The 55,049-nt window shown below is 71.1% G+C and carries 55 protein-coding genes, 1 tRNA gene and 1 pseudogene (1 of these 57 running past the window's edge); 27 read left to right on the forward strand and 30 right to left on the reverse strand.

The genetic code is table 11. From position 1 onward, the window contains the following. A pseudogene (locus tag MKK70_RS20510) lies at positions 1-193 on the forward strand (UTP--glucose-1-phosphate uridylyltransferase); the annotation flags it as partial. 500 nt (positions 194-693) lie between these two features. Here MKK70_RS20510 and MKK70_RS20515 read toward each other — a convergent pair. Next, positions 694-1,596 carry an N-formylglutamate amidohydrolase gene (locus MKK70_RS20515; RefSeq protein WP_243949576.1) on the reverse strand — a complete coding sequence of 301 codons (903 nt, stop codon included), beginning with the start codon at positions 1,594-1,596 and terminating at the stop codon, positions 694-696. Positions 1,597-1,809: 213 nt separating this feature from the next. Here MKK70_RS20515 and cpdR point away from each other — a divergent pair, with 213 nt between their 5' ends. The 4 genes from cpdR to MKK70_RS20535 all read left to right on the forward strand — a co-directional run bounded on the left by cpdR (position 1,810) and on the right by MKK70_RS20535 (position 3,847). Further along, positions 1,810-2,166, forward strand: coding sequence for a cell cycle two-component system response regulator CpdR (cpdR, locus tag MKK70_RS20520; protein WP_147727374.1), 357 nt, complete (start codon positions 1,810-1,812; stop codon positions 2,164-2,166). 86 nt (positions 2,167-2,252) lie between these two features. Beyond that, a complete protein-coding gene (grxC, locus tag MKK70_RS20525) occupies positions 2,253-2,522 on the forward strand; it encodes a glutaredoxin 3 (RefSeq protein ID WP_243949577.1) in 270 nt (89 codons plus the stop codon). Next, positions 2,515-3,372 (forward strand): carbon-nitrogen hydrolase family protein, encoded by an 858-nt coding sequence (locus MKK70_RS20530; RefSeq protein WP_147841822.1) that lies wholly within the window; start codon positions 2,515-2,517, stop codon positions 3,370-3,372. The genes grxC and MKK70_RS20530 overlap by 8 nt, the downstream gene beginning before the upstream one ends. 4 nt (positions 3,373-3,376) lie before the next feature. Then, positions 3,377-3,847, forward strand: a complete 471-nt coding sequence (locus MKK70_RS20535; protein WP_243949578.1) for a DUF1178 family protein — start codon at positions 3,377-3,379, stop codon at positions 3,845-3,847. Positions 3,848-3,900: 53 nt separating this feature from the next. On the opposite strand, the gene MKK70_RS20540 is transcribed toward MKK70_RS20535, so the two are convergent. Together MKK70_RS20540 and MKK70_RS20545 are read right to left on the reverse strand one after the other, a co-directional pair. Next, positions 3,901-4,389, reverse strand: a complete 489-nt coding sequence (locus tag MKK70_RS20540) for a disulfide bond formation protein B (protein ID WP_243949579.1) — start codon at positions 4,387-4,389, stop codon at positions 3,901-3,903. Further along, a complete protein-coding gene (locus tag MKK70_RS20545; RefSeq protein ID WP_147727379.1) occupies positions 4,390-4,971 on the reverse strand; it encodes a YqaA family protein in 582 nt (193 codons plus the stop codon). It lies immediately after the preceding gene. A 156-nt stretch (positions 4,972-5,127) separates the two neighbouring features. Between MKK70_RS20545 and MKK70_RS20550 the strand changes: the two genes are divergently transcribed. After that, positions 5,128-5,212 (forward strand) — tRNA-Leu (locus tag MKK70_RS20550). A 6-nt stretch (positions 5,213-5,218) separates the two neighbouring features. On the opposite strand, the gene MKK70_RS20555 is transcribed toward MKK70_RS20550, so the two are convergent. Then, complete coding sequence (locus MKK70_RS20555) at positions 5,219-5,911, reverse strand: glutamine amidotransferase-related protein (RefSeq protein ID WP_243949581.1); 693 nt, start codon at positions 5,909-5,911, stop codon at positions 5,219-5,221. A gap of 64 nt (positions 5,912-5,975) precedes the next feature. Continuing rightward, positions 5,976-7,157 carry a ceramide glucosyltransferase gene (locus MKK70_RS20560; RefSeq protein ID WP_147858087.1) on the reverse strand — a complete coding sequence of 394 codons (1,182 nt, stop codon included), beginning with the start codon at positions 7,155-7,157 and terminating at the stop codon, positions 5,976-5,978. Between the two features lie 120 nt (positions 7,158-7,277). Between MKK70_RS20560 and MKK70_RS20565 the strand changes: the two genes are divergently transcribed. Together MKK70_RS20565 and MKK70_RS20570 are read left to right on the forward strand one after the other, a co-directional pair. After that, the gene (locus tag MKK70_RS20565) at positions 7,278-8,228 is read left to right on the forward strand and encodes an NAD(P)/FAD-dependent oxidoreductase (RefSeq protein WP_243949583.1); all 951 of its coding nucleotides are present in this window, start codon (positions 7,278-7,280) and stop codon (positions 8,226-8,228) included. Continuing rightward, the gene (locus tag MKK70_RS20570) at positions 8,225-9,130 is read left to right on the forward strand and encodes a histone deacetylase (protein ID WP_409568301.1); all 906 of its coding nucleotides are present in this window, start codon (positions 8,225-8,227) and stop codon (positions 9,128-9,130) included. Before MKK70_RS20565 ends, MKK70_RS20570 begins: the two co-directional genes overlap by 4 nt. Here the strand turns inward: MKK70_RS20570 and MKK70_RS20575 are convergent. After that, positions 9,124-9,702, reverse strand: a complete 579-nt coding sequence (locus MKK70_RS20575; protein ID WP_147726499.1) for a TetR/AcrR family transcriptional regulator — start codon at positions 9,700-9,702, stop codon at positions 9,124-9,126. The genes MKK70_RS20570 and MKK70_RS20575 overlap by 7 nt on opposite strands. Before the next feature lie 79 nt (positions 9,703-9,781). Here MKK70_RS20575 and MKK70_RS20580 point away from each other — a divergent pair, with 79 nt between their 5' ends. From MKK70_RS20580 to MKK70_RS20590, 3 genes are all read left to right on the forward strand, one after another. After that, positions 9,782-10,879: an efflux RND transporter periplasmic adaptor subunit gene (locus MKK70_RS20580; RefSeq protein ID WP_243949584.1), complete on the forward strand. Its 1,098-nt coding sequence runs from the start codon at positions 9,782-9,784 to the stop codon at positions 10,877-10,879. 83 nt (positions 10,880-10,962) lie between these two features. After that, positions 10,963-12,045, forward strand: coding sequence for an efflux RND transporter periplasmic adaptor subunit (locus MKK70_RS20585; RefSeq protein WP_243949862.1), 1,083 nt, complete (start codon positions 10,963-10,965; stop codon positions 12,043-12,045). A 2-nt stretch (positions 12,046-12,047) separates the two neighbouring features. After that, entirely contained in the window at positions 12,048-15,113 is a 3,066-nt protein-coding gene (locus MKK70_RS20590; protein ID WP_313899104.1) for an efflux RND transporter permease subunit, read from the forward strand. Here MKK70_RS20590 and MKK70_RS20595 read toward each other — a convergent pair. The 3 genes from MKK70_RS20595 to tsaA all read right to left on the reverse strand — a co-directional run bounded on the left by MKK70_RS20595 (position 15,100) and on the right by tsaA (position 17,077). Next, the gene (locus MKK70_RS20595) at positions 15,100-15,639 is read right to left on the reverse strand and encodes a MarR family winged helix-turn-helix transcriptional regulator (protein ID WP_210246686.1); all 540 of its coding nucleotides are present in this window, start codon (positions 15,637-15,639) and stop codon (positions 15,100-15,102) included. The genes MKK70_RS20590 and MKK70_RS20595 overlap by 14 nt on opposite strands. Before the next feature lie 200 nt (positions 15,640-15,839). After that, the gene (locus tag MKK70_RS20600; RefSeq protein ID WP_243949586.1) at positions 15,840-16,541 is read right to left on the reverse strand and encodes an SGNH/GDSL hydrolase family protein; all 702 of its coding nucleotides are present in this window, start codon (positions 16,539-16,541) and stop codon (positions 15,840-15,842) included. Continuing rightward, positions 16,538-17,077, reverse strand: coding sequence for a tRNA (N6-threonylcarbamoyladenosine(37)-N6)-methyltransferase TrmO (gene tsaA / locus MKK70_RS20605; protein WP_409568302.1), 540 nt, complete (start codon positions 17,075-17,077; stop codon positions 16,538-16,540). The genes MKK70_RS20600 and tsaA overlap by 4 nt, the downstream gene beginning before the upstream one ends. A 113-nt stretch (positions 17,078-17,190) precedes the next feature. Between tsaA and MKK70_RS20610 the strand changes: the two genes are divergently transcribed. Next, positions 17,191-18,684: an AMP nucleosidase gene (locus MKK70_RS20610; protein WP_409568303.1), complete on the forward strand. Its 1,494-nt coding sequence runs from the start codon at positions 17,191-17,193 to the stop codon at positions 18,682-18,684. 9 nt (positions 18,685-18,693) lie between these two features. Here the strand turns inward: MKK70_RS20610 and MKK70_RS20615 are convergent, their stop codons facing one another. Next, positions 18,694-19,854 carry an alpha/beta hydrolase gene (locus MKK70_RS20615; RefSeq protein ID WP_243949588.1) on the reverse strand — a complete coding sequence of 387 codons (1,161 nt, stop codon included), beginning with the start codon at positions 19,852-19,854 and terminating at the stop codon, positions 18,694-18,696. 362 nt (positions 19,855-20,216) lie between these two features. Next, the gene (locus tag MKK70_RS20620; protein ID WP_147841832.1) at positions 20,217-20,597 is read right to left on the reverse strand and encodes a winged helix-turn-helix transcriptional regulator; all 381 of its coding nucleotides are present in this window, start codon (positions 20,595-20,597) and stop codon (positions 20,217-20,219) included. Positions 20,598-20,756: 159 nt separating this feature from the next. Here MKK70_RS20620 and MKK70_RS20625 point away from each other — a divergent pair, with 159 nt between their 5' ends. From MKK70_RS20625 to MKK70_RS20635, 3 genes are all read left to right on the forward strand, one after another. Further along, positions 20,757-21,191, forward strand: a complete 435-nt coding sequence (locus tag MKK70_RS20625; protein WP_243949590.1) for a DoxX family protein — start codon at positions 20,757-20,759, stop codon at positions 21,189-21,191. Between the two features lie 80 nt (positions 21,192-21,271). Further along, positions 21,272-21,652, forward strand: coding sequence for a glutathione S-transferase N-terminal domain-containing protein (locus MKK70_RS20630; RefSeq protein WP_243949592.1), 381 nt, complete (start codon positions 21,272-21,274; stop codon positions 21,650-21,652). A gap of 63 nt (positions 21,653-21,715) precedes the next feature. Continuing rightward, a complete protein-coding gene (locus MKK70_RS20635; protein WP_243949593.1) occupies positions 21,716-22,291 on the forward strand; it encodes a hemerythrin domain-containing protein in 576 nt (191 codons plus the stop codon). Between the two features lie 83 nt (positions 22,292-22,374). On the opposite strand, the gene MKK70_RS20640 is transcribed toward MKK70_RS20635, so the two are convergent. Further along, positions 22,375-24,843: a PBP1A family penicillin-binding protein gene (locus MKK70_RS20640; protein WP_243949595.1), complete on the reverse strand. Its 2,469-nt coding sequence runs from the start codon at positions 24,841-24,843 to the stop codon at positions 22,375-22,377. A 114-nt stretch (positions 24,844-24,957) separates the two neighbouring features. Further along, positions 24,958-25,593: an HdeD family acid-resistance protein gene (locus MKK70_RS20645; protein WP_243949597.1), complete on the reverse strand. Its 636-nt coding sequence runs from the start codon at positions 25,591-25,593 to the stop codon at positions 24,958-24,960. Between the two features lie 215 nt (positions 25,594-25,808). On the opposite strand from MKK70_RS20645, the gene MKK70_RS20650 reads away from it, so the two are divergent. From MKK70_RS20650 to MKK70_RS20660, 3 genes are all read left to right on the forward strand, one after another. Then, complete coding sequence (locus MKK70_RS20650) at positions 25,809-27,032, forward strand: HlyD family secretion protein (protein ID WP_243949598.1); 1,224 nt, start codon at positions 25,809-25,811, stop codon at positions 27,030-27,032. Continuing rightward, entirely contained in the window at positions 27,029-28,690 is a 1,662-nt protein-coding gene (locus MKK70_RS20655; protein ID WP_243949600.1) for a DHA2 family efflux MFS transporter permease subunit, read from the forward strand. Before MKK70_RS20650 ends, MKK70_RS20655 begins: the two co-directional genes overlap by 4 nt. A 183-nt stretch (positions 28,691-28,873) precedes the next feature. Next, positions 28,874-30,616 carry a pyrroloquinoline quinone-dependent dehydrogenase gene (locus tag MKK70_RS20660; RefSeq protein WP_409568304.1) on the forward strand — a complete coding sequence of 581 codons (1,743 nt, stop codon included), beginning with the start codon at positions 28,874-28,876 and terminating at the stop codon, positions 30,614-30,616. Between the two features lie 10 nt (positions 30,617-30,626). On the opposite strand, the gene MKK70_RS20665 is transcribed toward MKK70_RS20660, so the two are convergent. The 5 genes from MKK70_RS20665 to MKK70_RS20685 all read right to left on the reverse strand — a co-directional run bounded on the left by MKK70_RS20665 (position 30,627) and on the right by MKK70_RS20685 (position 36,146). Then, positions 30,627-30,887 (reverse strand): hypothetical protein, encoded by a 261-nt coding sequence (locus MKK70_RS20665; protein ID WP_147727069.1) that lies wholly within the window; start codon positions 30,885-30,887, stop codon positions 30,627-30,629. A gap of 64 nt (positions 30,888-30,951) precedes the next feature. Then, positions 30,952-32,280, reverse strand: a complete 1,329-nt coding sequence (locus MKK70_RS20670; RefSeq protein ID WP_243949601.1) for an O-antigen ligase family protein — start codon at positions 32,278-32,280, stop codon at positions 30,952-30,954. Between the two features lie 123 nt (positions 32,281-32,403). Next, positions 32,404-33,309 (reverse strand): alpha/beta hydrolase, encoded by a 906-nt coding sequence (locus MKK70_RS20675; RefSeq protein ID WP_243949602.1) that lies wholly within the window; start codon positions 33,307-33,309, stop codon positions 32,404-32,406. A gap of 85 nt (positions 33,310-33,394) precedes the next feature. Further along, positions 33,395-34,408, reverse strand: a complete 1,014-nt coding sequence (locus tag MKK70_RS20680) for a transglycosylase SLT domain-containing protein (RefSeq protein ID WP_409568308.1) — start codon at positions 34,406-34,408, stop codon at positions 33,395-33,397. Positions 34,409-34,787: 379 nt separating this feature from the next. Continuing rightward, on the reverse strand, positions 34,788-36,146 hold the full coding sequence (locus MKK70_RS20685) for a CoA transferase (RefSeq protein WP_243949603.1): 1,359 nt from the start codon (positions 36,144-36,146) through the stop codon (positions 34,788-34,790). A gap of 88 nt (positions 36,147-36,234) precedes the next feature. On the opposite strand from MKK70_RS20685, the gene MKK70_RS20690 reads away from it, so the two are divergent. The 3 genes from MKK70_RS20690 to MKK70_RS20700 are packed head-to-tail and all read left to right on the forward strand — an operon-like array spanning position 36,235 to position 39,279. Continuing rightward, the gene (locus MKK70_RS20690; protein ID WP_243949604.1) at positions 36,235-37,857 is read left to right on the forward strand and encodes an ABC transporter ATP-binding protein; all 1,623 of its coding nucleotides are present in this window, start codon (positions 36,235-36,237) and stop codon (positions 37,855-37,857) included. A 4-nt stretch (positions 37,858-37,861) separates the two neighbouring features. After that, positions 37,862-39,079 carry a phosphopentomutase gene (locus MKK70_RS20695; RefSeq protein WP_243935405.1) on the forward strand — a complete coding sequence of 406 codons (1,218 nt, stop codon included), beginning with the start codon at positions 37,862-37,864 and terminating at the stop codon, positions 39,077-39,079. A gap of 11 nt (positions 39,080-39,090) precedes the next feature. Next, entirely contained in the window at positions 39,091-39,279 is a 189-nt protein-coding gene (locus tag MKK70_RS20700) for a DUF1192 domain-containing protein (RefSeq protein ID WP_147842954.1), read from the forward strand. Between the two features lie 10 nt (positions 39,280-39,289). Here MKK70_RS20700 and MKK70_RS20705 read toward each other — a convergent pair whose 3' ends face one another. From MKK70_RS20705 to MKK70_RS20720, 4 genes are all read right to left on the reverse strand, one after another. Next, the gene (locus tag MKK70_RS20705) at positions 39,290-40,009 is read right to left on the reverse strand and encodes a cytochrome c biogenesis CcdA family protein (protein WP_243949605.1); all 720 of its coding nucleotides are present in this window, start codon (positions 40,007-40,009) and stop codon (positions 39,290-39,292) included. Between the two features lie 10 nt (positions 40,010-40,019). Continuing rightward, positions 40,020-40,409, reverse strand: a complete 390-nt coding sequence (locus tag MKK70_RS20710; RefSeq protein WP_147727472.1) for a thioredoxin family protein — start codon at positions 40,407-40,409, stop codon at positions 40,020-40,022. A gap of 61 nt (positions 40,410-40,470) precedes the next feature. Next, positions 40,471-41,289, reverse strand: a complete 819-nt coding sequence (locus MKK70_RS20715; protein WP_243949606.1) for a quinoprotein dehydrogenase-associated SoxYZ-like carrier — start codon at positions 41,287-41,289, stop codon at positions 40,471-40,473. 146 nt (positions 41,290-41,435) lie between these two features. Beyond that, a complete protein-coding gene (locus tag MKK70_RS20720) occupies positions 41,436-41,738 on the reverse strand; it encodes a hypothetical protein (RefSeq protein WP_243949608.1) in 303 nt (100 codons plus the stop codon). A 247-nt stretch (positions 41,739-41,985) separates the two neighbouring features. On the opposite strand from MKK70_RS20720, the gene MKK70_RS20725 reads away from it, so the two are divergent. The 5 genes from MKK70_RS20725 to MKK70_RS20745 all read left to right on the forward strand — a co-directional run bounded on the left by MKK70_RS20725 (position 41,986) and on the right by MKK70_RS20745 (position 45,447). Continuing rightward, on the forward strand, positions 41,986-42,612 hold the full coding sequence (locus MKK70_RS20725; RefSeq protein WP_147842951.1) for a TetR/AcrR family transcriptional regulator: 627 nt from the start codon (positions 41,986-41,988) through the stop codon (positions 42,610-42,612). 83 nt (positions 42,613-42,695) lie between these two features. Next, on the forward strand, positions 42,696-43,166 hold the full coding sequence (locus MKK70_RS20730) for a DUF2852 domain-containing protein (RefSeq protein ID WP_147842950.1): 471 nt from the start codon (positions 42,696-42,698) through the stop codon (positions 43,164-43,166). Between the two features lie 125 nt (positions 43,167-43,291). Further along, positions 43,292-43,927 carry a uracil phosphoribosyltransferase gene (upp, locus tag MKK70_RS20735; RefSeq protein ID WP_147727477.1) on the forward strand — a complete coding sequence of 212 codons (636 nt, stop codon included), beginning with the start codon at positions 43,292-43,294 and terminating at the stop codon, positions 43,925-43,927. Between the two features lie 81 nt (positions 43,928-44,008). Further along, positions 44,009-45,019, forward strand: coding sequence for an NAD(P)H-quinone oxidoreductase (locus tag MKK70_RS20740; protein ID WP_243949610.1), 1,011 nt, complete (start codon positions 44,009-44,011; stop codon positions 45,017-45,019). 122 nt (positions 45,020-45,141) lie between these two features. Next, a complete protein-coding gene (locus tag MKK70_RS20745) occupies positions 45,142-45,447 on the forward strand; it encodes a hypothetical protein (RefSeq protein WP_147842947.1) in 306 nt (101 codons plus the stop codon). A gap of 25 nt (positions 45,448-45,472) precedes the next feature. Here the strand turns inward: MKK70_RS20745 and MKK70_RS20750 are convergent, their stop codons facing one another. The 8 genes from MKK70_RS20750 to MKK70_RS20785 form a co-directional block, all read right to left on the reverse strand. Beyond that, complete coding sequence (locus MKK70_RS20750) at positions 45,473-46,354, reverse strand: 3-hydroxybutyryl-CoA dehydrogenase (protein WP_147727480.1); 882 nt, start codon at positions 46,352-46,354, stop codon at positions 45,473-45,475. Between the two features lie 213 nt (positions 46,355-46,567). Further along, positions 46,568-47,521: an electron transfer flavoprotein subunit alpha/FixB family protein gene (locus MKK70_RS20755; RefSeq protein WP_147858070.1), complete on the reverse strand. Its 954-nt coding sequence runs from the start codon at positions 47,519-47,521 to the stop codon at positions 46,568-46,570. A 66-nt stretch (positions 47,522-47,587) separates the two neighbouring features. Beyond that, entirely contained in the window at positions 47,588-48,337 is a 750-nt protein-coding gene (locus MKK70_RS20760) for an electron transfer flavoprotein subunit beta/FixA family protein (protein WP_243949612.1), read from the reverse strand. A 210-nt stretch (positions 48,338-48,547) separates the two neighbouring features. Beyond that, on the reverse strand, positions 48,548-49,120 hold the full coding sequence (locus MKK70_RS20765) for a cob(I)yrinic acid a,c-diamide adenosyltransferase (RefSeq protein ID WP_147728509.1): 573 nt from the start codon (positions 49,118-49,120) through the stop codon (positions 48,548-48,550). A gap of 21 nt (positions 49,121-49,141) precedes the next feature. Next, positions 49,142-49,774, reverse strand: a complete 633-nt coding sequence (locus MKK70_RS20770; RefSeq protein ID WP_147728508.1) for an acyloxyacyl hydrolase — start codon at positions 49,772-49,774, stop codon at positions 49,142-49,144. A 131-nt stretch (positions 49,775-49,905) separates the two neighbouring features. Then, positions 49,906-50,091, reverse strand: coding sequence for a twin transmembrane helix small protein (locus tag MKK70_RS20775; RefSeq protein ID WP_147728507.1), 186 nt, complete (start codon positions 50,089-50,091; stop codon positions 49,906-49,908). A 92-nt stretch (positions 50,092-50,183) separates the two neighbouring features. Continuing rightward, entirely contained in the window at positions 50,184-52,802 is a 2,619-nt protein-coding gene (locus MKK70_RS20780) for a TIGR02302 family protein (RefSeq protein ID WP_243949614.1), read from the reverse strand. Between the two features lie 109 nt (positions 52,803-52,911). Beyond that, positions 52,912-54,120, reverse strand: coding sequence for a polyhydroxyalkanoate depolymerase (locus MKK70_RS20785; protein WP_243949616.1), 1,209 nt, complete (start codon positions 54,118-54,120; stop codon positions 52,912-52,914). A 224-nt stretch (positions 54,121-54,344) separates the two neighbouring features. On the opposite strand from MKK70_RS20785, the gene MKK70_RS20790 reads away from it, so the two are divergent. Beyond that, positions 54,345-55,049 carry the 5' portion of a TetR/AcrR family transcriptional regulator gene (locus MKK70_RS20790; RefSeq protein ID WP_243949618.1) on the forward strand. Its footprint extends 522 nt past the window's final position, so the window shows 705 of its 1,227 coding nt (coding positions 1-705); the start codon lies at positions 54,345-54,347; the stop codon falls past the right edge of the window.

The following is a 55,049-nucleotide window of genomic DNA, read 5'->3' on the forward strand; positions in this document are numbered from 1 at the left end:
GATCCAGCTCACCGACGCGATGATCAAGCTGATGGCCGAGCAGGACTTCTTCGGCATGCACTACGAAGGCCGCACCTACGACACCGGCTCCAAGCTCGGCTTCCTCACCGCCAACATCGCCTACGCGCTCGACCGCAAGGACCTGGCCGGCCCGCTCAAGGCCGAGATCGCGAAGCTCCTGGCCGACGGTTAGGCGGCTGCGGACGTGCAGCCGGAGCGGGCGGGGTATGCGCAACCGGTAGGGGTATTCCGCTTGCGTTTTGTGCGCCGCAATTTACTTTGTGCATTGCGGGATCGCGATGGCGTCGCGGTCCGGCAGCCCTTCTTGGGCGTTTCCTCCCTAGACTTCGGGCCGCTCCTTCGGGGGTGGCCTTTTTTCTTGGTCGCAGGACTGCCCGACGTGTGTGGTCGGGCCCGGGGTCATCGGTTTCACGCAACCACGGTTCTGCACGCTCCTCGTCATCCCGAGGCGCCGAAGGCGGATCCGGGGATCCGGGGATCCGGAACCGCAGGCCGTACTCGATCCTGCCGTCGTCGGCTCTGGATCCCGGGTTCCGCTGCGCGGCCCCGTGACGACGGGGAGGGGCTGATCGGTCATGCCCGCTCGCGGGCGAGGATTGCCGGAGAACGACAGGCAACCTCGGAAGGACCTGCGACGCCCTGCGCCCGATCCGACGAGGAGCCGTTATCGACCTATTCGGCGGCGATGCCGATCGGCGTCTCCGAGCCGAGGTCGTCGGCGACCTCGACGATCGCCTCGCCGAGCGTCTTGGCCAAGTCGAAGAAGCCGGGCGTGATCGCGAGGCTCGCCTCGTTCATGTAGAGGGCCCGGTTGATCTCGATCTGCAGCGCGTGCCGGCCGATGTTCGGCTCGCCGTAATGCTCGGTGATGAAGCCCCCGGCATAGGGCTTGTTGCGTACCACCTTGTAGCCGCGGGCGCGGAAGGCCGCCTCGAAGGCGTCGATCAGCGCCGGGTCGCAGGCGGTGCCGAAGCGGTCGCCAAGCACGAAGTCCGCTCGCGCATCGTGATCGCGCCCCAGGCTCGACGACGGCATCGAGTGGCAGTCGATCAGCATGCAGCGCCCGAATTCCCGCACGGTGCGCAGGATCAAGCCGCGCAAAGCCCGATGATACGGCTTGTACAGCCCGTCGATGCGCGCCACCGCCTCGTCCACCGGCATGCGCGCGGCATAGATCTCCTGCCCGTCCGAGACGACGCGCGGCACCGTGCCGAGGCCGCCGGCGACGCGCATCGAGCGCGTGTTGGCGAAGGGCGGCAGGCGGCCCTCGAACATCCGCGGGTCGAGCTCGTAGGGCTCGCGGTTCACGTCGAGATAGGCGCGCGGGAAATTGCAGCGCAGCAGCGGCGCGCCGAGCTCGACCACCTGGGCGAACAGCCGGTCGACATGCGCGTCCTCCGACCGGCGCAGCGATAGCGCGTCGAGCCGCGAAGCCTTCAGGAAGCTGTTCGGGTAGACCGACCCGGAATGGCCGGTGTTGAACACGAACGGCAGCGTGTGCCGCGTCGGCTCGTCCACGGCGAAGGCGGGCGAGAAGCCGAAGGCGTCTGTCTGATGCGGAAAGGGGAGCGTCATCGGCGGGGAGGCGCACCGTCGGGAATGGGAACGGCCAACGTCAGGGCCGCACTGTGGGGCGGCGGCGGCGGCCTGTCCACCGTGCCGGCGGGCTCCGGCATGGCCGCGCGGTGCGGCCTGTCACCTCGCAGGGGCGGCAAATCCTAACGTCTTGTTTACCGTTGGCTCTCTTTATGAAAAGAACGTTGCGATTCGAGGGTCCGGAACCGTCCGATGAAAATTCTCTTGGCGGAAGACGACAACGACATGCGCCGGTTCCTGGCCAAGGCGTTGCAGAATGCCGGCTTCGACGTGCTGTCGTTCGACAACGGCCTGTCGGCCTACAATCGCCTGCGCGAAGAGCCGTTCGAGCTGCTGCTGACCGACATCGTGATGCCGGAGATGGACGGGATCGAGCTCGCCCGCCGGGCGACCGAGCTCGACCCGGACATCAAGGTGATGTTCATCACGGGCTTCGCCGCCGTGGCGCTCAACCCGGATTCGAAGGCTCCCAAGGACGCGAAGGTCCTGTCGAAGCCGTTCCACCTGCGCGATTTGGTCAACGAGGTTGAGAAGCTGCTCGCCGCTTGAGGCGGCCGGCGTGACGTTCCGGCCATAGGCGATCGGGACCGCCGACCCCTATATGGTCGTGTCATCCGCGGGACGCGAACACGCCCATGAATCCGGTTACGATCTACACGACGGCGTGGTGCCCCTACTGCTCGGCGGCCAAGAGCCTGCTCAAGGAGAAGGGCGTCGCATTCCGTGAAATCGACGTCGAGAAGACGCCCCCCGAACGCGCCACCATGATGGCGCGCGCGGGCGGACGCACCAGCGTGCCGCAGATCTTCGTCGGCGAGACCCATGTCGGCGGCTGCGACGACCTCTACGCCCTCGACAAGGCCGGCAAGCTCGATGCGCTGCTGAAGGCCTCCGCGAATGCCTGAGACCCGCTTCGTCGCCGCCTGCGTGCAGATGCGCTCGGGTCGCGACCCGGGCGCGAACCGCGACGCGGCGGTGGCCGGCGTGCGGGAGGCGGCATCGCGCGGCGCGCAGTTCGTCCAGACCCCGGAGATGACCTCGCTGGTCGAGCGCGACCGCGCACGGCTCTTCGCGGTGGTGCGCGGCCAGGACGAGGACGAGACGCTGGCCGCGCTCCGCGACGCGGCACGCGAGACCGGGACGGTGGTGCAGATCGGCTCCCTCGCGATCCGCGCCGGCGAGAAGATCGCCAACCGCGCCTTCCTGATCGGCGCGGACGGCGCGATCGTCGCGGCCTACGACAAGCTGCACCTGTTCGACGTCGACCTGCCGAGCGGCGAGCGCTGGCGGGAATCCTCGACCTATACCGGCGGCGCCTGCGCCGTCGTCGCGCCGACGCCGTGGGCCGAGATCGGGCTCGGCATCTGCTACGACATCCGCTTCCCCGCCCTCTACCGGGCGCTCGCCGAGGCCGGCGCCTCGGTGCTGACGGCGCCGGCGTGCTTTACCCGGCAGACCGGCGAGGCGCATTGGCACGTGCTACACCGGGCGCGCGCGATCGAGACCGGATCGTTCATGATCTCGGCCGCCCAGGGCGGGACGCACGAGGACGGTCGCGAGACCTACGGGCACTCGCTCATCGTCGATCCGTGGGGCCGGGTGCTGGCCGATGCCGGCGGCGCCGAACCCGGCGTGATCCTGGCCGAGATCGACCTTTCCGCGGTCGCGGATGCGCGCGCGCGAATCCCCTCGCTGCAACATGGGCGCCCGTTCACGGTCGAGCGGGTCGGCTCCCCAGGAACCGCCCCGTCGTGACGGCATGATCCGGTACAGTCTCGTCTGCGAGGCCGGGCACGGCTTCGAGAGCTGGTTTCCCTCGTCCGAGTCCTTCGACGCTCAGGCGGCGCGCGGCCTCGTGACCTGCCCGGTCTGCGACACGTCGCGGGTGGTGAAGGGCCTGATGGCGCCGAGCCTCGCCCGCACCGACCGCGGGCGCCCCGTGGGCGGCGCGGACGCGGATCTGCCCGTGCCCGTCGCACCCGCCCCGGTGCCGATGATCGCCGAGCCGGAGCGGCGCATCCGCGAGATGCTGCGGAGCCTGCGCGAGCACGTCGTCGCATCGGCCGAGCATGTCGGGACGCGGTTCCCGGAGGAAGCGCGCAAGATCCATTACGGCGAGACGCGGGAGCGCGCGATCTACGGGCAGGCCAGCCCGGACGAGGCCCGCGCCCTGATCGACGAGGGCATCGACGTCGCGCCCTTGCCGCCGATGCCCGACGATCGCAACTGATCGATCGCGCGGTCGAAGCGGCCGGGCGTTCGTAAGCGATCGCGTCGGATCGCTCAGGGCTTCGCTGCGGCCGTGCCGGCGATGCCGGCGAGCACGAAGGCGATGACCGCGTTCCAACCGGCGAGCGAGACGCCGAGCACCCGCATCGCCGCGGTCGAGCAGTCGACGACCTTCGTCGTCTGCAACGCGTTCAGAAAATCGCCGACGGCCGCCGGGTTCGCGCCCGTGCCGCCGCCGCAATCGGTCGGGCCCGGCCAGAACCCCCACTCCGCGCCGGCGTGGTAGGCGCCGAGCCCGGCGCCGTAGAGCAGGCCGGCCGCGGCCAGCCCGAGGGCGAGGCGCGAGAGCCGCTCGGGCAGGAACAGCGCGAGGACGGCGAGCGGCACCGCCGCGTAGTAGGGCAAGCGCTCGGTCAGGCAGAGCTTGCACGGTGCGTAGCCGTAGCCGAACTGCAGCACCAGGGCGGCGCCGACCGTGAGGATCGAGCCGATCAGGACGGCGAGCGCGGCGCGGCGCAGGCGCAGCAGGGCGGCGTAGCTCATCTAGAGGATCACCTTGAACAGGACGAAGCCGAGGACGATCACCGCGACCGAGATCGCGACGACCGCGTTGAGATGGCGGTCGAGCACGCCGCGGATCTGGACGCCGTAGCGCCCGAGCAGCCCGGCGAGGATGAAGAAACGCGCGCCTCGGGTGACGATCGACAGCAGCGTGAACCAGAACAGGCTGTAATGGGCGAAGCCCGAGGTGATGGTCACGAGCTTGTAGGGGATCGGCGTCAGCCCCTTGAGCAGGATCACCCAGTGCCCGTACTCGGCATAGGATTGCTGGAAGGTCGCCGCTTTGTCCTGCAGGCCGTAGAGCCGGATCAGCCAGGTTCCGAGCGAATCGAACAGCAGCGCGCCGATGGCGTAGCCGACGAGGCCGCCGAGCACCGAGCCGACCGTGGCGATCAGCGCGTAGAACCACACCCGGTCGGGCCGGCTCACCGCCATCGGCACCAGCATCGCATCGGGCGGGACCGGGAAGAAGGAGCTCTCGGCGAACGCCACGGCGCCCAGGACGTAGGGCGCGGAGGGCTTGCCCGAAAGTGCGAGTATCCACTCGTAGAGGCGGCGGATCATCGGGCCTGTCTGTGCATCGGGTTCCTCGGGGCAGGGCGCCCTTTGAGCACAGCCGGCCCGACCGCACCAGCGTGCCGGCGATCCGCCGCACGCCGTGCGCGACCCCGGGAAAGGGCTTGGCCCGGCCACGGGACCTGTGCGAAAAGGCTCCCCGTCGCGGGTATGGTGGAACTGGTAGACGCGGGCGACTCAAAATCGCCAGCCGCAAGGCGTGGGGGTTCGATTCCCTCTACCCGCACCAACCTTCTCATCCCTGCTCCAGGAATCGTCGGATCCAGCCCGCCACCCGGTGCCGGTCGTCCGGTGCGTCGAGCGTGGCGAGCGCCGCTTGCGCCCGCTCCGGATCATCCTGCGCATCGGCATGGCCGGCGATCAGGGCGCGGGTGTAGTCGGGCTCGAATTCCGGGTGGAACTGCACCGACAGCGCGGCGCGGTCCCGGTATTCCAGCATCGCGTAGGGCGTGAAGGCGCTCGCCGCGAGCACGCGGGTCGCGGGCGGGGCCACGACGACCTGATCCTGATGGAACGCCGCCACCGCGATCCGTGTCGCGTCGTCCATGAACGGCGCCCGCTCCGTCACCGCGTAGCCGTGCAGGCCGAGGGCGCGCCCCTTCTCCGAACGGATCGCGCGGCCGCCATAGGCCTCCGCCATCACCTGATGCCCGAAGCAGATGCCGACGAGGCGCTTCTCCGGCGGGAGCGCGCGCAGGGCCGCGATCAGCGGCGCGATCCACGGCAGCGGATCGTAGACGCCGGCCGCCGAGCCGGTGACGGCGTAGCCGTCGAACGCCTGCCAATCGGAGGGCATCCGTCCTGCGCGGACATCGAAGATCGTGCTGTCGTGCGCCGGCCCGATCATCCGAGCCGTCATCGCGCCGTAGGAGGGGAAGCGGTCGAGCCGCGCCGGCGGCGATCCGGCTTCGAGGATGGCGATGCGCACGTGACCGACCGCTGCTGATGATCCGCGACCGGCATCGCGCCGTTCGCGCCGCGATGCAACCGGGTCAGGCGGGGCGCGCCGTCCGCCCGACCCGTCGCGGCCGGACGACGGGCTTGAGGCGGATGTCCATGGCGTTGCCGCGCCAGACGATCGCGCGATGGGTCCAGGCCGCGCACCAGACCAGCGGGATCAGCGCGTCGCGCAGAACGAAGGCGAGGAGCAGGCGGGGGGCGTGGAACCAGCCGGCGCGCGTCGCCAGCCGGAGCTCGGCGGCGTAGCCCAGAGCTGCGAGAGCGGCGAGGCCGGCCGCCGCCGTCCAGGTTCCGGCCAGGAGCCCTGCGAGCAGGAACGGCAGCAGCGTGCCGCTGGCGATCTCGGGCGCGAAGAACAGCGGGAACGTCACCCGGCGCAGGCGCGCCCAGCGGATCTGGCGGGACCAGACCTCGGACGCCCTGCGGCGCCCCAGCGGCTGCTCGAACGGCGCCGCGACGAGGTGGACGCGGCGGCCGGCCGCGCGCACCAGCTTCGTCGCCGCCGCGTCCTCGGCGATCTCGGCGGCCAGCGCCCGGATGCCGCCCTGCGCCTCCAGGAACGGGCGATGCCAGAGCATGCTCTTGCCCTGCGCGAAGCCGAGCCCCACCGCCTCGCCGGCATATTGCCAGCGCGCCTGGAGGGTGTTGAGGAAGGCGCACTCGACCGCGGCCCAGATCCCGTCCGGCCGTGCGCCGATCGGCGTCGAGCAGACGAGGCCGGTGTCGGCGCGCCACGCCGCCTGCATCCGCTGCAGGTAGTCCGCCGGCATCAGCACGTTTGAATCGGCGATGACGATCCAATCGTGTCGCGCCGCCTCCCAGCCCCGCACGCAGTTGTTGAGCTTCGGGTTGTCGCTGATGCGCTCGTCGCCGATCAGGATGCGGGCCGGAACCTGCGGATGTGCCGCGACCAGGCGGCGGACCAGCGGCAGCACCGGATCGGCGGCATCGGCGACGCAGAACAGGATCTCATAGGCCGGGTGGTCGAGCGCGAAGCCGCGGGCGAGGGTCTCTTCGCTGAAGGTCTCGAGGCCGCAGACCGGGCGCACCAGGGAGATCGGTGCGCCGGCGGGGAACGTGGTCTCGCCGGGCGAACGGCCGATCCGCCGACCCGCCACGATCAGGCTCGCGAGGTGGACGATCGTCAGGAGCGCGCACGGCGCGAGGGCGAGCGCGGTGCCGTCGAGGGCCGGTAAGGTGCTGGCGAGACCCATGCGGCACGCATCTCCGAACCGGCCTGTCCCGCGGCGTGCGGCCGCGCCGGCGGACTGCCCCTAACAGGGTGCGCATTTCAGCCGTATGACAGCCTCGGGCGCACCCAGGGGAGCGAAGCTTTGGCCGAAGGCGGAACCGTCGCGATCCTCGGAGCCGGCATGGCGGGCGGCGCCGCCGCCCAACGCCTCGCCCAAGCCGGCATCGCCGTCCGCATCTTCGACAAGGGCCGCGGCATCGGCGGGCGCATGGCGACGCGGCGCACCAGGACGGGCCAGCGCTTCGACCACGGCGCGCAGTTCTTCCGCGCCAAGGGCGACGCGCTCCGCGCGCAGTGCGCAACCTGGATCGCGTCCGGCGTCGCTGCGTCCTGGGGCGAGGACGGCCGCACCGTCGGCCTGCCTGGCATGCCGGCGCCGGTCCGCGCCCTGCTCGACGGCTTTCCGGTCTCGCTCGAGACCACGATCATCCGCATCGCGCGCTCGGAGGCCGGCTGGATGCTGACGGATGCGGACGGCGTCGCCAGCGGTCCCTTCGCCGCCGTTGGTCTGACCTTCCCGGCGCCGCAGGTCGTGGCGTTGATTGCGGCGAGCGGTCTCGTCCTGGCCGGGCCGGACCGGGCGACCTACGCGCCGTGCTGGTCGCTGCTCCTCGACCTCGACGAGCACCCCGGCTTCTCGAAGGCGCATCTGGCGTTCGCCGACGGTCCGATCGCGCTGATCGTGCGCGAGGAGACCAAGCCAGGCCGCGCGGCCGGTCACGCCCTGGTGGCGCATGCCGCGCCGGACTGGTCCCGCACGCATCTGGAGGATCCGCGCGAGGCGGTCCGGGCCGCGCTGATCGGCGCGCTCGAAGCCCGTCTTGGCCGGGCGGTCCGCCCGGCCTACGCCGCCGTCCATCGCTGGCGCTACGCCATGGTCGAGACGGCGCTCGGCGAGCCCTGCCTCTACGATCCGGCGCAGCGGCTGGGCGCGGCCGGCGATTGGTGCCTCGGCCCGCGGATCGAGGCGGCCTTCGACAGCGGCCGGGCGCTGGGCGAGCGCATCGTCGCGGACCTGAAGGGCGCGCGGTGATCCCGCCGATCGTGTTCCACCCGGCCTACGAGGCGAGCCTGCCGGCCGGGCACCGGTTCCCGATGCGCAAGTACGGGCGGCTCGCCGAAGTCCTGACGGAGCGCGGGCTGGCGCCGCGCGGGTTCGTGACGCCGGAGCCGGCCTTGCCCGAGCTGCTGCGGTTCGCCCACGATGCGGCTTACGTCGAGGCCGTCCTCGCTCTTTCGGTCCCGCGGGCGATCGAGCGGGCGATCGGCCTGCCGGTGGACGCGAGCGTCGTCCGCCGCTCGCGCGCCTCGGTCGGCGGCACGCTGCTCGCGGCGCGCCTCGCCCTCGCGCAGGGTCTCGCCGGAAGCGCTGCAGGCGGGAGCCATCATGCCCGGCGCGAGCAGGGGGCGGGGTTCTGCGTCTTCAACGACGTCGCGGTCGCCACCCGCGCCCTGCAGGCCGAGGGCGCGATCCGGCGGGCGCTCGTGGTCGATTGCGACGTGCACCAGGGCGACGGCACCGCCGACTGCCTCGCGCGCTCGCCGGACCTCTTTACCCTCTCGATCCACTGCGAGAAGAACTACCCGACCGCCAAGATCGCCGGCGACCTCGACATCGGCCTGCCCGACGGGCTCGACGATGCCGGCTACCTCGCCGTGCTCGAGGCGCGGCTTCCGCCCCTCCTCGACGCCCTGGCGCCCGACCTCGTGTTCTACAATGCCGGCGTCGACCCGCATCGCGACGACCGCCTCGGCCGGCTCGCGCTCAGCGACGACGGGCTGCTCGCCCGCGACCGCTTCGTCGTCGGGCAGGCGCGCGCCCGCGGCATCCCGCTCGTCGCGGTGATCGGCGGCGGCTACACGCACGATGTCGACGCGCTCGCGGGCCGCCACGCCCTGGTGTTCCAGGCGCTGGCGGCCAACGCTTTCTACTGATCCGCGGGCAGCGCCCGCGCCTGGGTCTCGAGGGCGTCGAACAGGCAATTCAGCGCCGCGCCGTCGAGGCGGTGGAAGTCGAGCGAGCGGCTCAGCATCAGGCCGAGGATCGAGAAGGTCAGCGCCGCACCCTGGCCCGCGCGCCCCTCGATCGCGCCCATCGCCGCGAGCTGCTCGGCCAGGAAGTCGGAGAAGGCCGCCACGGCCTCGGGGTTGTCGGCCGACGCGATCAGCAGGGCATCCGGAAACCCGCATTCCTCGGCGTACATCTCGCGGGCATGGGCGATCACCGCCAGCGGCAGCGCGGCGGGCCCTCGCGGGCCGGCGGCGAGGCAGGCGGCTATGCCGGCGCGAAGCCGGCCGACCTTGCGGACCGCCAGCGCGGTCACGAGCGCATCCTTGGAGGCGTAGTGGTGCAGCACGCCGCCCTTGCTCAGCCCGGCTTCCACCGCGACGGCGTCGATCGTCAGCGTGCGGCTGCCGGAGCGCCGGAGCAGGGCTTCGGCCGCGTCGAGGATCACCTCGGCGCGATCCTGTCGCCGGCTACGCGTCTTCGCCGTCCCATCGTCCATCGATACCGCCCGTAAAAACCGTCTGGACGGTCGGTAATATAGCGGATAAGTTCCGGCCGCGATAGATCGAGTCGGGACCATGCACGCCGTGAACCGAGGTTTTTCCATCGTCCTAGCGTCGACGCTTCTGGCGGCGACCGCCGTCCGTGCCGATCCGGTGCCGCTGATGGCGCAGACCCTGGTGCGCACGGTGATCGCGGCGGAAAGCCCGATCGCCGGCGACGTCGTCTTCACCGGCGACGTCCAGGCGCAGGGGCAGACCAGCGTCTCGTTCCGCACCGCCGGCAAGATCGAGACCCGCCTCGTCGAGGTCGGCGACCATGTCGCAGCCGATCAGGTCCTGGCCCGGCTCGACCCGCGCGAGCAACGCTCGAACCTCGCCAACGCGCAGGCGGCGCTCGCCTCGGCCGAGGCGCTGTCGACCCAGGCCAAGCTCGGGTTCAAGCGCCAGGAAGCGCTGATGGCGAGCGGCTACACCACGCGGCCCTCCTACGACAACGCCGAGCAGCAGCTGCGCACGACCCAGGCCGCGGTCGATTCGGCCAAGGCGGCCCTCGGCACGGCGCAGGAGCAGCTGTCCTACACCGAGCTGAGGTCGGGCGTGGCCGGCATCGTGCTCAGCCGCTCCCTGGAGACCGGGCAGGTGGTGCAGGCCGGCCAGTCGGTGCTGACGCTGGCGCAGGACGGGCCGCGCGATGCGGTCTTCAACGTCTACGAGGCCTTGCTGGCGTCCCCTCCGCAATCCGGCACCGTCGACGTGACGCTCCAGGGCGACCCGTCGGTGACCGCCGTCGGCAGCGTCCGCGAGATTTCGCCCAGCGTCGATCCGGCCTCCGGCACCGTCCGCGTCAAGGTCGGCCTCAAGCAGACGCCACCCGCGATGACCCTCGGCGCGGTGGTGATCGGCCGTGGCCGGTTCCAGAGCCACGCGGCGATCGTGCTGCCGTGGTCGGCGCTCTACCGCTGGGAGGATAAGCCCGCGGTCTGGGTACGCGATCCCGCCGGCGGCACGGTGGCGCCCCGCATCGTGACGATCGACCGCTACGGCCCCGACAGCATCGCGCTGTCGAGCGGGGTCGCGTCGGGCGAGGAGGTCGTCATCGCCGGCATCCAGTTCCTTCGCCCCGGCCAGACTGTGACGGTGGCCGAGCAGGTCGCGACGGGAGCCGCGAAGTGACGGTGTTCGAGCGTTTCTTTGCCGCCGCCTTCCCTTCCTCCTCCCGCGCAGGGGGGGGAGGGGGGCGGTTTCGGGCCCCTTCCATCATCGTCGGAACGTCGCTGCTCGCGCTCGCCGCCTGCAAGCCCGCCGAGGACGCGAAGGCGCCGCCGGTGCGGCCGGTCCTGTACGCCGTCGCCAAGCCGATCGCGTCGGTGCGGTTCGGGCCGTTCGCCGGCACGGTCGAGCCGCGCTACCAGTCGCAGCTCGGGTTCCAGATCGCCGGCCGGGTGGTCGCGCGCGACGTCACCGTCGGCGACCTCGTGAAGAAGGGGCAGCGGCTGGCTGCCCTCGACACCGTGGTGCCGCGCTTCGCCATGACCCGTGCCGAGGCCGACGTGGCGGATGCCAAGGCGCAATCCGAGAACGCCGCCGCCACCGAGGCGCGGACCCGGCGCCTGATGGAAGGCGGCAACGTCACCCAGGCGCAGCTCGACAGCACCGTCGCCAACCGCGACACCGCGCAGGCGCGGCTGACCCAGGCGCAGGCGAGCCTGGAAAAGGCCCGCGACCAGATGGGCTACACCGAGCTCCATGCCGACTTCGACGGCGTCGTCACCCAGCGCAACGCCGAGATCGGGCAGGACCTCACCGCCGGGCAGACGGTGGTGACCGTGGCGCGGCCCGAGGTGCGCGAGGCGGTGGTCGACATCCCCGACGACCTCGTCGCGGCCATGCCGAAGGACGGCCGCTTCACCGTGGCGCTGCAGAGCGCCCCCGAGATCACCGCCGTCGGCATCGTGCGCGAGACCGCGCCCTTCGCCGATGCGAGCACCCGCACCCGTCGTATCCGGATGTCGCTCGACAACCCGCCGCGCGCGTTCCGGCTCGGGGCGACGATCACCGTGTCGCTGGTGCGCAGGATCGCGCCGCGCTTCGTGCTGCCCGCCACCGCCATCCTCGGCGCCGACGGGCGCGATTCCGTGTGGATTGTCAACGCCGCCGGCGACGCGGCGAAGCGGTCCCCGGTCACGGTCTCGGACCGGAAGGGCGACTATGTCGGCGTCGCGAGCGGGCTGGCGGCGGGCGACCGCGTCGTCGTCGCCGGCGTCCACTCCCTCGCCGACGGCCAGACGATCCGCCTCGCGGATGCGCCCATCGTCGTTCCCGGCACGCAGGACTTCTGATCGTGGGTAGCTTCAACGCATCGGAATGGGCGCTCTCGCACCGCTCGTTCGTGTGGTTCCTCATGGCGATCTGCCTGGTGGCCGGCACGCTCGCCTATCGCGGGCTCGGCCGCGAGGAGGACCCGCCCTTCGCGATCAAGACGATGGTGGTTCAGGCGGTATGGCCGGGCGCCACCATCGGCGACACGCTCGAGCAGGTCACCGACCGGATCGAGAAGGAGCTGCAGCAGGTCGCGACCCTGGACTACGTCCGCAGCTACACCACGCCGGGCAACGCGACGGTGTTCGTGCAGCTGCGCGACACCACGAAGGCGTCCGAGATCCAGCCGTCGTTCTACCAGGTCCGCAAGCGCCTCGGCGACATCCAGGGTACCTTCCCGCAGGGGATGCAGGGGCCGTTCTTCAACGACGAGTTCGGCGACGTCTACGGCAACGTCTACGGCTTCACCGCCGACGGCCTGAGCCACCGCCAGCTGCGCGACTACGTCGAGGGCGTGCGCACCGAGATCCTGAAGGTACCCAACATCGGCAAGACGCTGCTGCTCGGCACGCAGAAGGAGACGATCTTCCTCGACTTCTCGACGCGCAAGCTCGCCGGCTACGGCATCGACATCCAGTCGCTGATCAAGACGCTGCAGAGCCAGAACGCGATCTCGCCCTCGGGCGTCGTCCAGGCCGGGCCGGAGCGGGTCTCGGTGCGGGTGAGCGGGCAGTTCTCGTCCGAGACCTCGCTGGAGACCATCAACCTGCGGGTCAACGACCGCTTCTTCCGCCTGTCGGACGTCGCCGAGATCAGCCGCGGCTACGAGGACCCGCCGGCCGCGCTGTTCCGCGTCGACGGCAAGCCGGCGATCGGGCTGGCGATCGCCATGCGGCCGAACGCCAACCTGCTGCATTTCGGCGAGGACCTGAAGGCGCGCATGCGCCTGATCGAGGCGAAGCTGCCGATCGGCGTCGGCATCCACCTCGTCTCGGACCAGCCGCGGATCGTCGAGGAGGCGGTCGGTGGCTTCACCCAGGCGCTTCTCGAGGCGGTGGTGATCGTGCTCGCGGTCAGCTTCCTCAGCCTCGGCATCCGCGCCGGCCTCGTGGTCTCGATCTCGATCCCGCTGGTGTTGGCCATCGTCTTCGTCGTGATGCAGATCATGGGCGTCACCCTGCAGCGCATCTCGCTCGGTGCGCTGATCATCGCGCTGGGCCTGCTCGTCGACGACGCGATGATCACCGTCGAGATGATGGTCGCGCGGCTCGAGCTCGGCGATTCGCTGAAGAAGGCCGCGACCTTCGCCTACACCTCGACCGCCTTCCCGATGCTGACCGGCACCCTGGTGACGGTGGCCGGCTTCCTGCCGATCGGCTTCAACGGCTCGTCGGCCGGCGAGTACACCTACTCGCTGTTCGTGGTGATCGCCGCCTCGCTCCTGGTCTCGTGGGTGGTGGCCGTGCTGTTCGCGCCGCTGATCGGCGTGACGCTGCTGCCCAAGACCATGAAGAAGCACAGCCACGAGCCCGGCCGGATGGGGCGGTTGTTCCTGCGCGCGCTCGTCGCCGCGATGCGCTTCCGCTGGCTCACCGTCGCGGGCTGCGTCGCGCTGCTCGGCCTGTCGATGTACGGCATGACCTTCGTGCAGCAGCAGTTCTTCCCTGCCTCCGACCGCACCGAAATCCTGGTCGACTTCACCCTGCCGCAGAACGCGACGGTTACCGAGACGCAGGCCCAGATGGACCGTTTCGAGGCGACCCTGACGGGCAACCCCGACGTCGAGCGCTGGTCGTCCTATGTCGGCCAGGGGGCGGTGCGCTTCTACCTGCCTCTCGACCAGCAGCTCGCCAACAGCTTCTTCGGGCAGGTCGTCGTGGTGACGAAGTCGCTGGAGGCGCGCGACCGCCTGTTCCCCAAGCTCGAGGAGCGGGCGAAGCGCGACTTCGTCGGCACCGACGTGTTCGTGAACCCGCTCTCGCTCGGCCCCCCGGTCGGCCGGCCGATCCAGTACCGCTTGAGCGGGCCCGACCTCCAGGTGGTCCGCGCAAAGGCGCTCGCGCTCGCCGATATCGTTGCCAAGAGCCCGCATGTCGGCGTGCCGACCTTCGACTGGAACGAGCCCGGCAAGGTGCTGCGGGTCGAGATCCTGCAGGACAAGGCACGTCAGCTCGGCGTCACCAGCCAGGACATCGCCGGCATCCTCAACGGCGTCGTCGGCGGCACGGCGATCACGCAGGTGCGCGACTCGATCTACCTCGTCAACGTGATCGGGCGGGCGCAGGCGGCGGAACGGACCTCGCTCGACACCCTGCAGAGCCTGCAGGTGACGCTCGCCAACGGCTCGGTGGTGCCGTTGCTCGCCTTCGCGCGGATCGCCTACGACCTGGAGCAGCCGATCGTCTGGCGCCGCGACCGGGTCGCGACGCTGACGGTGCGCGCCCCGATCATCGACGCGACGCAGCCGCCGACCATCGTGGCGGCGCTCGCCGCCGACATCGACGCGTTCGCCGCGGCCCTGCCGGAGGGTTACGCGCTCGCCACCGGCGGCGCGGTCGAGGAGGCGGCCAAGGGCCAGGGCCCGATCGCCGCGGTGGTGCCGGTGATGCTGCTGACGATGGCGGTGTTCCTGATGATCCAGCTGCAGAGCGTGCAGAAGCTGTTCCTGGTGTCGAGCGTGGCCCCGCTCGGGCTCATCGGCGTCGTCGCGGCGCTGCTGCCCTCGGGCAAGCCGATGGGCTTCGTCGCGATCCTCGGCATCCTGGCGCTGATCGGCATCATCATCCGCAACGCGGTGATCCTGGTGAGCCAGATCGAGGAATGCGAGGCCGACGGCCTCGGGCCCTGGGACGCGGTGGTGGAGGCGACCCGCCACCGCATGCGCCCGATCCTGCTGACGGCCGCGGCGGCGAGCCTCGGCATGGTCCCGATCGCCCGCGAGGTGTTCTGGGGGCCGATGGCCTACGCGATGATCGGCGGCATCATCGCGGCGACCTTCCTGACGCTGTTCTTCCTGCCGGCGCTCTACGTCGGCTGGTACCGGATCCGGCCGCCGGCCCCGAGCCGCCCGCCCGCTACCGCGGCTTGATCGGCCGGCGCGGCGAGGTCGGCGGCGCGGTCTCGTCGGGGGCGACCGCCTCGGGCGGGATCGCCACCGGCTTCGAGAACGCACCGAGGTTGTCGACCAGCTTCGTCAGCAGGCGGATCGTCTCGGCGACCTCGTCCGCGCTGAGCGCGGCGAGGAAGTTGCGCTCGCGCTCCAGCGCCACGACGGTGATGCGGTTGTGCAGGTCGAGGCCGGCGGGCGACAGCGCCAGCAGGCGGCGGCGGGCGTCCTTCGCGTCGCCCTGGATCAGCACCAGGCCGCGGCTCTCCATCCAGGCGATGCTGCGGCTCACCACGGCCTTGTCGAGGGCCGACAGCTCGCAGATCCGGTGTGCGGTGATCCACGGCTCGGAGGCGAGCCGGTACATGATCCGCCAGTCGGTCAGGCCGACCCCGAAATGCTGCCGGTAGAAGATCGAGGCGTTGTTGGTCAGCGTGTTCGACAGGTGCGTCAGCAGTGCCGGCACGTAGACGTCGGGATCGACGATGGCGGGCTCGTCCCGGCTCACCGCGGGGGATTCCTGTGCGCCGGCGATCGATCCACCCATTGACCATGCCCCGCCGAGACGTGCTCCTCCGTGCATCCGCTCGCGCGTTGCCGGATCGTCCCAGTATCCGGAATACTTAGACCCGATCGCACCCGTCGCGCACCTGCCGGCTGGAAACTTGTCTCCGCCGACACAACCTTTTCGGCCGTGCGGGGATCCGATCAGGGCGGCGCAGGGTCGCACAGGGCCGGCGCGAGCGCGCCGAGCACGGGCCGGTAGGCCGCAAGGTGGAGCCCGTCGCGCATCGTGCCGGGCTTGGCGAAGCCCGTCGCCCCGTCGCGGATCGCGGCGAAGGGATCGGCGAAGCGGCAGCCGAGCCGGGCGCACAGGGTTTTGAGCCGACCTGAGTAATCCGCGACCGCGAGTGGGTCGAGGCGCCCGTCGAGCGCGCGACCGATCGGCGGCAGCGCCGTCACGACGAGGCGATCCGTGTTCGTCGTCAGCTGTTGGATGATCCGCGTCGCCGCCGCCTCGTAGCGCGCCGCCGCCGCGGCCTCGCGCGGGTGGTTCTTGGCCAGGATGTCGTTGGTGCCGATCGTCAGCACCGCCGCCCGCGGCCGGACCGGAAACCGCAGGGTCGCGACGAGGTCGGCGTAGACCGGCGCGCTGGCGCCGCTGACGCCGCCGTTCACGAGTTCCAGGCCGCAGGGCCGCTGTGCCGGCGTTTCCAACTCGGCGTGGGAATCGCCGGCCAGGAAGACGTAGTCGGCGGGCGCCTCGTCGAGATGGACCTGCACCGCGGTGAGCCGGCCCTGCGCGTAGGCGCGGACGTTGACCGGCGCGACCGCGAGCATCCGCCCGAGCAGGATGCCGGTGCCGACGAGGGCGAGACCGGCGAGGCCGGCGACGATGCGGCGCCTCATGCGCGGGCGGTTCCGGCCCGGTCCACCGTCGCGTCGGGCCGGGAATCGGTCGTCGCGTAGTAGGGCTTGATGTCGAGGAGCGGGGTGCCGTCGAGGCAGTCGAGACCGCGCACCGTCAGGGTCGCGCCGTCGCGTCCGAGCAGCTCCACCACCGAGAGCGCGATCGGGTTCGGCCGCGCCGGCGAGCGCAGCGAGAACGTGCCGCGGCTGCCGTCGGCGTGGCGCGGGCGCTGCACCAGCAGGCCGCGCTCGGCCCGGTCCATCCAGTACAGCAGGATCAGGTGGCTCGCGCCCTCGACGTTCTGCAGGCCCGGCGCGTAGCGCGGATCGACCGCGACGGTGCAGGCCGCGTCGGTCTGCAGCCCGTTCTTCGGGCAGTCTCCGCGAACCGTCCACGGCGTGTGGATGCGGCCGATGAAGTGGAGCCCGGCATCGGCGCGATCGGGGAGGGCGACGGCCTCCTCGTCCGCGCGGCGCGCGAACGCGTCGCCGGCGGCGTCCATGCTGGTCGCGTTCTTGGCATCCCGATCGGTCATCCGCCGGCTTTCGGGCAACGCGACGCCGACCGCAAGCCCCGCCTCGCGCGCACGGGCGCCGGGGTGTAGAGCCGGGCGGGACGGGCCAGGCAGGATCTGAACGGGGAACGCGCGTGATCGAGAACGAACTGCGCCTGATGGAGGCGGTGGCCGACGTCGCGACGGCCGTCGACCGGCTGGTCGAGCTGCATGCCGGCGCGACCCAGGCCCTCCGCACCGCGCTGACCCGCACGCTGGACGGCGGCAAGCCGCCGGACGCCGCCGAGCGGCTGCAGTTCCGCTACCCGGAGCTTCGCGTGACCTACCGGCCCGCCGGCCCGGTCCCGCGCATCAGCCGCGCGACCGCCAAGATGCAGGCGCCGGGCACCTACAGCACCACCGTCACCAGCCCCGCCGACTTTCGCGCCTACCTGACGGCGCAGCTCGAGCCGCTGGTGGCCGATTACGGGGTCGGGCTCGAGGTCGGCCTGAGCGCGCAGGAGATCCCGTATTCCTACGTGCTCGAGCCCGGCACCGACCTCGGCGCGGGACGCGTCAGCCCGGCCGAGCTCGCGACTTGGTTCCCGGTGCCGCTGCTCTCGCTCGTCGGCGACGAGATCGCCGACGGGACCTGGCAGCCGATGGCCGACGAGCCGCGCCCGCTCGCCCTGTTCGACGCCGTGCGGGTCGATTACTCGCTCCGTCGCCTCGTGCACTACACCGGCTGCGACTGGCGCGAGGTCCAGCCCTGGATCCTGCTGACCAACTACCACCGCTACGTCGACCAGTTCGTCCGCCACGGGCTGGAGCGCCTCGCCTCCGGCACGGAGGGCTTCACCAAGTTGGTCATGCCGGGGGGCATCACCGTGACGCGCGGCGAGGCCGCCTCCGCCGACCCGGCGGCGCTGATGGCCGCCTCGCCCTGGCACCGCTTCCAGATGCCGGCCTACCACCTCGCGTCCGAAGGTGCCGACGGCACCGCGCAGGGCACGACGCTGGTCAATATCGGCGTCGGCCCCTCGAACGCGAAGACGATCACCGATCACCTCGCGGTGCTGCGCCCGCATTGCTGGCTGATGGTCGGGCATTGCGGCGGCCTGCGACAGTCACAGACCATCGGCGACTACGTGCTCGCCCACGGCTACATGCGCCGCGACCGCATCCTCGACGAGCTGGTGCCGCCGGACGTTCCGGTGCCGGCGCTCGCCGAGGTGCAGCTCGCGCTCCAGGCCGCGGCCGCGCAGGTCACGGGCGAGAAGGCCGACGCGCTGAAGCGGCGCCTGCGCACCGGCACGGTCGTCACCTACGACGACCGCAACTGGGAGCTGCGCTTCAGCCAGGAACGCCGCCGGATCAACCTCAGCCGCGCCATCGGCGTCGACATGGAGAGCGGGACGATCGCCGCGCAGGGCTACCGCCTGCGGGTGCCCTACGGCACGCTGCTCTGCGTCTCCGACAAGCCGCTGCACGGCGAGATCAAGCTGCCGGGCGCGGCCAACGCGTTCTACGAGCGGGCGGTGGCCGAGCACCTGCTGATCGGGCTCGCCGCCCTCGACATCCTGCGCGGCGACCGCCACGGCCTGCACTCGCGCAAGCTGCGCAGCTTCGACGAGCCGCCGTTCCGGTAGGCCGCGCCGCTACTTCATCCTGCCGGTGATCCATCCGATGATCGCGTCGGCGACCTCGCCGTTGTTGGTCTCCAGCATCATCATGTGGCCGTTGCCGTGGATGCCGTGCTCGGCCAACGCCAAGCGGTCGGGCTTGGCGCCCGCCTGCTCGAGGAAGGCGCCGGTGCAGTCGTCCATCGTCGCGCGGAACGAGGCCTCGGCCGTCACGATCACGGCCGGCACGCGGGCGAGATTCGGCAGCTTGCGTGCCGGCTCGGCCTGGAGCCAGCAGCGGATCTGGCCGGGACGGAGCGGCGCCTCGGACTGCGCTACGACGAGGTCGGTCGGGGTCGAGACCGGCGGATCGAAGGTGAGTGGCACGCGGGTGATGCCGTAGGGCCGGGCACGCGCCTCGCCGACCTTCTCGTACCAGTCCGCTCCCCCCTTGAAGCGGATGTCGTAGAAGGTCGGCCCGTTCGGCTCGACCGCGACATGCGCCTTCACCAGGTCGGGGCGCCGGTCCGACACCGCCCATCCGAACACGCCGGCCTGCGAATGCGTCAGCAGGACGGACGGCCCGATCTTCTCGAGCAGCGCGATCAGCGCGGGGTCGACGAGCTCCTCGCTGCGCAGGGCGCTGGCGATGAACGGCACCTGCGAGAAGTAGAACTGGTCGAACGCCGCGTTGCCCCTCACGCCGGCCCCGCCCGGCCAGCGGGTGTGAAGCTTGGCCTGCGGAAACAGGTCGAAGCGCTCCTGCCCGGTGAAGATCGTCTCCAGGTCGTTCGGCGCGAGCCGCGCATAGGGGCCGTAGGCGTCCGGATCGTCGCCGGACCGGCCGCGGCCGACCTGATCGACGACGTAGACGGCAAACCCCTTCTCGACGAACCGATCGACCCAGCCGGGACGCCCGTCCGGCGTGCCGAGGAAGTTCACGCCGGTCTGCGCCGTGCCGTGCACCATCACCACGGGATAGGGCTGCGCCAACTCGACCGGCGCGTGATACTGCACGAACATCTGCCCGACGGCGGCACCCTTGCCCGCGACCGTCTCGTAGGCGCCGCCGACGAAGAAGTAGCCCTCGCGCTGCGCCGGCTTGAAGGTCGCCGGATGGTCGGGCGCAGGCTCGGCCAGAGCCGGTGACCCGAAGCTCAGCAGCGCCCAGGCGAGACCCAGGACGGGTTTCCGCATCGTGACCTCCCGCAGACGTTCTTGTTCGAGTCGGATCGGACGCTAGCAGCCGCCGGCGACCGCGTCAGGCCGTTTGGCTCGCGGACCGATAGGGCGACGGCCGTCTGTCGCCGAACCCGACCCTCGAAGGCACGGGCGCCACCGGCAGAGAGGATCAACGCGGCGGGGTCGCCGCCGCCGATGCGGCAGCGGGGGGCCTTCCGTTTCCGCTCGCATCGGGCTTCCTCGACATCCTGCGCGGTGACCGCCACAGCACGCGCCGCATGTCCCGGCGCCGTCCGATCATGCCGCAGGGGACGCCGTCGAGCGCTGACGGAGCCCGTCACCGACGCCAGTGAATCCACGGGTGCGATGGGGTGGCGTCAGGCCGCCTCCGCGCGCGCATCGTACGATGCCTGTGCGGCGTCGATCCGGGCGAGGTTGTCGAACGCCCATCGCCCGAGCGCCTGGATCGGCTCCGCAAGGGAATGCCCGATCTCCGTGAGTTCGTAGTCGACGCGCGGCGGGATGGTCGGCGTCACCGTCCGGGTCACCAGACCATCCCGCTCGAGATGGCGCAGCGTGAGGGTCAGCATCCGCTGCGAAATCCCGTCGACGCCGCGCTTGAGTTCGCTGAAACGGCACGCGCGCTCACGCAACAGCATGATCACGAGCACGGTCCACTTGTCGCCGATGCGCGACAGCAGTTGCGAGACGCGCAGGCACTCGGGCGAGTGCTTCGCCTGGGACGCGGTCACATCCATGTAACCTCGGTATCCGGTTTGTGCCGTCTTGCGACGGCTCCGCGAACTCATATCATGACCCGGTCACTAATCGAAACCGAGGCACGAGACGGAACCCCGTGCATCGGCGCGCGCGACCGGCGATCTCTCCGGCTTCACCGTCCAGCAAGGAGATCGCGCATGTCGCAGACCCTCGTCGCTCCTGCAGCTGCGCCCGCGCGCGCTCGCGACATCACCGTCCCGATCCTGACGGCGTTGCTCGTCGTCGCCTGCCTGGGGGCCGGCGGTGCCAAGCGCGCCGGCGTTCCGATCCTGACGGCGTTGCTCGTCGTCGCCTTCCTGGAAACCGGCGGTGCCAGGCGCGGCGGCGTTCCGATCATGATCCAGTTCTTCGATCAGATCGGCCTCGGGCAATGGCTCAGGATCGTCACGGGCGTGATCGAGGTCGTCGGAGCCGCGACCCTCCTGGTGCCGGGCTACGGGTTCTTCGGTGCCGTCTGGCTCGCGGCGAACATGACAGGCGCGATCCTCGCCCACCTCCCGGCGCTGCCGTCCTCGCCCGCGCCGGCGATCCTGCTGCTGGTCGCAAGCCTCGCCGTCGCCCGGCTGTGCTGATGCCTCTCAGGATAGCGGCGGACGTCGTTTGCTCCGGCCGCATCGACCTTTCGAGCCCGCATCGAACAGGAAACCCGACGATGACCGATACCCCGTTCAAGCCCGTCATCTACCTGATGGCCGGCTGCCCGTTCTGCTTCAAGGTCCGCCTGTTCCTCCTGGAAACCGGGCAGCTCGACCACGTGACCTTGCGGGAGTTCGTCCCAGGCACGAAGGAGCAGAAGGCGATCGGCAGCCTTCTCGCACGAACCGGAACCCAGGTCGCCTATCCGACGGCCGAGCTGACGCCCGGCGTCCTCACCGCCGAGTCCGATGCCATCGTCGCGCATTTCGCGACACGCGCGGGCGTCGCCGCAGACACCCTGCCGACCTACGCGTCGTATCTCGCCGGCGTCTTCAAGAGCCTCCAATTGCTCTACCGCGAGAACATGGAGCTGATGAGGCGCCAACCGGCGGGCTGACGCGGAGGCGCGAACCCGGTCCCTCGCCCTTCCCACGAGTTCCGAAGCGAAAGCCTGCCCGCCATGACGGTCGAACCCATCCTGACCCTGGAAGGGATCCCCTTCCTGGACGACGCGACCCGGCCCAGGGCACCGGCCATCCCCGGCGTCACCCCGATGCAACGCGCCCGAGGGCGGCGCCTGGGCCTGTATCACCGGCACCACCTCGCCGAGCTTGCCGCCGTCCGCGCTGCGCTCGACCGGTTCCGGTCGGGGACCGGCACCGTCGAGGCCGTGTCCGAGGGCGTCGCGTCCCTGTCGATGGTCGCGAACTACCGCGCGTTCGGCAACCTGTGCGGGCAACAATGCCAGATGCTCCAGATGCATCACGACATCGAGGAAGGCAGCGTCTTCCCGGCCATCAGGCAGGACGCAAGCATGCGCCCGGTTCTCGACCGCCTGGGCGCCGAGCACCGGACCGTGCACGCCCTGCTCGAACGCATCCTGCAGATCGCGCGCGCCATCGCCGTGGATCCGCACCGGGACTACGCCCTCGCCCTGAGCAGGATCTACGAGACCTTCGAGCAGATCGTGATCTCGCATTTCGGCTACGAGGAGCGCGAGCTCGAGGAGGCGATCGGGTTCTACAACGCGTTATGAACGGCCGCCTCCAACCGGAGCGCTTCGTCGATCGCCGCGGGCCCGGATCGGATGGAAGGCCCCGGGTAAGCCGACACGTTTCTTCAGCGGCGCCCGCCCCACATCCCGGTGCGTTCCGACCGCGCCTGCTCCTCCGCCGCGAGCAGGTCGGGCGGCGCGTCCTCGCTGGCGCGGGCGCCGCCGGCCGAGAGGATCAGCGCGGCGAGGTCGTCGCCGTCGATGCGGCAGCGGGTGCCTTGGGTTCCGCCGGCATCGGGCGCGCACACCACCTCGCGGCGGCGCAGGTAGCGCGCGAGCTGGCGGGCGAGGTGGCCGCCCTGGCCGTCGACGCCGGCGAGCCGCACGGTGCGGCCGCGGAACGACAGGGTCCCGGTATCGATCACCTCGGGCACGCCGCGCGCCTCGGGGCCGGCGGCCGGCGCGGAGGCTGCGGGCGCGGGCGGCGCCGCTTCGGCCGGCTGCGGCTCGGCCTTGACCGCCGAGGGGCGCTTGCGGCCCTTGGCCATCTGCGCCGAGGCCCGCTGCACGAAATCGCGGAAGATCGAGGCCGGGACGTCGCCGCCGCCGACGCGGTTCATCGCGGAATTGTCGTCGTTGCCGACCCAGACGCCCACGACCATGTCGGGCGTCATGCCGATGAACCAGGCGTCGCGGTAATCCTGCGTCGTCCCGGTCTTGCCGCCGACGGCCAAGCCGGACACGCGCGCGCCCTTGCCGGTTCCGCCGTCGACCACCGCCTGCAGCGAATCGAGCATCATCGTGCGGCTGTCGCCCGGCAGGCCGGCGGCGGGCTTGGCGTCGGGGCGCAGATAGAGCGGGGCCGGCGCTCCGCCGCGGATCGCGTGGATGTCGAAGCTTTCCACCGGCGTGCGGTTGGCCAGAACGCCGGCATAGGCGCGTGTCATCTCCAGCAGCGTCACCTCGGCCGAGCCGAGCGCGAGGCTCGGCACGTTCGGCAGATCGGACTGCACCCCGAGGGATTTCGCCGTCGCGATCACGGCCGGGATGCCGAGCTCCTCGCCGAGCTGGGCCGCCACCGTGTTGATCGAGAGCGCGAAGGCGGTCCGCAGCGGCACGGCGCCGCGGAACCGGTTGTTGGCGTTCTGCGGCTCCCAGTCGCCGATCTGCACCGGGCGGTCGACCAGCACGGTCTCCGGGGTCAGCCCGTTCTCGTAGGCGGTGAGGTAGACGAACAGCTTGAACAGCGAGCCGGCCTGGCGCTTGGCCTGGGTCGCGCGGTTGAACTGGCTGTCCTCGTAGTCGCGCCCGCCCACCATCGCGAGGATCGCGCCGTCCTTCGACATCGCGACGAGCGCGCCTTGGCCGATCTTCTTCTTGCCGCCCTCGGCGTCGAGGCGGCGTGCGACGATTCCCTCGGCGAGGCTCTGGAGGTCGAGGTTGAGGGTCGAGCGCACGGTGAGGTCGCCCGGCGCGTCGGTGAGCTTCTTGGCGTCGGCGGCGAGGAGGTCGAGGAAGTAGTTGCTGCCCGGCGGCGTCTCCGGCGGCGTGCGCAGCGTCACGGTCTTGGCCCGCGCCGCGTCGGCGGCCTCCGCGGTGATCGCGCCGGTCTCGACCATGGTCTGCAGCACCACGTCGGCGCGCTCCTTGGCGCCGCCGAAGTTGCGCGTCGGGGCGAGCTGCGAGGGCGCCCGCACCAGCCCGGCGAGCATCGCCGCTTCCGGCAGGGTCAGCGCCTTCGCGCCCTTGCCGAAGTAGCGCCGCGCCGCCGCGTCGGCACCGTAGGCGCCGGCCCCGAAATAGGCGGTGTTGAGGTAGCCGAGGAGGATGTCGTCCTTGCTCATCTCAGACTCGACCCGCAACGCCAGGAAGGCCTCCTGGATCTTGCGGCGCAGGGTCTTCTCCTGGTTGAGCGACGTCAGCCGGACATATTGCTGCGTGATCGACGAGCCGCCCTCGCGCACCCCGCCGCCGACGGCGTTGCGCCAGGCCGCGCGCACCAGCCCGCGCAGGTCGATGCCCCAATGGCTGTAGAAGCGCCGATCCTCGATGGCGACGATCGCCTGAGCGAGATGCGGCGGAAGCTCCGCCTTGGTGATCGGCTGCCCCCGGAACGCGCCGCGGGTGGCGAAGACCCGGCCGTCGTCGGCCTCGACGGTGAGCGCGCGCTGGCCCTGGTCGATCACCACACCGCCGAGCGGCGGCAGCGTCAGGAACGCGAACAGGACGTAGCCGGCCAGCGCAACGAGCGGCAACGCGACGACGGCGCCGGCGACCAGGAGCGCGGGGCGCAGCGGACGCCCGCGGATGGCGAAGCGCGACGGCGCGGACCCGGCGGTCGCCGGTCCCGCGATGGGGGCGTCAGCCTCGGCCGGAGTTTTGGATCGGCGGCGTGCCGCGAGGCCCCCGACGAGCGATCCGGTGGCGCGCGCCGCCTCCCGGCCCCTGCGCCCGGCGCCGCGCGCGGCACCGGCTGCGAGGATGCCGAGCTGGCGCGCCAGCACCTTGGCGGCGGCAGCCGCCTCCCGCGCCGCGGCACCGGCATCGGGCGAGGCGTCGTCGGGGGGGCGTCGATCCGGATCGGGTGAAGGCATCGTGTTCCTGAACGGCGGCCCGTGCGACACCACAGCCCCGCCGGCGCTGCCGTTCTAGAACGATCGGGCGGAGCGAAGCTATGCCGTGTGGCGTCCGCCGGGACGTCCGGTCTCTCAGACGCCGTGGCGGAAGGGCATCGGCGAGCCGGCCGCCTCGTGGCGGTCGCGCAGGCGGAAGCCGAGGACGACCAGCAGGACGCCGAAGGCGACGGCGTAGGCGCCGAGCCACCAGGTGAGCACCAGCGCCGACATGCCCGGCTCGACGAGCAGCACCGCACCGAACAGGATCGAGACTACGCCGCCGAGGCCGAGCCACCAGCGTCCGAAATGCAGGTGCAGGCGGAAGGCGGCCGCGATCATCAGCGCGCCCGTGACGATTGCCCAGATCGCGACGAGCAGGACGAAGGCCCAGACGGCGGCGCCGGGCACGAAGAAGGCCGCGACGCCGACCAGGATGTCGAGCAGGCCCTCGATCAGCAGGAAGCCCCAACGCTCGTGGGCCTGTGCCGCCCGGACCGAGGCGACGATCGCGAACACGCCGTCGACGACCATGTAGGCGGCGAAGAACCACACCAGCGACAAGACGAAGGCGGCCGGCGCCACGAAGGCCATCACGCCGAACAGGATGGCGACGACGCCGCGCAGGGCGACGAGCCACCAGTTGCGCGCCAGCGTCCGGCTCATCGCGTCGAGGCGCGCGGTCCCGACGAGCGGGACGCCGGTCGGATGGGTTCGAGAGAAGAGGGCCATCGCATCGGCTCGCTGGTGATCGGTACGGTTCTCCGGCGCGAAAACGCCGCACCGCAACGCCCGTTCCCCTCGGTCCTGTCCCGCGGGGTCGAACGGCGCGGCGAAGCGCAGCGGAACTTTGCCGTCGCATCGCCTTTTTAGTCGGTGAGGCGGGTTATTCGTTCGCTCCGGCCGCTTCGGCAGTGTTCGGCGCGGGCGCAGGCGGTTTCTTTTCGATGCTAGACGATCAGCGCCAGGCGACGGCCCTGGACCCGCAGATGCGCCCCGACGACCGGGAGGCGCCCGACCGACGCGACATCATCGATCTCAAGCCGCAGGAGAAGGATCCTCCCGCGGGCGACGAGGCCGACGAGAGCAAGGCCGAGCCCGATCAGGACGCGTCGTCCGAGGGCGAGGATGACGAGAACCGGCCGGGTATCCTCAAGCGCCATCCGTGGTGGTTCGTCCTCGGCGGGATCGCGATCGTGCTCCTTGGGATCGCCGGGTTCTTCTACTGGCAGATCTACCTGCACCCTTACGAATCCACCGACGACGCGTTCGTCGACGCGCGCCAGTTCTCGATCGCGCCGAAGGTGTCCGGCTACGTCGTCGCGCTCTCGGTCACCGACAACCAGCACGTCGACACCGGCGCGACCCTGTTCCAGATCGACCGGCGCGATTACCAGGTCGCCCTCGAGCAGGCCCAGGCTCAGATCGCGTCGGCCAAGGCGTCGATCCAGAACGTCGACGCGCAGGTCGAGGCGCAGAGGGCGCAGATCGACGTCGCCAAGGCGCAGGTGACGCAGAACCAGGCGGCGCTCGACTTCGCGAAGGCGGATGCCGCCCGCTACAAGGATCTCGCCAGCCGCGGTGCCGGCACCGTGCAGCAATCGCAATCCTCGACTTCGACCCTCGAGCAGCGCCAGGCCGCGCTGACGAGCGCGAACGCCAGCGTGGTGCAGGCGCAGAAGCAGATCGGCTCGCTCCAGGCGCAGCGGGCATCGGCCGAGGCCAGCCTCGCCAACGCCGATGCGCAGGCGGCGCAGGCCGTGCTCAACCTCGGCTACACGACGGTGACGGCGGCGCAGCCGGGCCGGGTCGTGCAGCTCACCGGCGCGGTCGGGCAGTACGCCCAGGCCGGCCAATCGCTGGCGATGTTCGTGCCCGACGAGAAGTGGGTCGTCGCCAACTACAAGGAGACGCAGATCACCGACATGCGCCCGGGCCAGTCGGTGAGGATCGAGATCGACGCCTATCCCGACCGCAAGATCACCGGGAAGGTCGCCTCGGTGCAGCCCGGCTCGGGCACCGCCTTCAGCCTGCTGCCGGCGCAGAACGCCACCGGCAACTACGTGAAGGTGGTGCAGCGCGTGCCGGTGAAGATCGTCGTCGACGAGTGGCCGCAGGACGTGTCGATCGGCCCCGGCATGTCGATCGTGCCGACGGTGCGGGTGCGATGAGCGCCGGGGCCGCCGCGGCGGGCGGCGGTTCGCGCAAGGCCGGCGGCAAGGATGCGGGAAAAGCGAAGGCGACGTCGGGCGGCCTGCCGCGCACCGCGGGCGGCCACAGCCCGTGGGCGGTGGCGCTCGTGGTCGCGCTCGCGACCTTCATGGAGGTGCTCGACACCACCATCGCCAACGTCGCGCTCCGCTACATCTCGGGCGGGCTCGCCGTCGGGCCGGACGAGGCGGCGTGGGTGGTCACGAGCTACCTCGTCGCCAACGCGATCGCGCTCACCGCGTCGAGCTTCCTGGCCAAGCGCTACGGCCGCAAGGCGTTCTTCATCGCCAGCGTCGCGCTGTTCACTGTCGCCTCGATCGCCTGCGGCTTCGCCTGGGACCTGAACTCGCTGCTGGTGTTCCGCGTGATCCAGGGGCTCGGCGGCGGCGGCATGGCGCCCCTGGCGCAGTCGATCCTCGCCGACTCGTTCCCCCCCGCCAAGCGGGGCCAAGCCTTCGCGCTCTACGGGCTCGCGATCGTCGTCGCGCCGGTCGTCGGCCCGACGCTCGGCGGCTGGCTGTCCGACAACGTCTCCTGGCACTGGTGCTTCCTGATCAACGGCCCCGTGGGCGTGATCGCGCTGGCGCTGATGTGGTGGCTCCTGGAAGATTCCGAAGCCGCGGTGAAGGAGCGCAAGGCGCTGCGGAAGAAGGGCATCCGGTTCGACGTCGTCGGCTTCCTCCTGGTGGCGACCTTCCTCGGCTCGCTCGAGATCTGCCTTGACGAGGGCCAGCGCAAGGACTGGTTCGGCTCGCCGCTGATCCAGGTCTTCGGTGTTCTCGCCGTGGTGTCGTTCGTCGCAATGATCCCGTGGCTTCTGAGGGCGAAGAACCCGGCCGTCGACCTGCGCCTTCTCGGCAAGCGCCAGTTCGGCTCGTGCTTCCTGGTCATGCTCGCCACCGGCGCGATCCTGATCGCGACGACGCAGTTCATCCCGCAGATCACGCAGGACTATTACGGCTACACCGCCACCATCTCGGGGCTCGTGCTGGCGCCCGGCGGCCTCGTCACCGTGGCGATGATGCTGGTGATCGGGCAGGTGTCCGGCTACTTCCAGCCGAAATGGCTGATCGCCACCGGCGCGACGATCGTCGCGCTGGCGATGTACGACCTGACCCGGATCTACGGCGATTCCACGTTCTGGTTCTTCGCCTGGTCGCGGATCTACATCGGCATCGGCCTGCCGATGATCTTCATCTCGATCACCGCCGCCTCGTACGAGGGCATCGAGAAGTCGCAGACCGACCAGGCCTCGGCCTTGATCAACGTCGCCCGCAACGTCGGCGGGTCGATGGGCGTGTCGCTGGCGCAGAACATCCTGGCCTATCGCAGCCAGTTCCATCAGAGCCGGCTGTCGGAGAGCGTCACCACCACGAGCCCGGCCTACCAGGAGACCATGCGGCAGGCGACGCAGTACTTCACGGTGCACGGCACTCCCGGCGTCGACGCGCAGGGGCAGGCCACCGCCTGGATCGGGCAGCAGCTCGCGACGCAGACGGCGTTCTTCGCCTACATCGACGTGTTCTGGGCGCTCTGCCTCGTCTCGGCTTCGGCGGTGCCGCTGGCGATGATCCTCAAGCGGGTCGAGCGCGGCGGCGACGCGCCGGCGGGGCATTGAGGGAACGCCCTCCGAGATCCGGTGCGGCCGCGGATCGATGCGCCGGCGACGTTCGTCCGGTTCGACAGTTCGCGGGATAACGCTTACCGGCTGCAACCAGAAGAAATCATCTCGGCCCTGCGCGCCGAGCGGGAGGAAGCCGGCGTGCCGCGTTCATCGAGGACGACATCGACCGTTGCCGCCGTGGCGCTCCTTGCGCTCGCCCTGCCGGCGCGGGCCGCCGAGCCCGCCGGCGAGTGGCGGACCTTCGGGCACGACCATTCCAACCGGAATTTCTCCGATCTCTCGGCGATCGACCGGAGCAACGTCGGGCGGCTCCGGCCGGCCTGGATGTTCCAGACCGGGGTGACCGGCTACTTCCAGGCCCAGCCGGTGATGGTCGACGGCGCGCTCTACCTCTCGACCACGCAGAACAACGTCGCGGCGCTCGACGCGAAGTCCGGCCGGGTGCTGTGGACCTACACCCACAAGCCGCGCACCGAGAAGATCTTCGGGCCGCCCTCGAACCGCGGCGTCGCCGTCTCCGGCGGCCTCGTGTTCCAGGCGACGATGGACGGGCGGGTGATCGCGCTCGACGCCAAGTCCGGAAAGGTCGTGTGGGACCACGAGGCGGTGCGCCCGGAGGAAGGCGAGTCCGAGACCGCATCGGGGCTGACGGCGCAGCTCGGCGGCAAGCCGGTGCAAGGCTCGAGCCGCCTCGGCTTCAAGATGCCGCCGCTCGTCGCCGACGGTCTCGTCATCGTCGGGGTGAGCGGCGCCGGCTACGGGCTCCATGTCGAGGACGAGAAGGGCGGCCTCGACGGCGGCTCGGTCGTCGGGATCGAGGGCGGCTACGGGCGCCGCGGGTGGCTCGCCGCCTACGACGCGAAGACCGGCGAAGAGCGCTGGCGCTGGTACGTCACCAAGGCCGACGGCTGGGAGGGCGGATACGTCGAGACCACCGCCGACGGCGTCCCGCTGCATCGCGACGTCGCCGCCGAGAAGGCGGCAGCGCCGGCCAACCGAGAGGCATGGCGGGTCGGCGGCGGATCGCTCTGGATGACCCCGGCCTTCGACCCGGATCTCGGCCTGATCTACCTCGGCACCGGCAACCCGGCGCCGCAGAATTTCGGGCTCTCGCGGCCGGGCGACAACCTCTACACGATGAGCCTCGTGGCGCTCGACGCGAAAACCGGCGCGCTGCGCTGGTACTATCAGCAGGTGCCGCACGACGAGTGGGGCTACGACGTGGCGAGCCCGCCGTTCCTGCTCGACCTGAACGGGAAGGACGGCCCGGTGCAGGCGGTCGCCTCCGCCAGCAAGACCGGCTGGATCTACGTCCACGACCGCGCCACGGGCCGGCTGATCGAGCGCTCGGCCCCGCTGATCGCGCAGAAGAACCTGTTCGCTCCCCCGACCGCGGAAGGCACCGTGGTCGCGCCGGGACCCCTCGGCGCCGTGTCCTGGCCGCCGACGGCCTACGATGCCGCAAGCGGCCTCGCCTTCGCACAGGTCCGCCACGGGGCGACCACCTACACCGTCAAGACCGTGCCCGGCGGCCCCGGACGGCCGGAGATCCGCTACACCGAGACCGGCGAGGCGAAGGGCGAGCCGAGCTTCAGCACGCTCACGGCGGTCGACCTCGCCAAGGGCGGCACGATCGCCTGGTCGGTGAGGTCCGAGAGCCGGCTTGCCGGCGGCACGCTGGCGACGGCGGGCGGCCTGGTCTTCTCCGGCGAGGAGGACGGCCATCTCGACGCGCACGATGCCGGCACCGGCGAGATCCTGTGGCGGTTCCAGTGCGGCGCCGGCATCAGCGGCCCGGCGATTACCTACAGCCTCGACGGGAAGCAGTACGTCGCGGTGGCGGCCGGCGGCTCGTCCTTCACCAAGGCTTCCGGCTTCGGCACCGGCGACGCGCTGGTGGTGTTCGCGCTGCCGGACTGAGCGTGATCGCTCAGCCCTTCGGCCGCGCCTGCAGGATCGCCGCGCGGACGAACGGGCGCTTCAGCGCGATGCCGACATCCTCGCGCTCCATGAAGACCCGTGCGCCCTGGTGGTTGCGCACCGCCTTCATCAGGTTCAGCCGATAGCCCTGCCGGAACACGAAGATCGGCGGCAGCGGGTCGGCGAGGTAGGCGGCCACCGCGGCGTCGACCTCCTCCTCGGCGATGTGGTGGGCGTTGCAGAGGTCGCCGACGGTCTGGAAATCGATCATCCCATCGACATAGGGCGTCGCGCCCCGCCTGTCCCGGGCCGCGACCGCCGCCGTCGCGTTCGGGTCAGGCGACCGGGCGGTAGGCGGTGCGCAGGCGCAGGCCGAACACCGCGAGCATGGTCATGCCGCACAGGACGGTGTTGGCGTTCAGCAGCACGTTCTCGAACGAGGCCGAGATCACCGCCAGCATCCAGATGCGCAGGAAGAACAGCGTCTGAGCGTCGAGCAGCCGCCCGGCGCTGGCCCGCTGCAGGTCGCGGATCGGGGCCACGACGAGAGCGTTCAGGAGCAGCAGCGCGCCGGGCAAGCCCATGATCAGTGCGGCGTCGAGGAAGGAGTTGTGCGCCTGCGTCGCGGTCTGCACCCAGTCCGAGCCCGGGTCGGCGCCGCCGCCGTAGACGGTGCGGTCGGTCAGCCAGAAGGCGCCGTAGCCCCAGCCGCGGATCGGGTGCACGACGACGTGCTCGATCGCGAAGGCCCAGATCTCGTTGCGCGCAGTGAAGGTCGCGTCGGGAATGATCGCGTCCAGCACCGTTCGGATCGGCGGCAGCAGCACCGAACCGATGGTCGCGACGATCAGCAGCGCCACCGGGCCGACCAGCAGCAGCCCGCGCATCGTCCCCCCGCGCAGACGGCTGCACAGGACCGAGACCAGCAGGACGAGGGGCAGCACGGCCAGCGGCGTCTTCGAGCCGGCGAAGACCATGAAGACCAGCGCCCCCGCCGTGATGGTCCAGCCCAGGCCCCGGTGCAGCACGGCGGCGACGTAGAGGCCGCAGACCGCGATCATCGACATCGCCGAGCCGGCCTCGTTCTTGTGGGTGAAGATCCCGCGCCACAGGCCGATGTGGTTGTACTCGCCGGTGACGTCGAAGGCCGAGTGGATGGTGAGGTTGGGGACGAGCGCGACGCCGAGATAGCTCGCGGCCAGCACGATGCCGGCGGCGAGCGCCAGCGCGGTGGCGAACTGGCGCCCGTTGCGCGCGACCACGAGAACGCCGGCGGCGAGCAGCGCGACGATGCCGAACAGCACGATCCGGCGGATCGACAGCATCGGGTCGGTGGAGAGGAGGGTGGTGATGCCGAGCCAGCCGCCGAGCAGCAGGAGCGGCCAGGAGGCGAGGGGGCGCAGCCTGGCGAAGCCGAGCCGCCCGAGCACCATCAGCATCGCCGTGCCGAGGATGACGAACAGCGCCTGGGTGAAGAGGCTGCCGGTTTCCGGGTCGCTCAGGAGGCTGCGGTTGGCGAGGTCGCTGAACCAGAGATGGTTCCAGAGCAGGATCAGCACGACGGTGACGAACGGCAGGCGGACGGCGTCCGGGATGTCGCGTCCCGGCAGCGATCGCGACCGCCTGACGGCCGCCTCAGCCCTGATGCCGTGCGCCGCTGACACGAACCCGCCCTCACCGGCCATCCGCGGTCTGGAACTGCGCACCATCATAGTCCGGACGGAACACGCCGTCGCCCCGAACCTGCCCGCGGTCTCATCCGATCGCGGGTAACCTTGACGGAGCGATCAGCGCCGCCCGATCGTCATCGATTGCCGGCTCGCCGCCTGCGTCCGGAGGAAGGCCGCCATCTCGGCGAGCTCCGGCGCCTTCGAGCGGAAGGTGACGGAGAGCGCGAGCAGGGTGTCGGCGTGGTCGAGCCCGGAATAGATCCGCTCCTGCACCGGCACGCGGGCGTTGCGCAGCGTCTCGGCGAGGCTCTGGGTGTTGCGCGGGCGGACGATCGTGTCGTCGGCGCCGGTCGCGAGGAAGGCCGGCGGCGCGCTCGGGCCGGCGAAGGTCACCGGCTGAGTTGCGCGCGGGTCCGGCGCCTGGCCGAACACCTTGCGCGAGGTGTCCTGGTCGAACGGCAGGAAGTCGTAGGGGCCGGACAGGCCGGCGACCGCACGGATCACCTTCGGGTCGACCCCGGCCGCCTTGAGGTAGCGGGTGTCGAGGCCGAGCATCACCGCGTTGTAGGCACCGGCCGAGTGCCCGGCGAGCACGATGCGGCGCGGGTCGCCGCCATAGGTTGCGATGTTGTCGCGGACCCAGGCGACGGCGGCTGCGCCGTCCTCGAGGAAGCCGGGGAAGGGCGCCTCGGGATAGAGCCGGTAGTCCGGCAGCACGGTGACGAAGCCCTGCGCGGCGAGCGCCTGTCCGACGAAGGCGTAATCCGCCTTCGAGCCGTTCTGCCAGGAGCCGCCGTAGAAGAACACCAGCACCGGCGCGTTTTCGGGCGCGTTCACGGGCGCGTAGACGTCGAGGCGACGCCGCGGGCCCTCGCCGAACGGCTCGTCCCGCAGCACCTGCCGGCCGCCGGAATCCCGCGGGCCGATCGCATCGAACAGGGCGAGCGGCGAGCAGGCGGCGATGCCGATTGCGGCGAGCGCGAGGCATGCCAGGCTGGCGAGAGCCGTGAGGATTCGTGTCATTCGATGTCCGATTGGGCCGCGAAGGCCAGATGCATGCGGCTCGGGGCGGATTCATGACCGGATCGCGCCGAACTCCGTCGACGCGTCAGGTGCGCAGCACGATGCAGGCGCCGCCGACGCTGCGGATCCGGCCGCACAGCCCGTCGGCCGCCTGCCGGCTCTCGGCCGGGATGCGGATGCGGTAGAACGCGCGGGTGCCGCGATTGCGCAGGCGCGTGCCGATGATCATCGGGCGGACCTCGCCGACCACCTTGGCGTACGTGGCGCGCGCCCGGGAGAAGGTCGCCAGCGCCAGCGATTTCGAGAAGTTGCCGGCGAGCTGGATGCCCCACGGCGCGGCCGGCCCTTCGTTGGCGCCGATGGCGAAGCGGTCGCCGCGCGACGGGATGCGCAAGGCGGCCGTGACCTGAAGGCAGGTCTGCGCCGGCTCGGGTGCGGTCTCGGCCTTCGCCGACGCGGGCACCCGGGCGTCCGCGGGCTTCGTCCCGCCGGGTTTGGCCTCGCCCGGCTTGGTCTCGGCGCTCTTGGCCTCAGCGCTCTTGGCGTCAGTGCTCTTGGCCTCGCCCCCTTCCGGCGGCCCCATCTCGATCCGGGATGCGCCGCCGCGCCAGTCCTCGGCGGGCGCGCCGGTGATCGCGAGCACGTAGGCGCGGGTCTCGGCGGGCAGGCCGCCGCTGCCGGCAAGCCAGCTCGTCACCCGGCCCGGGCCGCCGTTGTAGGCGGCCGCCGCCAGGCCGAGATTGCCGAACTGCCGCTTCAGGTCGGCCAGCAGGTGGGCGGCATGCGGGATCGCCTGCTCGGGGTCGAACGGATCGGCCAGCCCGCGCTCGCGCGCCGTGCCGGGCATGAACTGGGCGACGCCCTGCGCCCCGACCGGGCTGACCACGCCGACGCGGAACGCGCTCTCGCGCCAGATCAATCGCGTCAGGAACGGCACCGGCAGCCCGCGCGCCCGCGCCGATCCCTCGATCAGTCGGCACAACGCCTGCTCGACGGTCTCGGTGGCGCCGTCGGAGGGGACGGCGTGTGCGGGCGTGGCGAGGAGGAGGGTGGTCGCCAGGAGGGCGAAGGCGGCGCGATGCCGAGGGGATTTGAGCAGCCCTCCGGCGATGCGAGCCCATGCGTTGCACCAGGCATAATCAAGAATGCTGGTGTGATACCGCTCCGAACACGCGCGTTTCCCTCCCCCCTCTGCGGGGGAGGGTGGGCCTCGCGTCAGCGAGGGTCGGGAGAGGGGAGCGACAGTGCCGGATGCGGCGCTCCCCTCTCCCGACCCGCTGCGCGGGCCACCCTCCCCCGCAGAGGGGGGAGGGAAGGGTGCTGAACGAGGGGCTATCTGGAAACACCTCACGCCACGAATGGGAACGGTCATGCCTCGCGATCGTGCCCCTTGCGGTCGCGGGCGCCGTGCGCCGCAAGACCGATCCATCCCACGTGCACCGTTCTAGCGCCCTGCAACCGGCGATCAATCCGCCGCGTCACGTCCAGGCGGGGCGGTCGGTGCCGAGGCGGCGCGCGGGGAGGGACCATCGGACCGGCGCGCCGGCGACCGCCAGGGGCGGGCGCAGGCGATGGGCCGGGCCCCACGGCGTCGCCTCGACGCCGGCATCGAAGTCGTCGTCGGCTTCCGGCGCGAACGCCTCCATCGAGCCCGTCCGCTCGGCGTCGAGGAGCAGCCGCGCCGTCCGGGCCAGCGAAAGGCGCGCCGCGCCGGCACGCCCGTCGCGCAAACGTCGCTCAAGGAGGCGGATCGCGGCGGCGGCCAGAAGGTAGCCGGTGGCGTGGTCGAGGGCCTGGACGGGCAGCGGCACCGGCCGGTCGGCGTTCCGCCACGCCTGCCCGGCCTCGGCGATGCCGCAGCTCATCTGCACCAGGCTGTCGAAGCCGCGGCGTCCGGCACAAGGGCCGGTCCAGCCGTAGGCGTCGAGGCTGACGTCGATCAGCCCGGGCGACAGGGCACGCCGTGCCGCGGCGCCGTAGCCGAGGCGGTCGAGCGCTTCGGGCCGGTAGCCGTGCACGAGGATGTCGGCGCCGGTGAGCAGCGCCTCGAACCGGTTGCGGTCGGCCTCGCGGCGAAGGTCGAGCCGGGCGCATCGCTTGCCCAGCGTCATATGGACTTCGACGCCGGGCTCGTTCCAGCCCGGCGGGTCGATCCGCAGGACCTCGGCGCCGAAGCCGGCCAGGAACCGGGTCGCCACCGGCCCGGCGAGCACCCGCGTCAGATCGAGGACGCGCAGGCCCGCGAGCGGCCGCGCGGGTTCGGGCTTCCAACTGGAGCGGGCCGCCGCGCCGGGATCGAAGGCGACGAGCGGCTCGGCCGCGACCGCCGCCCCCTGCGGATGCGCATCCCAAACCTCGACCGAGCGCATCTCGGCCGCGCAGCCGCCCTCCGCCACGATCGCCGCCTCCAGATCGGATTTGTCCCAGCCGGCGACGGCGGCCGCCATGCCCGCGCGGTCGGCTTGCGCGCCGAGCACGCGCTCGGCCGCCGCGCGGTGATGCGGCGCGTTGGTGTGGAGCCGGATCCAGCCGTCGCGGGTGCGGTAGTCGCCCGCCACCGGGTCCCACAGGTCCGGCAGCGCCCATCCGATCGGGCGGAGCGAGGTGCGGAACCACAGCGAGGCGAGGCGGCGGTCGACCGAGACGGCCGGCGTCGCGCCGACGGTGCCGACGAGGTCGGCGATCGCCAGCCCCGCCGCGGCGACGGAGCCGGCGGCGAGGTCGGTGACCGGAAAGGCCGAAGGCAGGGTCCCCGTCCCGGTGATCGTCAACGCCTCGGTGCCCGGCGCGCTGCCCAGCGCCGCACGGATCGTCGCCGCGAAGGTCTCTGCCGACATGCCGCCCCCCTGTTGGCCCCCGGGTGGTTCGCCGTCGGGCCGCCGCCGCGCTATAGAGACCGCACCTGCCCCGGAACGAACGCGATTGATGCCCGAGCCGCTGCTTTCCGTCGAGGATCTCTCGGTCGCCTTCCGATCGCGCGAAGGCGAGAGCCGCGCCGTCGATGGCGTGTCGTTCACGATCCTGCCGGGCGAGACCGTGGCGCTGGTCGGCGAGTCGGGATCGGGCAAGTCGGTCACCGCGCTCTCGATCCTGCGGCTCCTCGACGGCGCCGCCCACCATCCGGGCGGGCGGATCGTGTTCAAGGGGCGCGACCTGCTCGCCCTGCCGGAGCGCGCGATGCGCAAGGTCCGCGGCGCCGACATCACCATGGTGTTCCAGGAGCCGATGACCTCGCTGAACCCGCTCCACACCATCGAGCGGCAGATCGGCGAGGTTCTGGGATTGCACCGCGGCCTGTCCGGCAAGGCGGCGCGGGCGCGCATCCTCGAATTGCTGGAGCTGGTCGGCCTGCGCGATGCCGCGCGCCGCATGGGCGCCTATCCGCACGAATTGTCCGGCGGCCAGCGCCAGCGGGTGATGATCGCGATGGCGCTCGCCTGCGAGCCGGATCTGCTCGTCGCGGACGAGCCGACCACGGCGCTCGACGTGACGGTGCAGGCGCAGATCCTCTCGCTGCTGGCCGACCTGCAGAAGCGGCTCGGCATGGCGATGCTGTTCATCACCCACGACCTCGGCATCGTCGAGCGCATCGCCGCGCGGGTCTGCGTGATGCTGAACGGTCGGATCGTCGAGGCCGGCCCGGTCGCCGCGGTGTTCGCCGACCCGCAGCACGCGTACACGCAGCGCCTGATCGCCTCCGAGCCGAAGGGCCGGGGCAACCCGGTCGCGGCGGATGCCGAGGCGCTGGTCGAGGCCGGCCCGCTGAAGGTGTGGTTTCCGCTCAAGGAGGGCTGGCTCCGGCGCACCGCCGGCTACGTCAAGGCGGTCGACGGCGTCGCCCTGCGGGTCCGTGCCGGCGAGACCGTCGGCGTCGTCGGCGAATCCGGCTCGGGCAAGACCACGTTGGGCCTCGCGCTGCTACGGCTGACGGCGTCGGAGGGGCCGATCGTCTTCCTCGGGCGCGACATCGAGACCTACGGCGTCGCGGCGATGCGGCCCCTGCGCAAGGACATGCAGGTGGTCTTCCAGGACCCCTACGGCTCGCTCTCGCCGCGGATGTCGGTGGCCGACATCGTCGCCGAGGGGCTGGTGGTGCAGGGCGTGCCGAAGCGCGAGCATCGCGCCATCGTCGCGCAGGCGCTCACCAATGTCGGGCTCGATCCGGCGGCGATGGACCGCTACCCGCACGAGTTCTCCGGCGGCCAGCGCCAGCGCATCGCCATCGCCCGGGCGATGGTGCTCGACCCCCGCTTCGTCGTCCTCGACGAGCCGACCTCCGCGCTCGACCGCTCGGTGCAGTCGCAGATCGTGACCTTGCTGCGCGACCTGCAGCGCACTCGCGGCCTCGCCTACCTCTTCATCAGCCACGATCTCAAGGTGGTGCGCGCGCTCGCGAACTACGTGCTGGTGATGCAGAACGGCGTGGTGGTGGAAGAGGGACCGGCCGATGAGATCTTCTCCCGGCCGAAGACCGCGTACACCCGCACCCTGTTCTCGGCGGCCTTCGCGCTGAAGAGCGACACCGTCGCCGACGTCGAGCCGGTCTAGGACGATGGCGCGGGCACTGCTCATCGTCCTCGATTCCGTCGGCATCGGCGGCGCGCCGGACGCCGAACGCTACGGCGACGCCGGCTCCGATACGGTCGGCCACATCGCCGAGGCCTGCGCCGCGGGGCGGGGCGACCGCACCGGCCTACGTTCCGGCCCGTTGCGCCTGCCGCATCTGGCCGCCCTCGGCCTCGGCCTCGGCTGCGAGGCCGCCACGGGTCGGATGCCGCCGGGGCTCGCGCCGCCCGGCGCGCTCGCCGGCGCCTGGGGCCACGCCGTCGAGACCGCGGCCGGCAAGGACACGCCGTCCGGGCATTGGGAGATCGCCGGCCTCGCCATGCGCGAACCGTGGGGATACTTCCCGGATACGCGGCCGGCCTTTCCCGAGGCGCTGACGCGCGACCTGATCCGGCTCGGGGACCTGCCGGGCATCCTCGGCGACCGCCACGCCTCCGGCATCGCGATCATCGATGCGCTCGGCGCCGAGCACGTCCGGACCGGCAGGCCGATCTGCTACACGTCCGCCGACAGCGTCTTCCAGATCGCGGCCCACGAGGACGCCTTCGGCCTGGAGCGCCTCTACGACCTGTGCCGGATCGCGCGCGAGCTCTGCGACGCCTACCGGATCGGCCGGGTGATCGCCCGGCCCTTCGCCGGGACGGCAGAGGCAGGCTTTCGCCGGACGAGCCACCGCCGCGACTTCTCCGTCGCGCCGCCGGCCGACACCCTGCTCGACCGCCTCCAGGCCGCGGGCCGCGACGTGGTCAGCGTCGGCAAGATCGGCGACATCTTCGCCCACCGGGCCACCGGCCGCGAGATCAAGCCGGGCGCCAACATGGCGTGCCTCGACGCCGCGCTCGATGCGCTCGGAAGCCTCTCCGAGGGCGGGCTGGTCTTCGCCAACCTCGTCGACTTCGACAGCGAGCACGGCCACCGCCGCGACGTGCCGGGCTACGCCGCCGAGCTGGAAGCGTTCGACGCCCGCGTTCCCGACATCCTGGCGACGCTTCGCCCGGGCGACCTCTGCCTCGTCACCGCCGACCACGGCAACGACCCGACCTGGCACGGCACCGAGCATACCCGCGAGCAGGTGCCGGTCCTGGCCTTCGGGCCGGGGATCGCGCCGGGCCCGCTCGGGCGGCGCGCGACGTTCTCCGACATCGGCGCCACCGTCGCCCGCCATCTCGGCCTGCCGCCCGGCGTCGGGACGCCGGCCTTGTGAGGAGTTTTGCGATGCGGGACGACGACGAGCGGGTAAAGCGCCCGGTCCACCACGAGATCGGGCAGGGGCTCGACACCCTGTCGGTGGACGAGATCGATCACCGGATCGCGCTGCTGCAGGACGAGATCCGGCGGCTCGAGGCGGCCCGGACGGCCAAGCAGGCGGCGCTCGGCGCGGCGGACGCGTTCTTCAAGCGCTGAGGCGGCGCGTTCAGTAGCGCGTCGTGAGCGCGTTCAGCCAATCCGGCGAGGCGTCGACCAGCACCGCCTCGATCCGCTTGTCGGCGCCGAGCACGATCACCAGCCCGGTGGCGACGAGGATGAGACCGAGCGCCGCCTTCATTCCCTTGCCGGCCCGCATCAGCCGGTCGCGCCAGCGCATCAGGACGGATCGCGAGAGGGCGCCGAGGATCAGGAGCGGCAGGGCCGCGCCGATGCCGAAGACCAGCATCGTCAGGCCCACCGCCCCGAGGTCGCGTCCCTGCGCGGCCAGGATCGAGGCGGCGCCGAGCGTTGGGCCGACGCAGGGGCTCCAGACGGCGCCGAGCAGCAGCCCGACGCCGAACTGGCCCCACAGGCCGGTGGCGGAGAACCCGCCGAAGCGCGCCTCGGTCCAGTTCGCGACCGGCCCGGCGGCGACCGCGAGGCGCGTCTGCGCCGACGGCACCAGCAGGACGATCCCGACGAGGATCAGCAGGATCGCGGCGACGCGGCGGAACACGTCGTCGTCGAGCCCGAGACCGAAGCCGATCGTGGCGACGAACAGGCCGATCGCCACGAACGACAGGGCCAGCCCGCCCGCCAGCGCCGCCGGCCCGTAGCGATGCTCGGACGCCGCCGCCCCGAGCACCAGCGGCAGCAGCGGCAGCACGCAGGGCGAGAGCGTCGAGAGCAGTCCGGCGAGCAGCGCGAGGCCGAGGCTGACGAGCATCGCGTTCGGCCTAGAGGGTCTTCTCGACCAGCCCCTCGATCCATTCGGGCTGCGTCTCGCCGACCGAGCGGCCGGTCTCGACGGCGCCCTTGTAGGCGATCAGCGTGCTCTGCATGCGGACGTCGAGCTTGCGCAGCAGGTCCTTCTGGCTGTCGAAGTCGATGTCGAAGATCTGCAGGTCCTTGAAGCGCGGGTCAGCGCTGAGCTTGGCCAGGATCGGCTTCTGCGTCTTGCAGATCGGGCACCACGGCGCGCTGACCTCGACGAGGATCGGCTTGCCGGCCTTCTGCGCGGCGTCGAACGCCTCCTGCGAATAGGGCTTCATCTCCCCGGCCTGCGCCTGGGCGAAGGCCAGCGGCGCGAGGGCGAGGAGGGCGATGAGCGTACGGCGGCGTGTCATGAGCGTCGGATCCCCGGTTGGCGAAAGCCCGGCCCGCTCGGGCCGGGCGCGTCGTCGTCGATCAGTTGCTGACGGCCGGCACCGGGAAGGTGTGGTCGAACGTGCCGCCCTGGCTGTCGGTGGCCGCGACCGTGATCGGCGCGCTGCCCTCGGGGCGCATCTCGAAGCCGATCACCGGGTTCGACGAGATCGAGATGTCGCCTTCCAGCGTGAAGACGTTGCGCGCGCCCTGGCTGACGCTGATCCGGTCGAGGTAGCGGGCGGGCGTGTACTCGCGCGAAACCTGGTTCATCTGCATGCCGGAAAAGTTCGGGTGGCGGATCATCAGCGTCGCCGGCATCGCCTTGTCCGCGGTGAGGTCTGAGAACTTCATCCGCATGTCGCCCATGCCCTTCATCGCGTCCGCGTCGGTCATCCCCATCGGCGCCGAGCAGCCGCCCGATGCCTTCACGAAGATCTCGGACGCGACGAGGCGCCCGTCCTTGGTCTCGGCCACGGCGTGGACGTTGGAATAGGTGTTGACCCGCACCCGCATCTTCAGCTGCGCCGGGTCGCCGGCCGGCCCGAAGTCGACATGGGCGGCGAGCGGTGCCGGGTTGTCGTCGATGATGAGGTACAGCCCCTTCACCTGGTCCTTGTCGGCGACGGTGAGCGTCACCGGGACCAGGGCGGCGTCCTCGGCGCGCACCGGCATGTCGATCGACACAAGCTTGCCGGGCTCGACCTTTCGGTCGCCGAACACCTGCTTCTGCAGCTCCTGCCAGCGTGCCGCGCGCTCGGCGTCGCCGTCGCCGGCCGCCGCGAAGGCGACGCCGGCCGAGGCCAGCACGGGCAACGCGACGGCGAGGCCGACGACGGTCTTTCGGATGATGTGGCGCATGGCGTTTCCTCGTAATCTCTTCGTTCGTTGCATCGGTGCTCTTGATGGCACCGCCGTCACGATAGACTTATAGAGGAGATTGCCGAATTTCCCCGGTCAAAACATAGTGCGCCGCGCGTCGTGCCGAGCCGCCGGCACGGTTGCGCCTAAGATGCGTTCGGCTTGCGGAGCACCCGCTCGTCCGCGACGAGCCGCTCGAGCTCGGCCTCGCCGACCGCATCCATCGGCGCGCGGATGCGGATCGCCCGCGTCGGCTCGCCGGCGCGCATCACCAGCACCACGGTCTCGATGTCCGGGCAGCCGGGGTCGGCGCAGGCGATCTCGTTGACGGTGATCGCATCCTCCGCGCCGAGCCCGAGGGCATCCGAGCATGCGACCTTCAAAAGCTTGGCGCGCTGAGCCTGCTCGGCCGAGCGCGCCCGCCACGCCTTCAGGCTGACGAAGGCCATGCTCGCGATTCTCCGTTCCGCGCCGAGGGGTCGCACGGCATCCCGAGCCCTGCCGATCACCGGATGAAACACTGTTGCATCGGGCGTGGCTGTCAAGCCTCACGCCCGCGTCCATCGTCGACTGGTAGACGCAACGATGTCGGGGAAAGCCGGATTTCTGGTAGGCTCGCACGATCGCCGAAACAAACGCGACGCTCGCTCGTAAACGTCGCGCGCCCGCGTCCGGGGTGCAGGTGAGGAGTACCCGGTGCGACCCTGGCGAGACGGACCCGCTGATCGACGTGGCTACCACCACGGCAACCTGAAGGAGGCGCTGATCGAGGCCGCGCGCCGCTTCATCGCCGAACGCGGCATCGGCGGCTTCACCCTGGTCGACGCCGCCCGCCTCGTCGGCGTCACCCCGGCCGCGCTCTACCGGCATTTCCGCGGCCGCGAGGCGTTGCTCGAGGAACTCGCCGGGCGCGGCTTCGCGGATCTGGCCGAGCGGCTGGCGCGCGCGCTCACAGCCCGCGGCACCCCGCTGGAGCGCTTCACCCGGATGGGCGAGGCCTACCTCGCCTTCGCGGAGGAGGAGCCGGGCTACTACGCGGCGATCTTCGAGACCCGCGGCGTCCACGCCCCGAACGAGGCCGGGCCGCGCCCGAGCCCGTTCGACCTCCTGGTCGAGGCGTTGCAGGCGACCTTCCCCGACGGGTTCGGCGGCGTCGCCCCGCGCTTCATTGCGCTGGAGGTCTGGGCGCTTTCGCACGGGCTGGCGACCCTCGCGGCAGCGGGACACCTGCCGAAGGGGCCGGGCATTCCCGACAAGTACGAGCTTCTGCGCGCCGGCGTGCTCGCCCTCGTCCACGGCGCCGGGGCGGGCAAGCCGGTGTGATGCGCATCGCGCGTCGCACCCCTTGAAAGGCCTGCGGGCCGCCCGCATGTTAACGCTGTTCACATGAACAGCGGAGCCTTACCGTGAGCACTTCCACTTCCTCCCCCTGGGCGAGCGGCAAGGTCAGCCGCTGCGGCCCGTTTCCGCGCCGCTCGATCGAGATCGGCGCGATCGTCGTGAGCTTCATCTACTGGTGGCCCGTCGGCCTCGCCCTGGTGGCGTGGAAGATCGCCGGGTATCCGGCCCTCGGGGAACTGCGCGACTACGCCAAGCGCGGCGCCGCGGGCTGGGAGGGCGGCACCGCCCGTGCCTCGCGCTTCGCCCGCGCGTTCGAGGCCTCGAACCGCCGCGGAACCACCGGCAACTGGGCCTTCGAGGAGTATCGCAAGGCCGAGCTCGACCGGCTCGACGCCCAGCGCCGCGCCCTGCAGGAGGAGAGCCGCGCCTTCGCCGAGTTCGTCGAGGAGCTGAAGCGCGCCAAGGATCGCGACCAGTTCGACGCCTTCATGGCCAAGCGCCGCGCCGACGGGACCGACAAGTCCTTCACCGCCTGATCCCGACGCGCGACCGACGAGATCGAGGGCCTTCCGTGCGAGCGGAAGGCCCTTTTTCGTGGGGTTCGCGTTGCGCCCGGGATCGCCGTTCGGCAAAGCGGGAGGGCACGCGTCGGGAGGACAGGATGAGCCAGGCAACGGTCACGGTGGTCGACCACCCCCTCGTCCAGCACAAGCTGACGCTCCTGCGCGACAAGAACCGCTCGACGCAGGGTTTCCGCAACCTGCTCAACGAGATCGGGATGCTGCTCGCTTATGAAGTGACGCGCGACCTGCCGCTGGAGCCGGTGACGATCGAGACGCCGATCCAGACGATGGAGGGGCGCCAGATCCAGGGCAAGAAGCTGGTCCTCGCCCCGATCCTGCGGGCTGGCGTCGGCTTCCTCGACGGGATGCTGTCGCTGCTGCCCTCGGCTCGCGTCGCGCATGTCGGGCTCTACCGCGACCCGGAGACGCTCGAAGCGGTCGAGTACTACTTCAAGGCGCCGTCGGACCTCGCCGATCGCACGGTGCTGGTGCTCGACCCGATGCTCGCCACCGCGAATTCCGCCATCGCCGCGCTGACGCGGCTGAAGGCTCGCGGCGCGCAGGACCTGCGCTTCGTCTGCCTGCTCGCCGCGCCGGAGGGCGTCGCCCGGCTTCAGGCCGCTCACCCCGACGTGCCGATCTGGACCGCGGCGATCGACAGCCACCTCAACGACCACAGCTACATCGTGCCGGGCCTGGGCGATGCCGGCGACCGGATGTACGGCACCCGCTGAGACGCGCGGGCCGTGGACCCGGGCTTGCCAACGGAGCGTCCGGCAGCAACTAGGGGCGAACCCTCGCGAGGAGACCGCCCGATGACGACGACGCTGCCCGAGACGATGCGCCAGGTCTGCTTCAACGGAGCCGGCGGCCCCGAGGTGATCGGCATCGAGACGGTGCCGCTGCCGAAGGCCGGGCCGGGACAGGTGCTGATCGAGGTGGTGTCGGCCGGCGTCAACCGTCCGGACGTGATGCAGCGCGGCGGCAAGTATCCGCCGCCGAAGGGCGCCACCGCGGTGCCGGGCCTCGAAGTCGCGGGCCGCATCGCGGCGCTCGGCGAGGGCGTGTCCGGCCTGTCCCTCGGCGACGAGGTCTGCGCGCTGGTGATCAGCGGCGGCTACGCCGAGTTCGCGGTGGCGGAGGCCGGGCATTGCCTGCCGAAGCCCGAGGTGCTGTCGCTCGTCGATGCCGGCGGCATCCCCGAGACGTTCTTCACGGTCTATTCCAACGTGGTGCAGCGCGGGCGGCTCGCCGCGGGCGAGACCTTCCTCGTCCATGGCGGATCGAGCGGCATCGGCTCCACGGCGATCCAGATCGCCAAGCACCTCGGCGCCCGCGTGCTGACGACGGCCGGCTCGGCCGAGAAGTGCGCGTTCTGCGAGTCGCTCGGCGCTGACGCCGCAATCAACTACCGCGAGGCCGACTTCGCCGAGGAGGTCCAGCGGCTGACCGACGGCAAGGGCGTCGACGTCATCCTCGACATGATCGGTGCGAGCTACCTCGCCAAGAACCTCGCCTCGCTCGCGATCGAGGGTCGCCTCGTGCTGATCGCCCTGATGGGCGGCAACAAGGTCGAGGCGCTCAACATCACGCCGATCATGATCAAGCGGCTCACCTTCACCGGCGCCACGCTGCGGCCGCGTCCGAACGCCGAGAAGGCGGAAATCGCCGACGGGCTCCGCCGCGACGTGTGGCCGGAGCTCGATGCCGGCCGCATCCGTCCGGTGATCCACGCGACCTTCCCCCTGGAAGAGGCGCAGAATGCGCATGCTCTGATGGAGTCGAGCGCCCACCTCGGCAAGATCCTGCTCGTCACCGGCCGCTGAGGCCGAGCGCGGCCGTATCGGGAGGAACCCCCGGCGACGGACCGGCGTTTGCCGGGTCGAGAACGCGTGCCGCCCTTCGGCACGCGGCGACGCCCTGACGGCGTATCGGTGAGGTCCTTGGAATGGTCGAGAAGCTTCCCAATCAGAACGCGCGCCAGGGCGAGCGCGGCAAGTCGGTGCTGTGGGTGCTGGTCGGCAGCCTCGTGCTGCTCGCGGTCGCCACGATCGGCTTGCTGACGTGGAACGGAGCCAACGCGCCGAAGGATTATGCCAGCCAGAGCCAGGACGCATCGCGCAAGGAGATCACCGGGTCGGTGACGGGCTCGAGCAATGCGCCGGCGTCGAGCAACAGCGGTGCCGTTCCGGCCGGCAACCCGACCTACCCGCAGCCGGCCCAGCCGAGCGCCAACGGCAATCAGCCCAAGTAGGCGATGAAAGCGACCCGGCCCGCGCTCAGCGGGTCGGGACCGGCGTCTCGCCGCGATAGTCGTAGAAGCCGCGCTTGACCTTGCGGCCAAGCCAGCCGGCCTCGACGTACTTCACCAGCAGCGGGCACGGTCGGTACTTCGAATCCGCCAGACCCTCGTAGAGCACCTGCATCACCGACAGGCAGGTATCGAGACCGATGAAGTCGGCGAGCTGCAGCGGGCCCATCGGATGGTTCGCACCGAGCCGCATCGCGGTGTCGATCGATTCGACCGAGCCGACGCCCTCGTAGAGCGTGTAGATCGCCTCGTTGATCATCGGCAGCAGGATGCGGTTGACGATGAAGGCCGGAAAATCCTCCGACATCGTCGAGGTCTTGCCGAGCTTTGCGATGAACGCCTTGGCCGACTCGTAGGTCGGGTCCTCCGTGGCGATGCCGCGGATCAGCTCGACGAGCTGCATCACCGGCACTGGGTTCATGAAGTGGATGCCGATGAAGCGCTCCGGCCGGTCGGTCGAGGCGGCGAGCCGGGTGATCGAGATCGAGGACGTGTTGGTGGCGATCAGCGCATCGGGCCGCAGCGACGTGCACAGCGTCGAGAAGATCTGCCGCTTGGTCGCCTCGTTCTCGGTCGCAGCCTCGATGACGAGGTCGCAGGGGCCGAGGTCGTCGTAGCTGCGGGCGGCGACGATGCGCTCGCGGACGTCGCGGCGCTGTCCCTCGTCCATCGTGCCCTTCGAGACCTGGCGCGCGAGGTTGCCGTCGATGTTGGCGAGGCCGGCGTTCAGGCGGTCGGGATCGCGGTCGTTCAGCAGAACGTCGAGGCCGGCCGCTGCGCAGACGTGAGCGATGCCGCTCCCCATCTGCCCGGCACCAATGATGCCGACCCGCTTGATATCGATGCCCATCTGTCGATCCATGCCCCCGACGCCGACGACCGAAGCGGTTGTCGAGCTGCCCTACGCCGCACGGCCCACCATCCGACGCGAAAGCTGGAAGGACTGTGCGGCGTTTCTTTTAGACCCTTCGTCGGCCCAAGTGGAACCCGTCGCGCACGCGATCGCGAGACGGGTTCGACCGGGTGACGCGATCCGACGACCTTCGGATCGCGACGAACGACTTCAGTTGCCCTTGGCCTTGCCGATCTCGGCCTGCAGTTCCGGCACGATCTGGAACAGGTCGCCGACGAGCCCGTAATCCGCCACCTGGAAGATCGGCGCGTCCTCGTCCTTGTTGATCGCGACGATGACCTTCGAATCCTTCATGCCGGCCAGGTGCTGGATCGCGCCGGAGATGCCGACGGCGACGTAGAGGTCGGGCGCGACCACCTTGCCGGTCTGGCCGACCTGCCAGTCGTTGGGGGCGTAGCCGGCATCGACCGCGGCGCGGGAGGCGCCGACGGCGGCGCCGAGCGAGTCGGCCAGCGGCTCGATCAGCTCCTTGAACTTGTCGGCCGAGCCGAGCGAGCGACCGCCGGAGACGATGCTCTTGGCCGCCGCCAGCTCCGGCCGGTCGGACTTGGCGATCTCCTCGCCCTTGAAGGTCGAGCCGCCGGCAGGGGGCGCCGCCGCCGTCACCGCCTCGACGGGGGCCGCCGCTCCGCCCTCGCCGGTGGCCTTGAAGGCGGCGGTGCGGACGGTGATCACCTTCTTGCCGGCGCCGGCCTGGACGGTCTGGATCGCGTTGCCGGCATAGATCGGGCGCTCAAACGTGTCGGGCGACACGACCGCCATGATGTCGGAGATCTGCGCGACGTCGAGCAGGGCGGCGACGCGCGGCAGGATGTTCTTGCCGGTGGTGGTCGCCGAGCACACGATCGCGTCGTAGGGCTCCGCGATCGCGACGATCAGCGCGGCGACCGGCTCGGCGAGGTCGTGGTCGTAGGCCGCGTCCTCGGCCAGCAGCACCTTGTCGACGCCGTCGAGCTTGGCCGCCGCGTCGGCGGCGGCCCGGCTGCCGGCGCCGACGACGAGGGCGTGGATGGGGGCGCCGAGCTGCTTGGCGGCGGTGAGCGCCTTCAAGGTGCCGTCCTTGATCTCGGACTGGCCGTGCTCGACGAGGAGGAGGGTGGTCATCGGTTCAAACCTCGGATCTCGGATGAGGCGCGCGCTCGACCGGATGCGGGAGCGCGCGCTGCGGGACTAGATGACGTTGGCCTCGGTCTTCAGCTTCTGCACGAGCTCCGCGGCCGAGCCGACCTTGATGCCGGCCGAGCGGCCCGGCGGCTCGGCGGTCTTGAGGACCTTCAGCTTCGGGGTGACGTCGACGCCGAGGGCGTCGGGCGTCATCTCCTCGAGCGGCTTCTTCTTCGCCTTCATGATGTTGGGCAGCGAGGCGTAGCGCGGCTCGTTGAGGCGCAGGTCGGTCGTGACGATCGCCGGGAGCTTGAGCGACACCGTCTGCAGGCCGCCGTCGACCTCGCGGGTCACGTCGAGGCTGCCCTCGCCGGCCTCGATCTTGAAGGCGAAGGTGCCCTGCGGCCAGCCGAGCAGCGCGGCGAGCATCTGGCCGGTCTGGTTCGAATCGTCGTCGATCGCCTGCTTGCCGAGGATCACCAGCTCCGGGTTCTCCTTCTCGACGATCGCCTTCAGGATCTTGGCCACCGCCAGCGGCTCGCAGACCGTGTCGGTCTTCACCAGGATCGCGCGGTCGGCGCCCATGGCGAGCGCGGTGCGGAGCGTCTCCTGGGCCTGCTGCGGGCCGATCGACACCGCCACGATCTCGGTGACCTTGCCCTTCTCCTTCAGGCGGATCGCCTCCTCGACGGCGATCTCGTCGAAGGGGTTCATCGACATCTTGACGTTGGCGAGCTCGACCCCGGAGCCGTCGGCCTTGACGCGGATCTTGACGTTGTAATCGACGACCCGCTTGACGGGCACCAGAACCTTCATGGCGGTCTACTTCCTCCGCGGCCGGATTGTTGTGATCGGCGAATTTCGGAGCGCCTTCGCAGGCGGCTCGCACAGGGCGCGGACCGTAACGGCCACATTTCCGCCTTGTCAACGCGGCGCGCGCACGCGCTTTCGAAAAGCCGCGGACGGTCGGCGAAGGGAATTCGGATCGGCGGTACGGCGGCGGGCGCGGATCGGCCCGGGCCCGCCCTAGCGGTTCTTGCCGGGCACCCAGAGCACGTCGTCGGCGCCGTCGGCGTTGGCCGCGCGGCTCGCCACGAACAGGAAGTCCGACAGGCGGTTGAGGTACTTCAGCGCCTCGGGCGAGACGATCTCGCCCTCGGTCGCCGCAAGCGCGACGGCGAGCCGCTCGGCCCGGCGGCTGACGGTGCGGGCGAGGTGGAGCGCGGCGGCGGCCGGCGAGCCGCCGGGCAGCACGAAGGACTTCAGCGGCGCGATGTTGGCGTTGAGCGCGTCGATGTCGGCTTCGAGCCGCGCCACCTGCGAGGCGACGATCCGCAGGGGCTCGTAGGCCGGGGGCGCGTCGCTCGGGGGCGTCGCGAGGTCGGCGCCGAGATCGAACAGGTCGTTCTGGATCGCGCCGAGCATCGCGTCGATGCGCGGCTCGGCGTGCTGGCGGGCGAGGCCGACGCAGGCGTTGGTCTCGTCGACGGTGCCGTAGGTCTCGACCCGCAGGTCCGCCTTCGACCGGCGCTGGCCGTCGGCCAGGGCGGTGGTGCCCTTGTCGCCGGTGCGGGTGTAGATGCGGTTGAGGGTGACCACGGGTGCGCCGACGCTTTCAGATCAGAAGGTGTAGCCGAGCTTGCCGCCGAAGTTGGTCAGGCCGCGGTTCTCGCCGCACAGGCCGGCATTCGACATGTGCTCGACGGTCGCCATGATGCTCCAATGCTCGGTGATGCGGAAGCCGAGCGCCGCGGCCTCGCGGAACAGCGGCGAGCAGCCGAGCGAGTTGAAGCCGTACGGGGCGAGCGCCTTCGGGCCGGTATAGCCGTTATGCGCGGCGCCGCCGAAGAAGCCGTCGATGAAGACGCGGCGGTCGAAGGTCTCGGGGAAGAGGTCGACCGACCAGGTCGCGCCGAGATAGGCGTAGCTGGTCCGGCCGCCGGTGTTGTAGCTGCCGCCCACCGTCGGGCGCGGCACGAAGGCCTGCCAGAACGGATCGGCGCTCACCAGCGGCTTCGAGAACAGGATCTCGCCGTTGACGTTCTGCTTCTCGAAGCCCGGGAGCTTGCCCTCGGCGCTGCCGGGATCCTGCACGGCGCCGCCGATCCGGACTTCGGAGACGATGCTGAGGGGCTGCACCGGCGGCGCGTAGGCCGCGGGCCGCGGCGCGTACCCGAGATCGGCTGCCGCGACGGGCGAGGCGATCGCGAGGGCAAGAGCGCCGGCGACGAGACGATGCGAGGAGGACTTCATGCGGGGCGGATCCGGTTGAGCCCGGAATTCCTAGCATGGGCCGGCCTGCCGGGGGCGCCGTTTCATCCGGCCCGCGCTCGAATGCGCCCCGGTGCGGCCCGGCGGTCACAGTCCCGGGCCGCCCCGATCCATCAGGCCGAGCGCCACCAGGCCACGCCCATGATCACCAGGATCGCCACGAACTGCAGCAGCACGCGCAGGCGCATCAGGCGCTGGGACAGGTTGGCGTCGCCCCCGCGCATCATGTTGGCGAGGCCGAGGAGGAGGATGACCGCGACCGCGAGGCAGGCGACGAGGACGACGGAGTTGCCGGACATGGACGGACGATCTCGACTGCGAGCGATTCCGCCCTTGTAGGCGCTTCGCCGGGCGAACGGCAGGGGCGATGCGACGCGGGCCGCGCCCCGGCTCAGTTCCGGCGCAGCAGGCGCTCGAAGTAGTCGAGCTCCTCCTGCGAGCGAGTCGGGTCGCCGAGCTTGCGCCGCAGCTCCTCCATGATCCGGCGCGCCCGCTGCACCGCCGATTCGTCGGCGGTCGGCACGCGCACGCGGCCGTCGCTCATGTCGCGCCCGCGGGTCGGGCGGCCGAGCGGGTCGTCGTCCTTGGCACCGGCCTGTCCCTGCTGGCCGGGCTGCTGGCCGTCGGGCTTGTCACCCTGGCCCTCGCCCTCGGCTTCGGCCGATTCCTGCATCTGCTGCTGCATGCCGTCGGCACCGCGCTTGAGCCCGTCGAGGGCGCGGCCCTGCGCGTCGACCGCGTCTCCGTCCTGGCCGTCCTTCAGGGCGTTCTCGGCCTCGCGCATCGCATCCTCGGCATCCGAAAGGCCTTCCTCGCCCTTCATGCCGTTCTCCTTCATGCGGTTCTGCAGGTCCTGCAGGCGCTGGCGCAGGGCCTGCTGGCGCTCGCCGACCCCGCCCTGCTGGCCCGGCTGCCCCTTGCCTTGCTGGCCCTGGCCCTGCTGCCCCTGCTCGCCTTGACCTTGCTGGCCCTGGCCCTGCTGGCCGGGGCTCTGCTGCCCCTTCTGCCCCGGCTTCTGCCCCGGCTGACCGCGGCTCGGCGGACGCTGGCCCTGCTCGCCGCCGGGCTTCTCCTGGCCTTCCTTGAAGGTCTCGTCGCGCAGGCCCTGCTGCTCGCGGGCCATCTGGTCGAGCTCCTTCATCTGCTTCTGCATCTCGCGGGCGGTCGGGTCGGACTTGCCGCCCTGCTCGGCGCTCTGCAGGTTCTCCAGGATGTTGCGCAGCTGCTCCATCAGGCGCTGCGCCTCGGCCGTGTCGCCGCGCTTCATCGCCTCGGCCATGTCCTTGAGCATCTTGTCGAGGTCGTCCGGCGTCACGCTCTTCGATGGCTGGCCCTGCTTGTCGCGCGAGCTCTGCTCGCGCGGCTGCTTGCTCTGCTTCTCGGCCAGCTGCTTCATGAACTTGTCGAGGGCCTGCTTGAGGTCCTGGGTCAGGCGCTGGATCTCGTCGTCGGGCGCGTTCTTCTCGATCGCCTCCTTAAGCCGGTCCTGCGCCTGCCGGAGCTTCTTCTCGGCGTCGGAAAGGTCGCCGTCCTCGATCTTGAGGGCCATCTCCCAAAGCAGGTCCGCGACCTCGGTGAGCGCGGCATCGTTGCCGGCCGCCCGCAGGCGCCGCGCCGCGGTCTTCAGGCCGAGGAACACCCCCGGCTGCGGCGTGAACATCTCTGGCGCGACGAGCAGTCCGTCGAGCGCCATCTGCACGCGGGCGCGGCCCTCGTCCGGCGTCACCACGAGGCGACGGCGCTCCTCGGCCAGCGCCCGCGCCAGCAGATCGCGGAAGGGGCGGGCGGGCAGCACCATCTCGATCGTCGGCGTGCGGCCCTCCTGGCCGGCCTCGTCCTTGACGAGATAGGTGAAGCGCACCTTCGCGCCCGACCAGGGGTTGTCGGTCAGGTCCACGAGCGTCTTGGTGTCGGTCTCGCCGCTCGCATCGCCCGGCAGCGCCAGGGCGATGCGCGGCGGCGGCACAAGCGAGCGCGTCCCCTCCAGCGGCTCGACGATCCCCTCGGCCGAGGCGATGCCGTAATCGTCCTTGGCGCGGTAGCTCAGGTTGAAGGTGCCACGCCCGTTCACCTCCGGGCCGCCGACCGCGTGGACCTCGGGCGGGGTGTCGGGGATCGCCTCGACGATCAGGCGCTGGGTCTGCCCCGGCGCGGCGATGGTGAGCTCGGCCGTCGGCCCGACGATCTGGAACCGGTCCTCGCGCAGGTCGGGTCGCGGCTCCTTGCCGGGCACGGCCTTGAGCCCGGCATTCGGCGTCAGCACGGTCTGCGCCGGGCCTTCGCCGGCGATGCGCACGATCAGCTGCGAATTCACCGGCACGCGCAGGCGCTGCTCGCCGCCAGACATCGCGACCGCGAGCGGCGGAAGCCGGGTGTAGAGCGGCGGGTCGATCCAGCCGTCGATGCGGTAGTTCGGGCCGGCCGAAGCGGCTTCGCGCCAGTCGAAGGCGCTGCCGAGGCGCTCGCGCCATTCCGGGCCGGCGACGAACAGGCTCGCCACCGCCGCGACCACGAGGCCGGCGCGCAGCGCGAACGGGTCGTGGCGCGGCATGCCGGGCCGCGGCCGGCCGACGCGCAGAGTCGCGACGGCGCTCGCCGCCCGCGCCTGATGCAGGGCCCAGAGCGCCCGCGTATCGGGATCGGTGGTGCCGACGGCAAGCGTGTCCTCGATCGTCGAGGCCGGGGCGTGAACCAGCGTCGCGTCGCGCGCCGCCGCCTCGCGGTCGATGCGGGCGAGCGCGGCGCGCCGGTCCGACCGGCGCAGCCGAGCGAGCGGGGCGAGCACGGCGACCAGCGCGGCACCGAAGGCGACGAGGCCGACGATGCGCCAGGTGGCGGAGAGATCGAGCCAGAGGCCGAGCCAGGAGACGGCGAGGAAGGCCAGCACGACGCCGAGGCCGCGCCACAGCACCGGCCAGGCCCGCTCCCACAGGCCGGCGGCGTTGGAGCGCGCCACCAGCCGGTCGAGCCGTGCGGCGGTGCCGGATCGCTTCGGATCGTTACTGCTCACGCCCGCAATCGCCTCGCCGCTCTCGAACCAGCACGTTCGTGCCGGCAAGCTAGCATGGTGCGCATCGTGCGCGTGCGGGTCAAATCCGCTCAGGGCGGGTCGGCCGTCCTCAGTTGTGCGACTGGATGAAGTTGCGCACCAGCGGGTAGGTCTGCCCCTCCCACTTGCGGCCCGAGAACACCCCGTAATGGCCGACGCCGGCCTGGAGGTGGTGGCTGCGCATGTGCGGGGGCAGGCCGGTACAGAGGTCGTGCGCCGCCATGGTCTGGCCGACGGCGCAGATGTCGTCGCGCTCGCCCTCGACCGTCATCAGCGCGGTCTTGCGGATCGCGCGCATGTCGATCCAGTTGCCGCGATAGGTCAGCTCGTTCTTGGCCAGGGTGTAATCCTGGAACACCGTCTTGACGGTCTCGATGTAGAACTCCGCCGCGAGGTCGAGCACGGCGAAGTACTCGTCGTAGAACCCGGCGATCGCGTCGGCCTTCTCGACCTCGCCGTTGGCCATGTGCCAGAACAGGTCCGCATGGCCCTGGACGTGGCGCTTGGTGTTCATCGAGACGAAGGCCGAGACCTGGACGAAGCCGGGATAGACCCGGCGGCCGGCGCCCTTGTGGCGCCGCGGCACGGTGGCGATCAGGTTCTTCTCGAACCACTCGATCGGCTTCGAGGTGGCGAGCGCGTTCACCGAGGTCGGGCTGATGCGGCAATCCACCGGGCCGGCCATCAGCGTCATGCTGCGGGGCGTGGCCGCATCCTTCGATTCCGCCATCACGGCGGCGGCGGCGAGCGCCTGGACGGTCGGCTGGCAGACCGCAAGCACGTGCGCGGGGCCGTCCATCGCCCCGAGGAACTGCACGAGGTGCCCGACATAGTCGTCGAACCCGAACGCGCCGTCGGAGAGCGGCACGTCGCGGGCGTTGTGCCAATCGGTGATGTAGACGTCGTGGTCGGGCAGCAGGGTCTTCACCGTGCTGCGCAGCAGCGTCGCGAAATGGCCCGAGAGCGGGGCCACGACCAGCACCTTCGGCTGCTCGGAATCGATGTCCTTGCGAAAGCGCAGCAGGGTGCCGAACGGCGTGATGAGGACCGGCTCCTCGACCACCGAAACCTCGCGGTTGCCGACCGTCACCGCCTCGATGCCGAAGGACGGGCGCGCGAAGGTCAGTCCGGCGCGCATCATCATGCGGGCGCCGGCCGACATCCAGTTCACCGGATCGCCGAAGGCGGTCCAGGGCGAGACAGCATCGTGCAGCACGCGCCCCCAGGCCCGCGTCTGCTGGGCCAGGTCGCACTGCATCTCGAACGCGTCGTACAGCATGGGGCGGGCACTCGTGCGCGACCGGCCCGACAGGCGGGCGGTCGCGGCTTCGGGATGGGGCTGATACGCCGCTTCGTGCTGCATCATCATGCGGTGAGGATCAGACGGCCGCGCACCCACCGCAACCGTCTAAAAGTACGAAGCCGTCGGCCTGTGTCTTCGCAGTACCACGTTTGACGGCGCGGCGCTTGTCAGTTCGTGCGCCGCCATGCTCAACCGCTGGGATGATCGACGGAGGCAGGCCCGCGGCCGGGCAGACCAAACGCTATGCCCTCAAGCGCGGGGCGATCCTCGATGCGGCGGCACGGCACTTCAACGCCCGCGGCATCCGCGGCACGGCGCTGAACGACGTCGGCGGCAGCGTCGGGCTGATGCCCAACAGCATCACCTACTATTACCGCCGCAAGGAGGACCTCGCGGCCGCCTGCTACGTCAGCACGATCGCGTGGCACGAGGCGCTGCTCGCCGAGACGGCGGCGCTCGCCGATCCGGCAGAGCGCCTCTCCGCGTTCCTGGCCGCCTACTTCCGCGACCTCGCGGCGATCGAGACCGGGGCGCGGGCGCCTCAGGTCCGGCTGACCGACATGCGCGCGCTGCCCGAGCCGCAGAGCGCGGCGGTCTACGCTGCCTACAACGCCTTCTTCCGGCAGGCGCGCGCCGCGTTCTTCCCCGAGGCCGCCTTCCCGGGCCTCGACCGCGACGCGTTGCGGGCACGGACGCACCTCGTCGTCTCGGTGGTGCACACGGTCCGCGCCTGGATCGACCGCTACGAGGCGGCGGATTACCCCCGCGTCGGGGCGCGGATCGCCGATCTCCTGCTGCGCGGCTTGCCGAGCCCGGAGAGCCGCTGGAGCGGCGACGCACCGGACCCGATCACGGCCCAGGGCGACCCGACCGAGCCGTTCCTGCGGGCGGCGACGGCGCTGATC

It is taken from the genome of Methylobacterium sp. E-041 (assembly GCF_022829665.1).
Taxonomy (GTDB): domain Bacteria; phylum Pseudomonadota; class Alphaproteobacteria; order Rhizobiales; family Beijerinckiaceae; genus Methylobacterium.

Coding starts and splice junctions, on each gene's coding strand:
- MKK70_RS20515 (WP_243949576.1), bottom strand. CDS start 1,596: ATGACGCTCCCCTTTCCGCATCAGACAGACGCCTTCGGCTTCTCGCCC.
- cpdR (WP_147727374.1), top strand. CDS start 1,810: ATGAAAATTCTCTTGGCGGAAGACGACAACGACATGCGCCGGTTCCTG.
- grxC (WP_243949577.1), top strand. CDS start 2,253: ATGAATCCGGTTACGATCTACACGACGGCGTGGTGCCCCTACTGCTCG.
- MKK70_RS20530 (WP_147841822.1), top strand. CDS start 2,515: ATGCCTGAGACCCGCTTCGTCGCCGCCTGCGTGCAGATGCGCTCGGGT.
- MKK70_RS20535 (WP_243949578.1), top strand. CDS start 3,377: ATGATCCGGTACAGTCTCGTCTGCGAGGCCGGGCACGGCTTCGAGAGC.
- MKK70_RS20540 (WP_243949579.1), bottom strand. CDS start 4,389: ATGAGCTACGCCGCCCTGCTGCGCCTGCGCCGCGCCGCGCTCGCCGTC.
- MKK70_RS20545 (WP_147727379.1), bottom strand. CDS start 4,971: ATGATCCGCCGCCTCTACGAGTGGATACTCGCACTTTCGGGCAAGCCC.
- MKK70_RS20560 (WP_147858087.1), bottom strand. CDS start 7,157: ATGGGTCTCGCCAGCACCTTACCGGCCCTCGACGGCACCGCGCTCGCC.
- MKK70_RS20575 (WP_147726499.1), bottom strand. CDS start 9,702: ATGGACGATGGGACGGCGAAGACGCGTAGCCGGCGACAGGATCGCGCC.
- MKK70_RS20580 (WP_243949584.1), top strand. CDS start 9,782: ATGCACGCCGTGAACCGAGGTTTTTCCATCGTCCTAGCGTCGACGCTT.
- MKK70_RS20600 (WP_243949586.1), bottom strand. CDS start 16,541: ATGAGGCGCCGCATCGTCGCCGGCCTCGCCGGTCTCGCCCTCGTCGGC.
- tsaA (WP_409568302.1), bottom strand. CDS start 17,077: ATGACCGATCGGGATGCCAAGAACGCGACCAGCATGGACGCCGCCGGC.
- MKK70_RS20615 (WP_243949588.1), bottom strand. CDS start 19,854: ATGCGGAAACCCGTCCTGGGTCTCGCCTGGGCGCTGCTGAGCTTCGGG.
- MKK70_RS20620 (WP_147841832.1), bottom strand. CDS start 20,597: ATGGATGTGACCGCGTCCCAGGCGAAGCACTCGCCCGAGTGCCTGCGC.
- MKK70_RS20625 (WP_243949590.1), top strand. CDS start 20,757: ATGTCGCAGACCCTCGTCGCTCCTGCAGCTGCGCCCGCGCGCGCTCGC.
- MKK70_RS20630 (WP_243949592.1), top strand. CDS start 21,272: ATGACCGATACCCCGTTCAAGCCCGTCATCTACCTGATGGCCGGCTGC.
- MKK70_RS20635 (WP_243949593.1), top strand. CDS start 21,716: ATGACGGTCGAACCCATCCTGACCCTGGAAGGGATCCCCTTCCTGGAC.
- MKK70_RS20640 (WP_243949595.1), bottom strand. CDS start 24,843: ATGCCTTCACCCGATCCGGATCGACGCCCCCCCGACGACGCCTCGCCC.
- MKK70_RS20645 (WP_243949597.1), bottom strand. CDS start 25,593: ATGGCCCTCTTCTCTCGAACCCATCCGACCGGCGTCCCGCTCGTCGGG.
- MKK70_RS20650 (WP_243949598.1), top strand. CDS start 25,809: ATGCTAGACGATCAGCGCCAGGCGACGGCCCTGGACCCGCAGATGCGC.
- MKK70_RS20655 (WP_243949600.1), top strand. CDS start 27,029: ATGAGCGCCGGGGCCGCCGCGGCGGGCGGCGGTTCGCGCAAGGCCGGC.
- MKK70_RS20665 (WP_147727069.1), bottom strand. CDS start 30,887: ATGATCGATTTCCAGACCGTCGGCGACCTCTGCAACGCCCACCACATC.
- MKK70_RS20675 (WP_243949602.1), bottom strand. CDS start 33,309: ATGACACGAATCCTCACGGCTCTCGCCAGCCTGGCATGCCTCGCGCTC.
- MKK70_RS20685 (WP_243949603.1), bottom strand. CDS start 36,146: ATGTCGGCAGAGACCTTCGCGGCGACGATCCGTGCGGCGCTGGGCAGC.
- MKK70_RS20690 (WP_243949604.1), top strand. CDS start 36,235: ATGCCCGAGCCGCTGCTTTCCGTCGAGGATCTCTCGGTCGCCTTCCGA.
- MKK70_RS20695 (WP_243935405.1), top strand. CDS start 37,862: ATGGCGCGGGCACTGCTCATCGTCCTCGATTCCGTCGGCATCGGCGGC.
- MKK70_RS20700 (WP_147842954.1), top strand. CDS start 39,091: ATGCGGGACGACGACGAGCGGGTAAAGCGCCCGGTCCACCACGAGATC.
- MKK70_RS20705 (WP_243949605.1), bottom strand. CDS start 40,009: ATGCTCGTCAGCCTCGGCCTCGCGCTGCTCGCCGGACTGCTCTCGACG.
- MKK70_RS20710 (WP_147727472.1), bottom strand. CDS start 40,409: ATGACACGCCGCCGTACGCTCATCGCCCTCCTCGCCCTCGCGCCGCTG.
- MKK70_RS20715 (WP_243949606.1), bottom strand. CDS start 41,289: ATGCGCCACATCATCCGAAAGACCGTCGTCGGCCTCGCCGTCGCGTTG.
- MKK70_RS20720 (WP_243949608.1), bottom strand. CDS start 41,738: ATGGCCTTCGTCAGCCTGAAGGCGTGGCGGGCGCGCTCGGCCGAGCAG.
- upp (WP_147727477.1), top strand. CDS start 43,292: ATGAGCCAGGCAACGGTCACGGTGGTCGACCACCCCCTCGTCCAGCAC.
- MKK70_RS20740 (WP_243949610.1), top strand. CDS start 44,009: ATGACGACGACGCTGCCCGAGACGATGCGCCAGGTCTGCTTCAACGGA.
- MKK70_RS20745 (WP_147842947.1), top strand. CDS start 45,142: ATGGTCGAGAAGCTTCCCAATCAGAACGCGCGCCAGGGCGAGCGCGGC.
- MKK70_RS20750 (WP_147727480.1), bottom strand. CDS start 46,354: ATGGGCATCGATATCAAGCGGGTCGGCATCATTGGTGCCGGGCAGATG.
- MKK70_RS20755 (WP_147858070.1), bottom strand. CDS start 47,521: ATGACCACCCTCCTCCTCGTCGAGCACGGCCAGTCCGAGATCAAGGAC.
- MKK70_RS20760 (WP_243949612.1), bottom strand. CDS start 48,337: ATGAAGGTTCTGGTGCCCGTCAAGCGGGTCGTCGATTACAACGTCAAG.
- MKK70_RS20770 (WP_147728508.1), bottom strand. CDS start 49,774: ATGAAGTCCTCCTCGCATCGTCTCGTCGCCGGCGCTCTTGCCCTCGCG.
- MKK70_RS20775 (WP_147728507.1), bottom strand. CDS start 50,091: ATGTCCGGCAACTCCGTCGTCCTCGTCGCCTGCCTCGCGGTCGCGGTC.
- MKK70_RS20785 (WP_243949616.1), bottom strand. CDS start 54,120: ATGCTGTACGACGCGTTCGAGATGCAGTGCGACCTGGCCCAGCAGACG.